The organism is Vibrio sinensis (assembly GCF_003605645.1).
Taxonomy (GTDB): Bacteria; Pseudomonadota; Gammaproteobacteria; order Enterobacterales; family Vibrionaceae; genus Vibrio; species Vibrio sinensis.
On the sequence record NZ_QVMU01000009.1, the window covers coordinates 1 to 57,671 of the forward strand.

The window sequence follows — 57,671 nt, forward strand, 5'->3', positions numbered from 1 at the left end:
GGCAGTGAAGTGAGTTATTATTTGGTCTGCATTCATAGTGTTTACTCATTTTATTGTGGTGATAAAAGTGAGATCACTAAACATCATGAATGTTCTTATCTTTATGAATTATTTTACTATTTTTCTCATATTTGAGGGGATACCTCAGTGCCTGTCCTTTTAAAAAAATTTTTAAATATCCTCTTTTAAATATTCTTTAAAATATTACTTGAAGATTGGTGTGTGTCCTTGTAAAAAATTAAAACAAAAATGCCCCAGTATAAACTTGGGGCATTAATATTTTATTTAATTAAGCAAGACCGCTATGGTTGACGAGATATAAACGCCTCTAGTTCCGCTTTTGTCGGCGCTCCATTTGCGCCCTCGGTAGAAACAACCATCGCAGCAACCAAATTGCCCAATTGTGCCGACTCAGCCAAAGACCATCCAGATGAAAGCCCAGCTAATACCCCACCACAGTGGCTATCGCCGGCAGCAATGGTATCGACAACCTCCACTTTGCAAGCGGGTATACTTACTGCCTCACATTGCGGTTCAATCACCCATGCTCCTTGCTTATCTAAGCGATAAATCAAGCTAACGCCCTGCTCATCAGCAAATTGTTGTGCGTCAGAAACCGATGCATCATCATTATCGACAAGCATCTTAAACTCATCTCTGTTGATGGTGAGAATCGGTTTTCTCGCCAATAACTGGGTAATGAAAGCCTTATCGATATCAGCGAATCTTGGCCCGAAATCCACGAAAATACGTATTGATTCGTCTAAATCAAGCAACCACTTTTTTAATGGCTCACTCTCTTTATCAACCAATTCATAACCTGACACATATACCAATGAGTTATTGCTCACGCCCAGTTGGTTTAGCTGCTGCTCACACCAATACTGTTCACAACCCTCAACCGTGATGAATGTACGTTCCTTGTCAGGTTCAACAATGGCTAAGCACCAACCATTGTCTACATGATCATTATGAAGAAGAGGGACAAGACCCTCTTGCAACATGGCCTTTTTCGTCATGTCTCCCCAAGAACCATTACCCACAGGGATACCATTCACGATCTCAATCCCTAAGCGAGCAAGGCTTCGTGCCACATTAAATGCGCAACCACCGATTTGTTTAGACTGCTCGCGAGCGACTTCGTCTCCACCACTGATTGGCAGTTGCTTCATTGTTAAAATGATATCGCCAAAAGCCGCACCCATAACTACGACCGGTAAGGTCTGATTGAGATTATTTAGATTCACAATGTGCCCTCGGTTTACTTAGACAGAATACGGTGTGCAATCAAGCTAACAAAGAATGATACAAACAGACCTAGGCTTGAACTAGCGAAAATACCAACCGCGAAAGGACCATCAATAAAGCCAGTATTAGTAACCAGTAAGCCAGAGATAGCACCGGCTAACCAACAACCCAACGTCACTTTATTCACGCCAGTTTCACCATAAAGCTCTTCAAAACGATAACCGCAATGCGCACGATGCACATAATAATCGTTAATAAAGATCGCAGCCCATGCAGCAAGGAATACTCCACAGAAAACCAAGAATGAGATAAATGGACCTAAGAAATCACCTGAAACAAATAGTACATAGATAGCAACGCCTAATACTAGAACCGCATCAATCGCAATAGCAGTGCGTTGCTTTAATTTCACGCCAATCGTCAATAGGTTTAAGCTCGCTGAATAAAGACTGATCACAGCGATGGTAACAATGCCCGCAACAGCCGCTAACAAGTAAGGGACAGCCATCCATGACGGCAATAAAGTACCAATTGCAGCAATTGGGTTTTCATGAGAAGCAAGATCAGGGATCTGTGCTGTCAGTAAGATACCCGCAATAATTAGCAGTAACAAAGGTAGTGCCGCACCACCAACTACCGCTGCAAAAATGCCACTATTGCTTGATTGTCGAGACTGATCTCGACTGTAGTCCGCACCTGCAATAGCCCAACTAATACCAGTGCCCGCAGCAATAATAGAAACAGCAGGTAAAAACCCAGTTAACCAATCACCTTGCGGTAGTGCCATAATCGCCACCCAATCTGCTGTGCTCAGTAAGTAACCCACAACAATTAGTGTCATCACACCAAAAGAACGGGTAATCCACTCTTGCATCTTGAGTACGGTATTTTGTCCCAACATACTGACAAACACGGTCAGGCCACCAAACAAAAGTAACGACAATGCAGTAAGATAGACCGACTCTTCAACGCCCATCGCCACAAACAGAGCAGACAATGTCAGCGTGCCGGTGATAATATTAACGGCTTCCCAACCCATTAAGTTCATCCAACAAAATGACGTTGGAGCAATATTACCTTTCTTACCAAAACCCGCTCGAGAGAGAGTCAGTGTGGTTGTGCTACCAATTTTACCCGCAATACTGGTGATACCAACTAAAGAAAATGATGCAACACCGACAATAGCCGCTAATACAGATTGGAAAAATGATAAGCCAAATGACACTATAATTGCGCCATAGACCACCCCCAAAATACCGATATTTGCCGCGCACCAAACAAAAAATAGCTCTGTTGGTGATTTGGTTTTTTGATCTTCAGGAACAATATCAATACCAAGAACATTGACGGAAGACGACTCTTTTTGAGCGCCCACGTTTTTACTTGACGCACTTGCGTTATCAAAACTCATTCTACTCACCTTTTCCATTAGGTCTGTATTCATTCAGTTTTTCAGCGTAATGGCTGAAAGAGGTATTGTTTGCTTGTTCAATCAATTCGATGCTTTCTGCAGGGAACACATCAATGCCATGTATTGCGCCACAAATCGCTGTCGCCATTGCACCAATAGTGTCAGTGTCTCCCCCCAAATTGGCAGCTAACTCCGCACACACCATTGGATCTGTATTGGCGGCATCGACAAGGGCAATCGCGGCGGGAATGGATTCAATAATGTCCATTCCTGCGCCCACCTGTTCGTAAACCACTTTCACGACTTCTTGCTTATAAGCATGTGATGCAATCTCAGCATCAGTGGCAATTGCGTGTTGTTTTTTAATCGCAGCAATCAAATCCATCGCATAAATGATTCGATAGCCTAATAGTGGACTGAAAGTGGACTGGTATTTTTGTTGCGCTACATTGGCAATTTCACACAGCTCGTCTTTGATTTCATGCCAAGCAGCACCATCAATAGCGCGACTGATACACCAAGCAACAGCCGTTGCTCCGGCGATAGCAATATCTGATTTATGCGTAGCAATGCACGATAAACGTACGTCAGCAATAAACTGCTCTAAATCATCACAACGTAATAAACACCCTATCGGGGACACACGCATAGCAGAGCCATTGGTCACCCCATTTGATTCAATCAGCTCAACATCAATACCTTGCGCAATATCATTGAGAGTTTTCTTCGAAGTTGGACCCAAAATGTTCTTGTTGAACGCGTCCACATCGTTAGCCCATTTAATGATGTGCTTTGCTACAATATTCGGGTCGATTTCGCCATCGGCTTCAATAATAGCTTCAATCAATGCAATAGCTTGACTGGTATCATCAGTGTACTGACCTTTTTCAAATTCATTGGCCGCGATATTCTCTTCTGGGCCCGCAAGAAATTCATCAATCCAGCCAAAATAGCTCTCTACTCGGCTTTTTGGCCACAATTCAGATGGCATACCAAGTGCGTCACCATAAGCCTGTCCGAGCAAACAGCCCTGAATTCGCTTAAGTGTTGTATTGTTATTCGTTGTAGAGGTCAGTGTCATTTTGTATCACCATCGGAATCTATTTTCTGAGCCAAGAATAAGTCCAGTTAGAGTCCAATAAAAGTCCTTTGATAGTCCAGTGTGACAGTTCCCACATTATTTGTTATTCTGTGCGTCAGTCCTGATAATTTGATTTTTTGAAAAATGACGAGCCAAAACATAGTCACTGCGATTAAAAATAATCTCAGCGAAAACTCGCTAGCACCAAAATATATTCAATTAAAAGAAAGCCTTGAGTTCATCATCAAAAAGCGAATTATTGCAAATGGTGCTGTCTTACCCTCAGAAAGAAAATTGGCAGAAGAATTGAGTGTATCAAGAGTGACCATCGTCAAAGTTCTTGAAGAACTAAGACTGTCAGGTTTGATCATAAAAAAACAAGGCAAAGGGACAACGGTGAACTTCCCACTGGACTACAACTTGTCTGGTGGCGGATTTTCTTCGCAATTACACAACCAAGGCCAATTGTCTAACCGCTGGATCGCACGAGAACTGATTGATGGTAAGCAAACTATTCGACAAGAACTCAATATCACTGAAGCGAGTAAGGTGGCGAAAGTGAAGCGAGTACGTTTGGCCGACAATATCCCCGTCTCTATCGAGACGATGTATATCCCTCAAGTTTATTTGCCAAGGCCAGAATTATTGGAATGGTCGCTATACCAGTTTTGGAATGAACAAGGCATCAAACCTTGTACTCAAGAGTATGAAATTAACGCCCATCAACTGACTCAAGAAGAAGCAGACATGCTAGAAACTAAAGTCAGTGAACCGGCCTTAAAAATAATCCTCAAAAGCCTAGATCAACAAGGTCATGTTCTAGAATATGGATCGGCTATTTGCCGCAGTAGCAGTTATAACTTTCGCTTCAAAGTTCAATTAGTGGATTAAGATAAGTGGCTGTTAAGTGATTCCAACCACACTGCCTGTAACCAGAAATCATTTTAGTTAATTGGTGGCACACATTCTGAATATATGGCGTGTGTCCCTTTAAACTATGCTTCCCTCTAAAACTATGCTTTGAAACTTAAGAAGTCTTTATGACCTGTTAAAGACAATAATCAGTGAAAGGACAGACACTTTAAATACCGTTTAGCAAATTTTCGACGCCTTGGAACTAAACCTATACTTAAGATATACCTCTCTATTTATACTCACGTTTGGCCATAAACGAGGTCAGTTTTTTCCAGCCTCGTTTTCCAGTGCAAAAACAAAAAATGGGGTTACTTAACCCATCGATTTAATTTCCAATTCAAGATTATCTAAATAGTACATAACCAAATCTGCCGCAGCTTCCATTTTATTTATGCATTCAATGCCTTTTTGAGGTTCATTGTTGGCAAAGTACGCCAAAGCTTTTTTGCCAAAAAGGTGGACTTCTTCATGTGGCTTTTCTAATTGCTTATACGACTTACATTCATGAAAAACGAGTTTTCCTCGACCTTCATAATACCAACAACCTAACCGGCATTGCTTATGATTCGTTAAGTTAACGCTATCAAAACAGCCGTTATCGACAGCCTGGTAGATGCTCATTTTCCATACAACATGATCTAACTGCACTAAACGCAAGAAAATCGAGCTATAACTGATCTTTACCAACGAAAACAAATCTTCTGCTTTAATGATCAACGAACGAACTATATCCATGAGTTCTACGATATTTGCATGTAGTTTCTGACACTCGTTATCCATAACGTTAAAACTGTTTGAGGTCATTTCCGAATTAGTCTTTATCGTATCAACCACTGATTTAATTTGCTTAGCAGAATTAGAAGCATTCCCAGCAAGAGTCCTGATTTCACCAGCAACAATAGTAAACCCTTTACCATGTTCTCCAGCGCGTGCCGCTTCGATAGTTGCGTTTAATGCCAATAAGTTAGTTTGTTCAGAAATTTTTGTAATATTGACAACAAGTTTATCTATTAATTGAGAACTCATATTCAAATTATCAATAGAAATATTATTATCAACTAAATGTTCCATTAAAGACTGGATTGAAATACGAAAATTATCTAAAACTTCTAACCCAGAACGATGCTCATTAACGTGACTCTCTAAACAATCTTTCAAGCCATTTGCAGCATGTGCGATATTATCTCTAATGCCATTCAAAGCGCCCATTGTTCGGAGCAAATTACCCACAATAGAGGTTTGAAGACAATTCAGATCGTTTGATTTGTCTAGCACAACATTACCTTGTTCAATTTCGCCTTTTAAACTTAGGATTAACTCATCTTTCTCGTTCACCAGTTCAATAAGTTCAGAAATTCTAGATTTTGATTCGTTTTTACTTAAATATGAAAACATCACTCTACAACCTTAAATACATCCACTAACAGATCAACCAAGCCTTTTAAATCAATATTTAACTGACAATATCAACTTTTCTTATACTTCTTAATAATTCTGAAAATTCCTTACCAGGTAATGGTGGGCTAAACAAATATCCTTGAGCCATCTTACAATTCATACTCTTTAAAAGACCACATTGTTCTCTAGTTTCGACACCCTCAGCAATAACGTCACACCCCAAAGATATTCCCATTGTTATCATCCCCTTAAGCAGTTCTATATTATTTGAGCAAACGAATGTCCTATCTATTTTCAAGCTCGCAAATTCTATATCGCGTAAATAAGAAAAAGAAGAGTAACCGGTGCCAAAATCATCAACTGAGAATTTGATGCCAAATTCTCTCAAGTTATTTAAATTATCCATCACTTGTTTTGTTTCCATATAAATGGATTCAGTAAACTCAAAATGAATATTTTTAAATTTGTAATCTAGGGCATCAATAATTGATTTCACATCGTTCACAAATTCAACATGCATTAGTTGTTTTATTGATATGTTAATGTGAACACTAAAACTATCTGCATTAACAATGCTATCGCAATTTAATTTAAACCACATTAGTGACTTTTTTAATATAGATAAGCCAATTTCGTCAATGAGTCCCACATCTTCTGCCAGTGGTATAAAATCTAAAGGTCCAATAACTCCATTATCGGGATCGACCCACCTAGCCAAAGCCTCAACCCCAACGATCACCCCACTATCCAAATCGACTATTGGTTGAAAGTATGGAACAAACTGATCATCTATCACGGCATTTTTTAGCCGATTATATTCTTTAATTTCCAATTCGCTATTTTGACGAATAGAACTATCAAAATGGATATGCCTCACCATATTCCGTTTTGCTTCATACAATGCTAACTTAGCATCATCAAGCAAAGTATTCACATCAATACGATCTTCTAATCTCGATGATGACCCAAACCAAAAATCCACATAAATTGTATTTGAAAATGAATCGAATGGTATATTACTTATGGTTCTTATTTTACTAACAAAGTGTTCTATACGTAAGTCAGCACTTATCCCAATAGCATACTTTCCAGATGATATACATATTAATATAGCATCATCCCCAACGACATTTTTTAAAACTGAAGTTAGACTTTTTATAAACAACTCATATTCTTCATATTTTAAACGTTCTGCAACACCATTAATAGATTCTACTTCAAATAATATACACGAAGTTAAATTTATTTGACCAATATTATTATTTACCCATTTTTTGTTTGGCAAAAGTGTTATACTATCAATGTAATCTTTACGATTATCAAATTCTATCTTTTCTTTAACTCTATAAATTAAATTATTTATTGATATTATTAGCCTAGATATAGGGATAAACCTTTTCTCTAACTTAATATTCCCATCCTGGGATAGATCTATAGATACAATTTTTGATTCAAGACGGATAATAGCTGAACATAAACAATGGCATAATAAAAATAGGAAAACATAAAGTGCCATCAAAAATAACACTATCACTGTTAAGAAAGTATTATCACTTTGAGAATGAAAGAAATCAAAACCAAAACAATAAAATAATACAACGCTAATTACAGCTAAAAATAATAAGGTAATATTAAATGCCATTCTAACCATATTGCTCACTATTTATATGCTCCTTACATTTGGAAAATGCTTGTTCATAGATTTTTTCATATTCGATAATCTCTAACTCATCTGTATCCAATGTATGTCTAATAAATCGGTCACTAAACTCAATTAACCTAATGACATCTGGGGCAGATTTCCTTTCAGGCCAACACCTTGAAAGCAACTTAATAATGTTTACATTAACACTTTTAATATAAGGGCATTTTTCTTTGATTTTGAGATATATTTTCAATAACTCTTTTGCATCAGAAATGCTAGTTTTAATATGTCTATGTTCATTTCTCAAAAAAGATAATTTTTTTTCATTCAACTTGACTAATTCTGATTCCATAACAATTTTACTGCTAAGAATGATAGCGCTAGATTGGTTCCGGTCTAATAATAGGTTTAGTCGTTTAATAACATGGCAGAATTCAGATTCATAACATAATTCGTTAAGAAGCCATGCTAAGTGATACACACCATAAAAATGGCTCAAACTATTTTCATTATAGACCTTATTAATAATACTCATTGCTAATTTATAGTTACTTGTTTCAAGAGCTATATGAGCTAAGAGAAGTTCAATTTCATCATGTATATCCTTATCATAATGAGTTCTAACCTGAGCTAGTATTGCTTTAGCTTCATTAATAAGGACACCCTTATTCTCATTATTTTTACAAGCATAAAGGAGAACTCTAATATGATTTAACTTAGAATAAACACCATCTCTGTATGTATCTCTGTTTATTTTTATATATAGATCGTATCTATCTAGTGCAGTGGCAAATTCACTTTTTGACAAACATAGATTAACAATGACAAGTTCCCGCTCTGAATTTCCAGGAACAAGTTTACTAGCGATTTCTAATTCAGCGATAGCTCTTGGAATATCATCATTCAATAAACGTATATTCGCCGCCCCCATCCTGACGCTAACATCTTCTGGTGTTATTTTTAGCATGTCGTCGATAAGAACCGTTGCTTCTTCCAGATTGCCAGATTTTCCCATCTCATTGGCAAGGCCGATTTTAGCCCAATTGAACTGTTTTTTATTTAAAATATTCTCATATACATCTCTAGCATTTTGATGAAGTTCTATTAAACTAAGAAATGATGCTCGAAACTTCTCAATTAAAAAATAATATTCAGGGTAAAGAGGCAAGAGTTCATTACATAGCGTAATTCCATCATCATAATTTTTTTGCTTTTCATATGCATATAAGTTGTGTAATATTTTTTTTCGTCTAATAGCTGAGGATATTCTACTTTTTAATGTTATTATATTAAATGGTTTTAAAAGATATTCATCCGGCTTCAACTCTATTATTGCCCTTATGGCAAATGCTGAATTTTCAGCCGTGATCATTATAAATACCGTGTCATTTTCAATAGCATTAATATGTACAAGCTCTTCAAAAAGCTGCTTTCCATTAATTCCTTTGCCAAAATTGTAATCACTAATATATACGTCAAATTTTATCTTAGCTGAATAATAAACAACCTCTTTCGCTGTTTTAGCGATATATAAATTTCTATCTACTATCCCTAGTTTAATCAACATAGATTTCAACGAGCTGATGACTATCGGTGAATCATCTGCAATAACGACAACTAGATCAGAAAATCTAAATTTATCAGGAACCAAAACCTACGCCTCCACTACTCTCCCCAATGATTGGGCTGCCTTTCCTTTTCACGATCTTTACTAAAAAACAACATAATAGACATGCTTAATGACTAATTAATCAGTATGTAATGCGCTTTTTCCGTAGCACATCTAAACTATCACATTAGTGCATTAGCGAAATCTATTATGTTGAGTAATTTTTTTTATCGTACGATAAAGCAAATCGATCGATCAGTATTATCGATCGTGTCGATCGACAGGAGTGATCAAAACATCATGGAGACAGAATTAAATTCTTTTATAATCAATAAGTTGACTAAAATGTCAGTTAATACGTTAGGCTAACCACGTTAATTACGCATAAATTATCGATCCATCCAGATCAATAAAACATCAATTTGAAAATCAATGTATATCAGCTTCATGATAGAAAAATACGACATGCATAAGTTTGAACTAGTGAAAACCTTGAGATGAAAAATCATGTACTTGTAGATAGAAACTTGAATTTAGAATGAGCTCATTCTGATCAATATCCCAAACCACTAAATTGGAGCTTAAATATTTCTCTCTTGATTAAGCGATAAAGATCATGAAAGACTAATTTGTGATATCAATCACCAATTAAAAAGTATCGATAACGTTCTGGAGAAAGTAGTACCGTCATTATTAAGGAATGAATAACCCACTTTTAAACCAACATAAGGTGTAAAAACCGTCATATTCGATGCATCACAGGCGATACTGAAATTACCACTGTGCGTTCTTTCATCTCGAATTCCGTTATCTTGGCACTACAAGTCATCAATCCTTTCAACTCTTACATTGGTTAATGTTTAAACGCTATGTAAGAACCTCAGGTAAGCACTATTGCACCAAGTAAAGTAAAAAGATGTTTCTGAACTCACATTATTATTCACTCTATTTTTCAACCAAGCTGTTCGGTTGAATGATTTGACCATGGCCTAATGCCGGGTACCAGTTAGAAATTAAACGAAACTTGACCGCGGTAGAGACGCTGTCGCCGGGAATACATTTATCAAACTTTGGGAAACCAAGTTCTATCAGGAACTTGCACGCACGAGGGGCATTACGTTCGAAATTATTGAGCTGAACGGACGTTTCCCAAATGTACATGGTGTGCCACCAGCGACAATCGAGCGTATGGCTAGCCAGTTCGAACCTTTCCATGCAGAAACGACGCTTGAGGGTTGATAGCTATGAAAAACACAATCAAAATTAAGGGGCTAGAAACAGCTCTTGAGCAGGCTCAAATCAGAGCATCAGCACGCAGGCTTACAGAAAATAAAGTCTACGATAATCTAAACAACGTTCAAGCTAGATGAAATCTTATATAATAAAGATCAAGTGGGCATAAAGGTTTGTATTACAGTCGAAACTAAAGTCGCAGCCAGTTATCAGCGTATACCTCAATCAACTTTGTTAGAACTGTTGTCCTACAAGCTTCTACCTAATTAGAAAAATCATCTTGAAGCCTTAAATGTTTATGTAACTATCCCGTCGAATTTCAAGAATACACAATGTACCGTCGGCTTCGGTACACCAAACCTAATTAGTTCCGAACACGTTTTTTGAACAAAACTCACACAACAGCCTTTTGTAGGAATAATCCGACTTGAACTTCGTTTTTTATTCTCCAAAATCAGTCGCTTATTCAACATTTAAATACACCACACAATAGCATGTTTATTAACTGCAACTTATCGGCTGTTTAATGCATGACTAAAAACCTAAACAAAATTAATAACAAAGGATATTCCATGAAAAAAACATTAGGAGCAACATTGCTTCTTGTTGCTGGGTTTAGTTTAAGCCCCGTTGCTGCAGCTGTTGCTGAAAATGTAAATATTGAGACTTCAGCAAATGAAAGTCAGTGGTGGAGCACGTATAGCGTTGAAATTCAAAATACTTCAAATCAAGATATTGATATGAAAGAATCTACGGTAGAGTTTCTACTGCCTAATGCAATCAACGATGTTAATTTTGTATCTTCAACGCTCTCATATCCGAGCTGGACGATTGAACATGAATTCACATCTGAAGGTGTTTATCACACGATCACTTATAAATTTGATGACGGTGTATGGGTTAAAAACACACTTCCTCGTGATGGATCATTCAGTTTATCCTTTGGACTAAATAGCCAACTTCCAGATTTCCAATCGTTTGAAAACTCAATTAAATTCAATGGCTCAGGTGGTGGACAACCGCCAACACCAGAGCCAGAGTTAGACTTATCAATTCTTTCTCCTATTGATGGACAAAAATTGGTATCTAATGAAGCAACCGATATTACGATTTCTATTGCTGGTGAAAGCGCCTCTAAAATCGAATTTTGGGTCGATGGCAGTAAAATTGCCGAGCAAAGTGTCGAGCAAGATAAAACAGATTACTCGCAATCTTGGACACCAAGTGAACTCGGTTTTGCAACCATCAACGTACTTGTGTTTGATGAGAAAAACCAACAACTCAAACAGCAATCTGTCACGGTTGAAGTGGAATCTGATCACGATTTCTCAGCACCAGAAATTCGTTTCATTACACCAGAAAATGGCGCTACTTTTAATAAAACAGAAACCGTATCTATCTCTGTTGATGCGTTCGATATTGACGATGACCTAACCTCTGTTGTTATCGAAGCTAACAACGCTCAAATTTGTGAATTTGATGCTAAGCAATCTGAGCCATTTGCTTGTGATTGGCAACCATCACAAGCCGGTTCAGTGACACTGAGCGCAATCGCTACCGATGAGCAGAACCTAACAAACACGACAAGTGTACAAATTATCGTTACCGAATCGAGCAACAGCTGTGGCGATGTCGCACCATATCAAGATGGAATCAGCTACCAAGTTGGCGATCGCGTTTCGAATGTTGGTGAAGTCTTCTCGTGTACGGTATTTGGCTGGTGTGGTAACCCAGTATGGGCTCCAGGAACTGGACATCCTAGCTACCCTGATGCTTGGAAAGATGCGTGGCAATCAGAAGGGCAATGTGATCCAAACGCGGTACCTGACATTGGTTTAGAAACGCCTGCTAACGGTGAGCGTCTATCTCCGAATAAACCTTTTGACGTAATCATCAATGCGGTTGACGAAGACGGCGAAATCGTAAATGTAGAAGCCTTGCTTAACGGTAAGGTTGTCGCAACAGCTACGCAACCAACATCAAGCAATCAATACAAACTGACGGTTCCAGGTCAGGCAGAAGGTGCTTATGAATTAGTAACAGCAGCTTATGACGACAAAGGTGCATCAGCGGCAACGGCACCAATTACATTAGCGATTACCGACCAAGATCTTGTCGTTGGATTGACCTCTCCTGTTGATGGTTCAAAATTCACGCAGGGACGTAGCATTAAACTTGCTGCTGACGCAGAAAGCTTCGTTGGCTCTATTCAGTCTGTGACGTTCAAAGTAAATGAAACGGAGCTAGTCACACTGAATAAAGCACCATACGAATATGAGTGGGTTGGTGCACAAGAAGGTACCCACACCATTGAGGCTATTGCCATCAATACTGAAGGTGACACGCTAGCAAGCCCAGTGTCGACAATTGAAGTACAGGAAGCGAAACCAGAAACAGGTTTACGTGATAATCCAGACCGTTCAATTACTTATTTGACCTCGTGGGGACTGACAAACATTGAAGAACTTCAAAAATCTCAAGGTGATGCATACTTCTTGTCTTTTGGTAAGTGGGACTCTAACGGTAACATCCAAGTAACGGATGGAATGATTGAACCAAGTTACAACGACTCTTGGATGGCTCCAGGCTACCAGTCATGGACTGAGCTAAAACATAGCCACCCAAATAAAACCATGATGGTTGCATTTGGTGGTCAAACGCATGAAAGTATGTGGGCTTATATGGAATCACCTGCTGCACGCGAGTCGATTGCCAATGGTCTTGTTGAAATGATGAGCAAGCCTTATCCAGTGTATAAGAAAAACCTGAAACCAGAAGAGATGGTTGGAGAATGTCTTGCGACGAACTGGTCTGGTGAGTGTGATTACAGCAAATATCAACTTGCTGGCTACGTAAGTATTGATGGCATCGATTTCGACTACGAAAAAGCCGCACGCCTTACTGAACAAGAGAACCGTAACCTAGAAGCGTTGATTGATTTGATTCGAACCAAAGTCGGTAAGAGTAAGCTTATCTCTTTAACAACTTACCATGTAGGTGCCGACCCTGTTGAGTGCGCAAACCCAAGCGTTATTGAAAACTGTTCATTCATCGAACCAGATCGTTCTAGCCACCATGGTGAAGTTATATCACTACTTCAAAATACGAAAGAAAGCGTAGATTTCTTCAATGTAATGGCATACGACGCGGGTAAAAACTTCAAGTACGATGTCGCTATGGCAAACTATGCCAAACACGTTGGTGACCCATCAAAAATCGTGCTTGGTGCAACAATCAATAGCCAATGGGGACCAGATGGTCGCTTTGTTGAAACTCGTGAAAATAATATTAAACGAGCAAAATGGCAGAAAGCTCAAGGATACGGCGGTTTCTTTATTTGGACGTTAGGCTCAAATACTCAAAGCCTTTCTATGCAAGAGCAAGTTGAATACTTCAACGACATGATTTCTCACAACTAAACCATCGCTAAGGGGCACTGTCTAAACGCAGTGCCTCATCTTTACTACTCTAATCTAAATAGATTGGACACATTGCTAATGTGAAATTAAGCATAAACTTCGTTATAGTGTTCGATTCACAGCGCGTTTTGGTCAGCAAAGAGAAGCGAACTCCCTTTGGATAGTCATGTGAGTTTTGTAAAAAACAGGGGTGGCAATACGTGTGTAGTACACGCCAGAAGCCAGTTTTATCAAATACATATGTATCACCTATCTGTGTTAGGTGACTTTTCTATGCTTCAGATACGAAAAAAGCCTTTGATAATCAAAGGCTTTTTTCTAAGAATAAGTGGCGGAGAGATAGGGATTTGAACCCCACCGCTAAAAAAATATTTAACGTAAACCCTTTATTTGAAAAGATTTATTCAATAAAAACTGCAAATCTAGTTACAAACGTTTAAGTCATTTGACTTGTTAAAAATATTACACAGCATTCGCAAAAAATTCAATTATTTCCCAAGCAATTCTCATGACTCATCATAAAGACTATTAACCTCTTCCTACTAACAAAGAAAGCGTATCTCGTCTCAAAACGTGGCAAATGTCAAAGTCTAGTTAAAGCCTAACGGTTTACCTACCATTACAGATTTTTAGCAAATATAGATTTATGATCCATTGTCAGACAAAATTCCTTTTTATATGCATGTAAACTCATTAGAATAACTAAAAATACTTCTATAGAGTAATCCAATGAAATCTATACGCGTACGAAATCTCAGAAGCTTCAATAACACTTCTGAACAACCGTTTATTAACATAAAGCCTATCACCATTTTTGTAGGGAAGAATAGCTGTGGAAAAAGTAGTTTACTCCGTACTTTTCCACTATTAAGACAATCAGTTGAAGCAAATACTAGTGGACCATTTCTTTGGTATGGTGACTATGTAGATTATGGGGCTTTTTCTGAAGCTATAAATAAAAACACAACTGAAGAATCAATATTTTTTGATTACAAATTCGACTTGGCCATCTATAATAAAAACTCTTTTATAAGGAGAGAAAGTCAAACTAGACCTGTTGAATTGAGTATCGAGGTTATAGAAAAGAACAAACGCACTATAGCTAAATCCATCAAAATTAAATTTAACAATACAGATATATCAATAGATTACTCAACAAGAAATATATATATTGACGACGTTAAATTACTCTCTCAAATATATATTTACTCTCCTAGTAACGCCATAATACCTGAAATTTCAATTGAAGATTTTGACAATGATAACTTACATGATTTTGAGAGAACTACATTTTCCAATTCAATACTCAATGAAGATGATGAAGGTGATGAAGATGATGAATTACTAATATACTTATCCGAAATAGAGGATACTTACCGTTCGAACAGCGCCATATCTAGAGATATCACTTTAAAAATAGCTAATATATTATTTAACACGATCGAAAAACCAACGTTAAAATATGATGATTTTGAAAACAGCATTGTTTCAAGCCTATCATTACTTGATCCTGCGGAGATAAAAAAAATACTAAGCAGCACATTTCAATTAAATAGAGAATTAACTGATTCAGAAATAAACGAGATTCACCGACTATGCTGCATAAACTATTTACCACTTCTTATCGAATCAATTAATAGTTACTTAAATCAATTTACTAAATCAATCAAGTATGTAGCTCCTTTGCGCGCCACTGCAGAGCGATTTTATCGTTTCCAAGATCTTAGAGTAGAAGAAATAGATCATACAGGCTCTAACTTAGCTATGTTGTTGAGAAACTTGCATCTCGCTGAGATGAAACGTTTTCAAGAATGGTCACAAAAAAACTTTGGTTTCTATGTTTCAGTTCCCGAAACCAATAGTTTACACTACGAAATTAAAGTAACTATTGATAATGAGACACAAAACATTAGTGATATGGGCTTCGGGTTTTCCCAAATTCTTCCAATAGTTACTACTCTTTGGTTAGAGACTTCCTCACCCCGCCTAAGAAGACGACGTACATCGCTAACATTTGTTTTAGAACAACCAGAATTACACTTACATCCAGAATACCAAGCAATACTTGCTCGTGTTTTTGCATCAGTTGCATTAAATTATAACAATACAATAAGAAAAGTTAATATTATTTTTGAGACACACAGTAAAACTATGATTGATGCTATTGGTGACTTCATAGAAGAAAATAACTGTCCTTCTTTAGCTGCTATATATATATTCAATAAAGAAGATAAAATAACAAATGTTATTGAATCTAAGTTTGATGAAGATGGTGACTTAGTCAACTGGCCTATTGGTTTTTTTTCAGGCAGATAATATATGTTTGTTATAATTAAAAATTGCACACCTGAAAAATATAGTGATGATGTAAATAAACAAGCTTCAATTCAAAGCTTTCTTGACGCTCATGGTGAAAGAAAGCATATCGTTTACTGCCCTAAAAAGACATGCTTAAGCATAGTCAATAGCGGTTTATTCGGAAAGATTCACAATAAGTACTCCAGCGATCTTTTAGATTTAAAAAATGAAATTGGAAGCTTAAAAAATATCTTCAAAGTAATTCTGACTGTAGATTTCTCATTAGAAGAAAAATATATTAGCAGCATAGTAAATGACAGTCGATTTGAAATCACCTCATCTTATCATTACTTATTATCTGATTCATTTAAAAATAGGTGTACGTTTCTAGCAGAAGATGAATCTGACTGTGAATTTTTCACTCTTATTGCTAAAACCATTGCTAAAATAGAGATAGGAAACTCCGTAAGTTTATCCTTAAATAATCTTGAAGGCGGAGGTTCAAGAACTCATAAAAAATACGAAACAATGCTTTTAGAAAATTCGTTTGGACTTTGCATTGTTGATAATGATAAAAAGCATCCTAAAGGATCAGAAGGTGATACTTCAAGAGCTTTTAAACCGAATAAAAATCAACGAGGTTATGCTATCAACCAAGAGTCTATTATTCTCGATTTCCACGAAGCAGAATGTATTATTCCACATGAAATATTAATCTCTGTGGTAGATCAATGTAAGATTGAAATCTTGGATAAAATTGAAACTTTCGAACAATCTAGCGATTATCAATTTCGACGTTACTTTGACCATAAAAATGGTTTTAGTTTATTAAAAGGTTGGGAATTAGACTCTCGCTATAAGCAACAATTTTGGAAGCCATTTTTTTCACGAGAACATTTGTTCCAAACAAAACCTTGTAAACCCGTGGATAAATGCATCAACGCAAAACACAACGTACAGTGTAACAAATGTATAGAAATAGGTGGATTAGGTGAAAAAATATTAGTCGATAGTATCGAAAAAATGAAAGTGGTACATCTTCGCCCAATATATCTTAGACTTACACCTCATATCAAATCTCAATGGGATTTCATTGGGAGAAAAGTTTTAGATTGGGGCTGTGTACTTTCCTTGCCGCCAATAAAATCATTTTAGTAATTATTTATTCAAGTAATCACTAAATAATCGTAGCGTATCCGATAAAAACCCGTCACTAATGCCTCATTCTTTTATAATCGAGTGAGGCACTTACAATTATATAAAAACAAAGATTATCAATATCTATAAAACTTACCTTTATTAGGTTTATCATCGAAATTACGCTGTAATAATCGAATCACAAGAAAATAGACATTATTTATGTAGAAGGGAATTGCTATTAAACGAGCAAAACCAGTTATATTGCCCCTCTGACTATCTATTCTTAAAGGTTTTAGAAGTACTGGGCTTACCACCCTCTATAAGCCGTCCTACTCGTTGTATTTTTGATTCAACGCTGACCTTTGAGCGTTTTTCATTCTGTAATAAGCGCAATTTATATTTTTCACGCAGTTCGTAATTAGTTCCTAGCTTTGTAATAGCTCCAGTAAGTTTGAGATAGCTGTGTTGCAATCGTTCTGTAAGTTCTCCAGCTTGTTCAATCGGTTCTTCAAGTCTTGTATTTGCTGCATTGTTGACGCTGATTGCTGTTCTGAAACTTCCGATAGTTCGTTCAAGCTCTTCTCTGAGCTTTGGTACTCGCTCTTCATTAGTTGGTGATTGTGGACTATCTCGTCTAAGATCATCTTCCGCTCCTCTTGATACTGCTGCTGAATTTGCTTTATAGCAGCTTGATAAAACTTGTTCTGCTTTTTCGCTGAATTCAACAATTTTTCGTTGGTACATGTCTGATCTTTTATTAATGTCGCTAAATTCGATGCTAATTGCTTCTCTATATGATTCATTCCGATCCTCTATAATTTCTTTGAGCCACTGTAGGACAAATTTTGCGTGTCGCTCTAACTGATGTTTTAGCGCCTTTTGGGCGATTCTTGCCGCTATTGCTTGCTGTCTTTCTAACTGCATGAGCATGTCTATCCCTCTGAGATTAGGGTTAAAATCAGGCATAGTTTGAAACTCTGATTGCAATGGTTGTGAATAGAAAGATGGTCGCTTTAACCATTTCTCGTTTGGTGGTAGGTAACAATGAATTGACCCTTTGGATTCAGCTTTCGGCAGTCCATAACGTCCTGTATTCGCTTTCGCTCGCTTGGAAATCATCTTTTGTAACCCAACCCACAATTCAGCTAAACGCTGTTTTTTGTCGGGAATTTGATCTTCTTTAATTAAGGATTCAGGTGAATCAAAAGCATCACTAAAAACGAAGCCTTTTAGTCGAATATTCGTTTCGCGATTCTTAAACCGAAGGCTAATAAAATTAGCCGATGTCTTTACGTTAACTAGCTCGATTAATTCTGAGTTCTCACGGTTTTCAAGTGCTCTGACAATGTCATCCCTACAATTAAATTTACCTCCAGTAACCATGTCTTCTACCCAGGCATTCAGCTTCTTTTTTAGCTCATACCGTTTTGAGTATTTACAATCGTCTCGAGTCAGTCTTCTGCGAAGTGAATCTGTAGGGCTTTCTAAGTCATGCTTTAAGTTTAAATAATCACGTAGAAGATTAAATGCTTTCTGGTGATTAGGAGGAGCTGGATTAAACGAGCGCCCTGTTCTTAGGTGAATACGTGGAATCAAAAAATGATTTTCGATATTACCTTGATGAGTGTGCCGCACCCAGTCAATCAAACGCTCTTCTTTAGGAATACCAGCAAAACACAGCTCTTCAAACAACTCTCGCCATTCTTCTTCGATATGAGGATTGTCACGTAACTTCTCTGTGTCTTCAAACGCATGAGCAATAACACCACTCACATACTTGTGAACAAATGGTGTTTGCTCAATGGCATACTCGACCGCCTTGCGATTTCCATTAATTGCCTCAGGCAATGGATCTCGTCTTTTACCTTTGATCTGTCTAAGAATATAGTCTTGCTCAAATAGAGTATCTGTATCGTTACTTTCTCGTGCATGGTCCCTTAACTTGTATGCCTCACCATAAGCCTCTTTCTGCTCATTAGTGAGACTGCAATATGCACCGTACAAGTAGTCGGTTGCGGCAGTTGATTTAGCTTGCCCTTTTCCAGTCGTTTTGAAGATTACTATTATCGCCATGACTGCACATCCAAGGGGTCAACTCTTGCGACTCTAAATTTGTGATCGACAAGCGGTTCAGCAAGAATACTCATCACCCTAAGATCGTGTTGTTCAAACGCTTTATTTAATTGATTGAGCTCTAGCAATATTTGAATAGCTTCTACACCCGACTTGTGTGTATTGCACCATTTTACTGCTTGGTTAAGAAGTGAGTTGAAGCGAACTCGCTCATTAATTACTTGTTGCATTTCCTTTCGCGTTTTATCAGTAAAAGGTACGACAATATACGTCTGATGTAATGATTCTGCGACTAGTTGCGAAACCGTTTTTCCCGCTTTTTCTGCTTTATATTTCCAGATTTTTTTATCAAGCAATGTACAGTTCATTTCAATTCGAGCTTTCTTCTCTTTACAATGAAAGCGATAAAATGCATCAAGCTGAGCTGATTTAAATTTTGTTTCGTTCTTTAATCGATTTTTCGTAATTCTGATATCATTTTTAAGCAATTGATCAATAGCATTTTCAAATGAACCAGCTAATTCAGCGTCTTGTAAATAGTACTCATCGATTAGCTTTTTCTTATACTTCCGTGTCATATTTTCACCTGTTTTTATATTTATAATAGGGGTTTGGGCGCAGCCCAAGCGTTCCTAAGCGGCAGCTTAGATACCACCAACCCGAATGAAATGTCATACGGGGTTGGGGTAACCTTGCTATTCAAAGAACTGATGACTGAGTTGTTTAGTGCCTTATCAAATTAGTTGCTTTGATGAAAAGCCACTTGCTACTCGTCTTTATCGCCATTGAACTCATTACTAACACTCGTGAAATCCGTATCGATGCCATCCAAAAACTCACTCGTGCTTGATGTACTATCGATGAGAGGTAAAGGAGGATGATCTACACATTTGTTGAATAGAGTCATGAGATTTTCATTGCTAGTTTGAAGTTGCTTCTTATCCTCAATAAGTGCCGCAACTTTATCGTCAAGAGCAGACACCCGTTCTTGCATTAGCGAGCGCTCTTTATCTTCATATAGTGCATCACTTAATTTCTGCTGAAGCTGTTCAACTTGTAATTGATACTCCATACAAAGTTGCTCTGCACGATCAAGTCTCTTTTCTAGTTGATCAAGTGATTCTGTCTTTGTTTCATTACTGCTTTGCAGTTCATCAATGAACTCAGCTAGCTGCTGATTCTCTCTCTCAAGTTCTAATATCTGCGCTTTAGCATGTTGAGAACGACTCTCGACCGTTTCTTGAACCTCATGGGAGAACTTGTTCCAAACTTCGCTCAGCACATTCGCACAAGTCACTTCGACTTGTTTCTCTAGTTCAATAAACCAGGCGTCTTTATCAGAACCTACATGCAGAGGGTAAAGATCATCAGTTAAAATTTTGAACGCAATACGAACTCTCGAAAAATCTCCTCCTACAGCTTTTTGTAGGGCTTTCGCCGATTGAGGGGCATTCTCGGGGTTCGAAAATGCAGCGGCATATTCTTGTATTGTTTTGCCTTTATCAGTAGATAAATTCGCTTGCCGCAATTGCAAATGAAACTCTGTAATCAAACGAGATAAGTCATGTCTTCCTTCCTGCCTTTCTGAGACAGGAAGAAAAGAAGACAGAGAGGAAGGCAGATTAGATGTAGTCATCTCTTATTCCTCCTTGAGCATATCTTCAATCACCGAAAATAGTTGTTCGCGGTGTTTTTCATCTTTTGCATGCTTAGCTAGTTGCAAGATGCTCATCAAATACAGTCGTTGATCAGATACCACGGGTTCTTTATCTTTCTCTTTTAGTGAGACAACTTCCAGTGGCACTACAATGCTATTTTGATCTTGCGATCTAAATAGACTATCAATTGTTTTATCCGCTTTGACTTGCTCTTTAATTAAGCTTGCACGATTACGCTTTGCATAGTGTTTCTCCACTATTGCAACGCTTCGATGACCAAGCAAAGAAGCGATCCACGCGAGGTTCGCGCCACTAATGAAATGATAACTTGCACAAGTATGCCTTAGCTGGTTCGGACCTCTGTGGTCAACACCTGCTTGCTTTAGAAACGGCGTGAAAAACTGCTTAGCAAATTGCTTGGGGTTTAACCAAGGCTGCCCTGTTTGCTCGTTGTAGAAAATGAACTTTCTTTTTTCTTTTTTGATCGTAATATTATCGCGTTGCACAACTTCGATATCTACTGCGGATAAATGCTTAGTGTATTTTTCCAATTTTCTCAGCATCAATGTGGCTTGTGCTGACAGTTCAATATAGCGATCTGATTCTGGTGTTTTAGTGACTTTATAGCGGTTCAGTGGTTTCGCAAGATCGATATGTAAGATTGCTTTCTCAATTTCATTATCTACAAAATACTCAACATTGCCCCAGTCAATGCAAATCAACTCACTAATTCGTAGAGCGGTCGCAGAGCCAAGAGCGACTGCAAGCTTACTCATGCTTCGAGATGTCGGCGTAGAAAGTAGTTTTTGAATTTCGTTTTTGCTGAATGGATTGGGCTCTAACTCCACAACTTTTACGTTCTTTATTCCTTCCATCAAATTAGATTTGAGTAAACTATCTTTTCTAGCTTTCTCGCAGATCTCTCGCAGATCTCTCGCAGTATCGTGTAGCAGCTATTAATTACTTTTCCTTTAGAGCCTTTGTTAAGCATTTTCAGTTTAAATTCATCAATAGTCGCCGTAGACATATCGCATACTCTGATTTGTCCTACGTGACTAATGATGTGCCGCGCATGAGTTTTCATTGATTGATATGTCGATTCTGCAACTTCGAACTTTTTAAGTTGTAAGTATTTACATACCGCATAACTCAAAGAACTAGTCGGATAATCATGCATCTCTAGAGACGCCTTCGACTTTCTTGTTCCTTTTCTTCTCGTTTGTACTTTGCTTTTTAGTTTTCTGTTTACTCGTTTTTTATGTTTTACGTTATTGATTACCATCTGCGGACCCTTTAATTAAGCCAACAAACCGTATTGCTCTTCTTGCGTAACAATTCCGAATTTTCGTGACGTAGTGATTTGCTTATTATGTGAACACAGTCGTATTTATTGATCAATAGCAAAGTCAGTTAACTTTTTTCTAAGTTATTGTATAATAAGGGAATATATTTGAAATTCAAATATATTCATACTGATGTAACTAACTGTTTTAACTCAAGTATCATTTATGATGAATGGGAAAACTCAATATGAAACAAAATATTTTGCATCCTAAAAATGTGATATTTGTCACATAAAATATTGCCATTAAATTCACGTATTGAGGTTAATTCCCTGTATTCAGGCTCACTAATCCATCGACTTACGTAATTTGAACTGAGTAAACGCATTAATGATAATAAACACAGTAGGATACAATTAATAACAATATGACGTTTTATTTGAGACGATTCACTCGTTTCTATTATTTGCATCTTCAAAGTTTGCCCACTGAAGTTCTAAACTAATATCTTAATCACGTAAGATGGATGTTAATGATGAAAGCAGTATTGATTGCGATCTGGCTAATGTTAGGACTGGCTACTTCAAGTTTTGCCAGTAATTCAGCATTCAGTAGTAATAATAGTTCTTCGGCATTTACTGATACATCTACACCTAAAATTCACTCTACCAGTACACAAAACCAAGTTGTGGTTACATTGCCAAGCAATTATGATGCATCGGATATAGTCAAGGTAGAAGTGAACGATCACAGCTATTTAGCGGTTTATTTCCATAGCCATGTGTCAGGTAGAGTTGATAGTGTTTGGTGCGCAAGATAGACAAACGACGGACTAGAAAAAACTAATAATGCGCACAAACCCGTCACTAAGCCTCTTTGTGAGGCAGGCATTGCTGCATTTAGAAAAGCGCAACGATCCCAGTAAATTTCCCACAAGTAGCGATTTCTTATTTGCCACAACGCTACGATCTAGTAACCCATGTCAGACCGATATGTTCTGGCACGTTTTTGTCCCATTATTCGTTAAACTAAATACTCTACAAATATTAGGGGCGTGCGTTTTCCCTATCAACTCTAATCCGATGGAAGAAAAAAAGTGACCTAACGTCGTTGTTGCGGGGCTTATGCTCGGCTCACCATAAGTCTTTTGTGTACACGGATATCAGACCAATCAACGAGAACGACTGACATGGGGTTGCCCGCACAAATAAAGCTAGCATGCCAGCGGTAAACGTGATTCTCTCCCGATGCAAGTGGCGGTTACATAAAAGACGATCCATCCGCTTACTTTTGTGCTTTGTTCTAGCTTGGAGTCCTGTGAATAAGTATATTTTTGATTTAAAACCGACATCAACATGAAAGTTAGTAGTATGATTTTGCTATGTATACCGTAACTAAAGAGTAATAAGCGTGAATTACTACAACAACAACGCGCAAGAGTTTTATAACGGTACCGTCAACGTAGAGATGCAGAGCTTATATAATGAGTTCTTACCGTTAATCCCTAAAGGTGGCGCTATCCTTGATGCTGGTTGCGGCTCGGGAAGGGACACTCTTGCATTTAAGTCTCAAGGCTTTAGAGTCCATTCTATAGATGCCAGCGCTGAACTTGCTCAGTTGGCGGAGGCTCTGATAAAGCAACCCGTGGAAGTGACAACCTTTCAACAGTTCAGCGCCTCTGTTCAGTTCGATGCAGTATGGGCGTGTGCCTCTCTGTTACATGTTCCCTTTGATGAGCTGCCACTCGCATTTAGTAATCTTGCGATCCCGTTAAATGAAGGTGGCGTGTTTTATTGTTCTTTCAAATATGGCGATGATGAAGTTGAACGCAATGGGCGCTTCTTTACCAACCTAGATGAAGCTCGTCTTAACAGCATATTGGCTACGACATCGCTTACCGCTCAAAAACTTTGGATAACGGGTGACCTGCGTAAAGGACGCGAGAAAGAGCAGTGGTTAAATGCAATATTGGTGAAGGGCTAGATGAACTTTACGAACGAAGATTATTTTAAGGGAATTGTCTTATTTGGGCTAAATGCAGCCACTTACAAGATGGCATTGGCTCAAACGCTTCTTAAAGCTTCACGGGAGGGGAAAACCGAGCTTTCTTGGGAAGAGCTATCAACCACTTACTTTGACGCCTATAAAGCACGGCTGGCGGCTAACTCAATGCCGCAGCAGGGCAATCCTAACCGTTTAACGAAGATGGAACGCATCATTAAAGAGCATGAGCTAGGCGTTTTAACTAGTAATCAAGCTATCGATAAGGTGGCGGATACGGCTTTTGATGACGTGGTTCCGAGATTCCAAACTATCGGCTCTGACAAAAATATTGTCGCAAGCTATTTCTACGATATAGAGAAAGGTAAGAAGCTTGTTTTGAAAGACTCGCTACTGTCATTGACTGAACCGCAAATAAACACACTTCAACAAGAAGTTCATGCGCGTTGGGGGTTGCTAGAGGGCGCGTTTAGCATTAATCAAACAAACTTTGAGCTTGCCAATAACATACGAGAGATATATCTAAAAAATGGTCATGAGCGCAAAGCACTGACTCACAACATACCGTTTCTATCTGGCTATCAAGGAAACGTCTGTTTCTACTGTGGTGAACCAATGGATGATAATATTCATGTGGATCATGTTCTGCCCAGACAAGTAATTAATCATGATGAAATATGGAATCTAGTACTCTCTCACGGTGACTGTAACTTGTTGAAGTCAGATCGCTTAGTGGGGCAGCATTTTGTGGAGAAGCTCATTGCCCGAAACGAAAACATCATGGGAAGTAACCACCCTTGGAAAGCGAAAATTCAAAGCACACTAGGGTCAACTCCGAAAAAGCGTGCAAGTAACCTAAACATGCATTACGACAACATAAAATCGGTGTTAGGTCGATATTATTGGGGCGGTTCCGACTCATATAACCCAGCGAGCGACCCATTTTACCGAAGGTTGATTACTGCCCTCAATAATAAGTGAAGCAGCTTGGGGGTTAACAACAGGTAAGATATCCTTGCCTGTTGACTCAGAATTGCCCCATTATGAGTTAGTGTTGTTTCAATTCACCTTATCTACAGACACAACTTGACCAAGTTTTTCTCATGTATAACTATGTAATCAATTGAGTATTTAGAGCTTAAGTTAGCTACTAAAAGATTGGTGTATTTAGTCAAACTAGCGAGGGAAAAGTGAGCGATTCTATAACCATAAAAGGGGTTACTAGCTACCACCCTACCACACCACAAATTATCGATATATCAAAGCAGAATACGTTGATTTTTGGCTTAAATGGAGCAGGTAAGTCCACAATTTCTAATTTCTTGTATGATAGAGAAAAATTCGATAGTTGCAGTCTTAATGTTGAAGGGAGTTTTACCCCTATAGTGTACAACCAAGCCTTTGTAGAGCAACACTTTGTAAAAAGCTCAATGCAGGAAGGCGTATTCACATTGAGCAAAGACAATGCAGATCTTGAAGCAAGAATTGCTGAAAAATCAAAATTGAGGGAAAAGCTTTTAGAATTATACAACGGGATCAAAGCCAAGATATCAGAAGCCGAAACGGCTCAAGGAAAGGCGACGGATTCTGCTATCGAAGAAGTATTTAAACAAAAAAATATCATTGAGAAAACATCTCTTGCGCCGTTTCTTGAAGGGTTTAAAAGACCTAAAAGTAATTTTTACAAACAAGTAAAGTCTCAAAAAGGGGTATCCCAAGACTCCATAGAAAGCCTTCAAGCTGAGTATGATTCCCTAACCCAATCTGATAAAGCACTACCAACATTAATTGAGCTACCTTCCCCACCAAGCCTAAGCATTGAAGAAACAACCATCCTTTCTGAACCAATTGTAGGTTCATCAAGTAGTCAGCTCACAGAGTTTATCACTGAACTCAACAACCAAAATTGGGTTAAGAATGGTAAAGATAGCTACTTAGCAGAAGAGCAAACAAAATGCCCTTTTTGTCAGAAAGATACGATAGATGACACCTTTCGCTCTGAGCTTGCTGCATTATTTGATAAAACATATGACTCCAACGTGCAAAAAGTAGAAGCTATCTCGAAGTCTTACGGCGATGCGGTAACGAACTATATAACATCCATCCAAGCTGCGTTTATCAATTGCTCGTTATATGACCCAAACTTACATAAGGTTGACCCAGTTATTGCTCTTCTAGAGCGTGTCTATCAAGACAACCTAGACCTGATTAAATCCAAGATAGAAAAACCAAGCTTATCTATTGAAATCATTGATTATCAGGAGAAATCAGCCCCTTTAATGAGTATCTCTGAAGAGATCAATGCAGCCGTTAAAGTGATAATAATAAAGGCAAGAAAATTCAAGGAAAGCAAAAAAGACATCCAAGACAGGATGTGGGATTCAGTTAGATATCATACTGAGTCTATTTTTTCATTGGAAAAGCGTTTGATAGATGAAAAAGATAGTGACATCAAACAACTAAATGCAGACTTGAAAAGAGTGAAACTGGTTGGTCAAAAAGTTGCTAGCAGAATCAGTTACCTTCGCTCAAAAACGTCAAATATTGACGATACCATTGAAAGAATTAATATAAATTTGAAGAGTCTAGGTCTAACGAGCTTTGAAATTGTCTCATCAACTGACCCAGAGCAACAAAATTACTTTGTACTTAGCCGAGGGGAAAAGACCAATGAAGGAAAAGAAGTGTTTAAGTCCCTCAGTGAAGGAGAAAAAACACTGATAACCTTCTTATACTTTATCGAGAAATGCAACGGCAGTATGAGTAAGGATTCAGATATTGCTGATAAAGAAAAACTGATCGTTATCGATGACCCTATTTCTAGTCTCTCTCAAAACTATATCTATGACATAGCCTCTCTGACCCACACCAAAATCATTAAAGGTAATAAGTTCAAAAAGGTCATTGTGCTAACCCATAGCTTGTTTTTCTATCAAGAGCTATTGAAGCTAGCTCCACAAGGTAAAGACAAAAAGGGCAATGATAGGTTCAATGATAAATACTCACTATATCGCTTAAATAAAAAGCAATACACCAATGTACAACCAATGAATAAAGGTGAGCTAAAAAATGATTATCAGTCTTTATGGCAAATAATCAAAGATGTCATTGAGGGCAGTGCCAATCCTGTCGTTTTACCCAATGTGATGCGAAACATAATTGAGTATTATTTCGGTTTTGTACACAAGAGAGACAAGCTATCTGACATCCTAAATGAATTAGCAGAAAAAGAGCCAGAGCAAGGACACAAAGCTTTTTATCGCTACATTAATAGGAGTTCACACTCCGATCCAACGAACATTGGTTTGATGGTCGAAGTTGAACCTCAAGCGTACTTGGAAAGATTCAAGTCTATATTTATAGAGAGTCAAGACGAGGAACATTACCACTGTATGATGGAGTCATAGTGGTTACCACTGAGGTATTCAATCAACTTATCGTCTTGGCAGCGATCGGCGGTGTTTACACACTACCTCGAGCTTGCCTAGACGAAATCGAGTGTACTGACGTACATCAACAATTTTCTGTCTCATCGGCAAAATCTCCACTGAGTGCCTGTGCTTGCCACAGGCAGCCTCATCACACAATGTAATAAGCTACTTCGGTTCAGTAGGCTGGAGAATTACCAAAGTGGTAACGAAACAAGTTTAATATACTTCGCTTTTTGTGTAAATCGCTTACGTGACCTGAGTGAGACCGATTTTAGTTACTCTCACAAATCTGAGTTATTTAGGATAAGGAGCAGGACACACTTTTCTTGCTATTAATTGACCTATTTCTCCTAATGATTCAATATGGCTCTGATTGAATAATGTGGTTCTGCATCTGTCTAGTGAGTAGGTTGCTATTCAATCTATGAGTAAATTTTTATACTTTACAATGATAGACCTACTTACAAGTAACATTGTGTTTTTGAACCTGTTAATTCCTAGGAGAAAGTATGGCATTTCAAAGAATGATGACAGATCGAATCAAAGTTATTAAAACTAATGGTGATGAGTATTCGGATTTAAAGGCTAGTGTGCAAGATAAAGGTATTTACCTTATGCAATCAAATGTTTCGATTGAAACAAATGATCTAATACAGAGGTTTATGTCTAGCGGCGGTGAAGAAACTTACAAAGTAATAGATCCAGGCTTTCACGAAAAATTTCATTCAATACCAGCACATTATCAAATCAAAGCTAAAAAGTTAGGTATTCCAGAAGCTAAGGAAGCAGTTCAAAATATTACTTACAACTTCCATGGTGACAATGCTCGAGTTAACAATAACTCGGTAGACAACTCAACTAATATCGTCAATCAGAACTCTGAAATCGTAGAGCATATACAGCTCCTTCGAAGCGAAATTGATAGGCTTGTTCAAGATACTGCTGAAAAGAAAGAAGCATTGGAAGTTGTTGATGCAATTGAACTACAGATTCAGTCAGACAAACCGAGTAAAGCAGTTGTCAAAACTTTGCTAAGTGCGTTGCCTCATGCGGGCAGTATAGCTAGTGTAGGCTCATTTCTACTTTCGATACTTTAGGATTTCAATTTAATGACTGTACACGAAAAGATTAAGAAATACGCTTGTATACAGGAGATAACATGAAGAATTTGGATTGTGAATCAAGTATACCTTTATCTATAAAAAAACGGCGTGAAAGTAACTTAAAAAATGCACTTAAATTCATTCTTGCTGATCAAACTATAGAGCTATTATACATTTCATTTCCATATGTTTTGAAAAACCTTAATCGTGTTCTCACCCGTTATTGTCAATTGGCGCTAGATGGAGAAAACTTTTACAATTCTGATGCGAAAGGAATCGATGCATGGGTGGAACTACCTAACAAAGGCAAATTTGTAATTAAGTTTCCCATTCCAAATGAACTGTATAGCGAGGAGGTTTTTAATCATTCAAGGTGGAGCGGCAATGGTTCAATTCTTGGGTTAGGTGAAGAAGTAATCATGGACTATTTTTTCCCTTACTTAATAAGATATGTATCGCAAAATTATGATAATTTAACGGAAGAAGATAAAGCAATACTTCTAAATCCATATGATTGGGATTTTGGTCCTTCATAGTAAGGAGTTGCACCACCGAAACTAGACAGTTAATTAAACGACTTTTCATTAGCTGAGTTCATTCATGGATTGCTAATTTAGCAAAATAAATAACTCACAAATGTCCAAAAGTGGGTTACAAGCCATCTTGTAACCCTTGAACAAGCATCTATAACAGATAGGTTAAATCAGACCCAATACCTTAAGGCACTCTTCATTGATCCCTGAAGTATGTTTAATCGAGAAATCTTGCAGCATAAATATTGAAGGTTTAGCTTTCTGAACGTCATGTAGTTCACGGTCATCAATTAAACACACTGTGTAGTCTTCGGTTCGCTTTGCTTGACTTGCATAAATGCATATTTCAATGCGATTACTACCTAAAGTCAAAACCGATTCCGATCGAGAAAAATGCATCTGGCTGTAGTGCCCGAACCTCGAAATTTGTAGGTAAAACGCTATCTCAGCTGTATTTTTAGGGATAGCAAAGGGAGTGCCACATTTTAAGCGAATACATGCTAAGCTCTCGCTGCCTAACTGGACGCGAACGCCTTTAAGTATCAGACCGCTCAAATACTTGGCGCGAACTTCTGGAGCAAAATATTGATAAACTTCGTATGGCATACACACGTCTCCAGAGGCATCATCATTCTGCTCAAGCCAGCGATCTAACGTGTAACGATCTAAACCAATTTCACTTTTAAACTGTTCAAAATCACCTATAGTCCGATTTAGGAGTTGCTGTGAATAACCCTCTTCAATAAAAGCATCCATAGTGAGATATGGGTGCGAATAAAGAGTATGAATTGCGTAGTCAATAAGCCCGATTTGTTTCTCTCTGACACCGAGCTCAAAAAATCGTGATAAGTCTAAACTATCAATATAAGCAGCCCCCTCCATGAGGGTCGTTATCAAGTCTTGGCGGATTCTATTAGATAAGCGCATCATAAGGTTCCCTCCAAATTAATTTCAAACTCACCTACAATTTCAAGTAACTTGTCTATGCGGTGTTTTTTCCCGTAACGTCCATATGTCATATTGGGATTAGTATGCCCCACGACTTCAGCCACGCTATGTTCAGGAATGTCTTTTTCTTTCAGCTCATCGATAAACGTGTGGCGCAAGCTATAAGCTGTAGGGCGTGCTCCCGCACGCATTCCTAATTTCGTCTGTAACTTGCCGAACTGTTGGCGATACGTTTTAGTCCAGTCTTTGTCTTTCCCCAATGGTTTGTAGTTGAATAAGGGCGTGCGTTTACGGGTTTTGCGTGACTCGTAGAACTGCAAAAAGCTCTCACGCAACTGCGGATGCAAGGGGATGGTTCGAACTGCATGTGCATTCTTTAAATGCTGATCTTTAGATAGGTCGGTCACTCTGATGCAGGGAATACGCATCTGCCATACAATGTCTTTGACGTATATCTGACATACCTCTCCTGTTCGAAAACCATGAAACAGTTGTAACTTAGTTACCCACTGGAAATCTTCTGTTTGTCGCATATATTCAGCACTTCGAAACAGCCTAATCAACTCAGACTCAGTCCAGCGTTCTCGTTGCTCTGAAGCATGCAGCTTACTTTTAAACTTTGGATTTATCCCCTGAGCTGGATTATCTGAGTTGAAACCTTTCGCTTTAAGCCAAGCAAAATACTGTTTAACCGACGCGAAATAACCTCGGTTTGATTTTGCCGAGCGTTTCTCGCTAATTAAGTGATCGACATAATCGAGTAAGTCAGCACTGGTTACTGTGTTTTGACCCAAACCTTTACGAGCAAGGAACTTCATACAATGATTAATTCGCTGCTCTAGCTGGTGTACGGTGAGTTTGGTAATTCCTTGCTTATGTTTACTTTCCACAAACAACGCAAGAGAATCATCAAAAGAAGTGGGCTTACAACGATTTGCGGTATTTCGATGTTCAAAAGCATCGTTTATTAATGATTCAGCTATAGAATGCTCGTCAACAAGCTCTACCGCTTTATATTGCGGATGTTCATATGACGCTGAACCACTAACAAATGAAAGGCGGATACAATTGATATTTTGATCGAGAGCTGATTTGAAGAGATCAAATTTAGGGGGACACGAGGTATCTAGCCTAGTAATGGCGGATCGAAGGTAGTTAGCTACTATGAAGTTACGAGCAATCGCTTCTGAGCGTTCTTTGGTACGAAGGCTTACTTTTATGTCGAATGGATAGCCAAAACGCTGTAGTGGCTTAGGGATGCAAATGCGGGTTTGATAGACGCCGTTGGGCGCTTTTTGTAAGTACATTGTCTCACCTCATTGTCATGAAAGTGATTTGCAGTACTACAGATACGAAAAAGCCCTTGAAAATCAAGGGCTTGGACGTATAAATAAGTGGCGGAGAGATAGGGATTTGAACCCTAGGTGGGCTATAAACCCACGCCGGTTTTCAAGACCGGTGCTTTAAACCACTCAGCCATCTCTCCGCAGTGGCGCTATAATAGGTATTCACCATAAGCTTGTAAAGCACTAATTTAATTCAGATGAATCAAGTGCTCACTAAACAATCAGCAGAGCTAATCAGGGTTTTTCCTGTAGACCAAATTATTTACATAATAGCTCTAATTTATCAACTCTAATAAAATAGTGTTTTATTTTTAAGTTATTGTTATTATTAATTAAAACACTGTACAGAATACACCTGTACGCTCGAAAGTATTTGCACATAAGTGTGAACTACTTCAAAATTGAAAGATTGACCGAGACTATGCTAATTTTTCTGAGGGTTTTATGAAGGTCGCAGATCTGTTTAAACATCGTGATGAACCAAACGCAAAGCAATACGAGCTTATGCAGTGGGTGTCGCCAGTCATGCGTGAGTACTGGGGGGAGTTCCTTCACAAAGCACATAACCGTCATCTATTTGGTCGTTTACGTGATTTGCAGCAACCCGCAGTCAATGATGCAGTGACTCCGCAGGCACCTAAGCCTATCGAGCTCAAACCAGAAGCGCAAACTCTTTATAATGAGATGTCGGCTCAAATTGGTGAAGTGATTCATACCGGTGAATGGTTTGGCGTAACGCAAGACCGAATCAACCAATTCGGTTTAGTCACTGAAGATATGCAATGGATTCACACCGATCCTGAGCGTGCGACAGCTGAATCTCCGTTTAAAACCACGATTGCTCACGGGTTTCTCACTTTAGCACTGTTGCCACGTCTAACAGACAGTGTTGATCCTGACCATTCTCAGTACCCAACAGCAAAAATGGTTGTGAACATTGGTTTAAACCAAGTACGTTTTCCGTACCCTGTTAAGCCGGGTAACCGCCTGCGTGCTGTTAGTACTCTGACTAAAGTAACGCCGATTAGAAAAGGCTTAGAGATTGAGCGTGAAATCAAAGTCGAAATTGAAGGCGTTCGCCGCCCTGGTGCTATTGTGGTATCCGTTATTCAACTGCATTTCTGATTTCAACTAACCGATTTCAAATAGCTAATCCAGATAACTTAATCTAAATACTAAAAAGGGAGAACATCATGTTCTCCCTTTTACTTTATCTCAGCTTATGCTTTTTCATCCCACTAACAATGCAACTGCTTAAGCCACTACTTCGCAATAGGTGAATAACCGTATTCACGAATTAAGTTCTTCGCTTCAACGCTATTCAAATATTCCAGAAATGCTTTAGTTTCATCATTTGCTAATTCAGGCTTATACACCACCAAAAATGGGCGAGTCAGTTCATAGGTTCCATTGTGAATGCTTGAGTTTGTCGCTTTAACGCCCTCAAACCGAATCGCTTTCACTGATTCATCGATAGAGCCGGTTGAAATGAAGCCTATCGCTTGCTTGTTGTGGTTAACGATGGTTTTAACCATGCTGTTACTGTTTACAACTAAGCTATCATTGTCGATATCAGAGACTAGCTGACCATTAATTACTTTGGTCAAGCCCAGTAGGCTCTCGAAGCTCGAACGTGAACCTGACGATGCCTCACGTGTGACCACAGCGATAGTTTGATCAATTCCGCCTAGCTCTTTCCAGTTGGTAATCTTCCCTTTGTAAACGTCATACAATTGATCTCTGCTGATGCCTTTCACTGCATTGTTTTGGTTAACCACAACCGCTAAACCATCAAACGCAATAGGCGTTACGGCCAGTGTTTCTCCCAATTCAGCTTCCGTCAAATAACGTGAACTCATCCCCAAATCAACCACGTCTTTTTGTACCAGTATGATACCTGCCGTTGAGCCAACACCCTGCACTGCAATAAAACTGTCCGGGTGCTCAATGTTATACCCCTCAGCAAGCACATCCATAACTCGTGCAACTGAGGTAGAACCTGAAATGTTCACTTCGCTCGCCATCGCTGAAAAAGTGAATAGTGAAGAAGAAAAAAGCGTAGCAAGCACAACTCGTATCATAATTATCTCCATTTAGTATTAACTGACCGTCGATATGTTATGTCGAATTGATGACAATTTTGTGAAAGGCTATACAGACTGATCAAATTCTAATACATACTATGGGGAGGTACTTCATCCTGAATCGGAGTCATCATGGGATTAGTCAGTTTACTGCAAAAGCAAGTTGAAACGCGGGCACAAATGATTTGCCAACAACGCAATCAAAGTCTGCCGACAGAATTAGGCAAAGCGGGATTTGAATCGCTGGACAATGGCGTGGTATTCATCCAGCAACATTTCCTCTTGGACTCATCCCATTGTGATTACACTTACCCCATCGCAAAAGTACTTTGGAATAGTGAACTCGGCCTTTGGCAATTGTTTGTTCCTAATGACGAAGAGAGTGATGAGAGCAATGACTACTGGTCCCCTTACCCTTATCAAACCCCAAGTTCCGATCTCGCTTCCGTCATGAAAGAAGTCGATAAAGATCCTAATGCGGTATTTTGGTACAACAAAAAGGCCTAACCATTACTAAATTGAATTACGATTCAATAACGACTAGGCCCGAATACCATCAATTTCGTTGATCATCCATTCGCTTAAATTTTTTCATGTTTTCGGATAAAACCGAAATCAGCCAAAATCGCGTAAGCTGCAGGGATCATAAATAACACCAACAGTGTGGATGCAAAAATTCCGAACACAATCGATATTACCAAAGGCTGAATGACCTGAGCCTGTAAGCTGGTTTCGAGTAGTAACGGCAATAAACCGGCTGCCGTGGTCATCGATGTGAGAAATACTGCGCGAAAACGTTCACGACTCGCTTTCACAACGGCATCATGCACACTATCCCCCTCATCCACATGATGGCGAATATACTGCACCAGAAGAATAGAATCGTTCACAACGATACCTGCCAGTGACACAAAACCCATCATGCTAGGCATACTTAAAGAGTGCCCTAATAACACGTGCCCCCAAACAACCCCGATAAATGCCAATGGAATCGCAAGCATCACGACAAACGGTTCCAAATAGCTACGGAATTGGTAGCTTAAGATAGTAAATACACCAAACAACCCAAGTAGGAAACCTTTCCCCATGGAGCTACCAGTCTTGGCGGCATCTTTCGCTTCACCCTCAAAATCAAATCGTAGCCTCGGATATTTAGCGAGTAATGCTGACGCCTCCTCTTTTTGGAACTGAGCAATAGCCGCTGATGAACTGATCTTACTGTTATCCGTATCAGCAAAAACACTAACGGTACGTAAACCATTAATTCGTTGAATTCGAACGTAATTGCGCTGAAACTCCAATGTTGCAATCGAAGCCAATGGAATTTGGCTACCATCAGGCAAAATAATCGGGAAATTCGCGAGTTGCTGTAGATCGCCTGCTTGGCGTTTATTCAATCGCACTTCTATCGAGATGTTTTCAACACCGAGCTGAATCTCATCAGCTGTTTGACCAAAATAAGCCGCACGAAGTTGATTCGCTATCAGTTGCCCGTTAATGCCAAAGCTTTCTGCCCCCGGACGCAGTTTAACCAACACTTCTTCTTTACCCATCCGCATATCATCTAATACGCCATGAATGCCATCGAACTCTTGAAGGTATTGCTGAATATCAATAGAAGCGGCTTTAAGCTGCTCTAAGTCATCGTGCATCGCTCGAATTTCAATCGCGCGGCCACCTGGGCCAACGGTTGGCTGCTTAAAGACCAATGAGATAGGATCTGCTAATTCGCCTACATCCTCACGCCAAGCGTCAACGAAGTCATCAATGATGGTGTTGCGATCTTCTGCTCCGAGTAAATCCAACCTGACGGTCGCGATATGAGGCCCAGATTCGTTCGCATCTTGGTTAACGTTAAACTGGCTGGTGATATGTTCCACCAATGCTCGTCCATTTTCGTTCTTATCACTCCAAACTTTATTGAGCTTTTGTGCAGACTCAACAATATGCTCGACCACTTGTTCTGTCTGAGTTAATGACGCGCCCGGCGCAAGGATAATGCGTACTTCAGCGATGTCGCCATCTAGCTCAGGAAATGGCTGAAACTTAAGAAGGCCGCCAGTAATCGCGGCAATAGAAACCAATAATAACGTTAAAACGCCACCTAAAAAGGCGTATCGGTAGTCGACTACTTTGTCGACTGCGTACACCAGTTGATTATTGCGAAATGACTCAAACCGTTCCAAGATGACTTGCTTGAATTTCCACACTTTTCGTTCTGATTTCTGTTTATGTAGTGAATGCGATAAATGGTGTGGCAAGATCAAAAAGGCTTCTATCAAACTTAACGTTAATACTAGAATTAACACCTGAGGTACTGCTTTTAGCACTGCCCCCATCTCCCCTTGTAAGAAGAGTAAGCTGCCAAATATACATACTGTGGTTAAGTATGAAGAGACCACGCCAGGTAAGACTTTTTTAACCCCGTTGACCACGGCATCATCTATATCCTCCCCCCGTTCGAGATGAGCAGCGATGGATTCAGCGATAACAATCGCATCATCCATCATGATACCAATCGCCATTAATAGCCCAACCAAAGACATAATATTGATTGAAAGGCCTAGTTGCGCCATTAAGAACAAACCACCGAAGAACGCGACAGGTAGCCCAGCGGCAACCCAAAATGAGTAGCGGAAGCTAAAGAACAGCCACATCGTCGCAAACACCAGCACAATACCCTGCCAGCCATTGCGCACCATCATGGTTAAGCGATCCCACAATACTGAGGAAAGATCGTTAGTGAGTTCTAACGTCACTCCATCAGGTGCTATAAGTCGTTGGTCAATCACAAACTGACTAACACGTTCTTTGATTCTTAACGCATCATCTTCTTTGTTCTTGCTTACTTTCAATAATGCTGAGGGTTTGCCATCAAACAGGACTTTCTGTTCATCGAGCTCAAATTGATCCGTAATCGTCGCCACATCTCGTAAGCGAATAAGCGAACCGTTAGCTCCTGACCCTACCACCAAAGATGCTAACTCTTGCGGCGTTGTGCGGCGTTCATCAAAACGGATCAGGAAGTTTTTCTCTGGGGTTTCAATGTTACCACTGGGTAATTTGATATTTTGTTTACCAATTTGCTGAGCAATATCGCCAACCGTTAACCCTAGCTGGCGAATCGCCTGATCATCTAATTCGATGAGATATTGGTGGTCAGAAAATCCAGCAACTTCAACCAAAGAGACTTGATAATCAAGCTTTAACTCCCTCTTAAGCTGCTCTGCATACGCTTTTAATTCTGGCCATGTGGTATTGGCAGTAATCGCCACATCAACCACGGGTTCATTCCAATCAAGCTCCTGAACAACTGGGGATTCAATGTCGTCAGGAAAATCATTAATCGAATTAATTTGAGTTTGAACGTCAACTAACATTCGCCCGATATCTGCTTTTTCGTTCAACTTTAGAACCAAACGTGCAGAGCCCTCTATCGCTTCACACTGGGTTTCTTCAATATTAGCTAACCCATCAACCGCATCTTCCATACGGACACACAGGCTCTCTTCCACTTCTTGTGGGGAAGCCCCTGGGTAGGCGATTCCCGCCATAATATAAGGTGGATCAAACTCAGGAAAGGTTTCGCGTTTAATGGTTGAAAGTGAGCTAAAACCGAGGATCAATAGGGAGATCATCAGTAAATTGGCAGCAGTAGGATGGCGAGTAAAGAAACGAATCATAAGGCTGGTTCCTCTGCGTTTCTATCTTTCAGCGCCATTCCCTCAATTGCGGGAAGCAGATCGTTTAAAACCAGTTTATCGCCATGTTCGATATCGCCATCGATGACGACGAGATTGTCACGACGATAAAGCACTTCTACCGGTTTTATCTCAAGTTTATTTTCATTATTCATCACGTAGATGCGTTGATTATGTAAAGCTCGCTCTGGAACCACCCAACTTGGGTTTGATTGACCTTCAATATCAGCGCGAACAAACATCCCATTGACCAAAGGTGGTGCCGATTCTGGATTTAGTTGACTATAATCTTGCTCGATCTCAAGGATCACACCAACGGTTGCTTGGTTTGGATCGACAGTCTCACTAATGCGAGCCACTTTGGCAGGCCAGCGGGCAACAACTGAGCCGCTACTTAACTCGACAAACGCATTAGTAAAGGTCATATCTGGCTGAGGGATCCCTGCTCCATCAACGCGAAATTCCGCCAAGCTTGATGTCAACATGTGCATATCATGAATTGATAACTGCGCTTCCACTTCCATGACGGACATGCCATGGGCAACCACCATTACTTGCTGCAAGTTCACCACTTGATCGACTTCGATATCTACTTCTGCGATACGTAAATTTTGTGGTAATGCGATGGTCGTTTTTGCCAAAGAACGCTCGGCTTCTTGGACTTTCGCTTGGTTCACTTTTACTTTTGCTTCTGCTACGCGTTTTTCATCAGGCAAAAGTGCTCGTTGATTTTGAATGTCTTGCACTAATTTTTGTTGTGATAGAAGACTTTGTTGTTGTTGGTCTACATCCGATGGCGACGTCAGTCCTTTTTTACGCAAGTTCTGCTTTCGTTCCAGCTCTTTTTGCGCAATCACTAATCGTGTCTGCTCAATGTTTAACGTCTGCTTAAGGTTAAGCTCTTCTTGATCCAATTTAGCCAGCGATGTCTCACTTGATTTAAGATCCGCCTCTGCTTGTGCCAATTTAAGTTGGTAATCAAGAGGATCAATTCGCAGCAATTCAGTCCCTGCTGGCAGAACCTGTCCTTTTTCCAAGCTAGGGTTTCGATACACGATCTTGCCAGAAACTTCAGCGATCGCTTTCCACTCAAGTTTTGGCGTGACTTTACCAAAGCCTACAGCTAGTGGGGCAATGGCCGTAAGTTCCATCGGCAATATATCCACAACTCGAGCTCTATCTCCGGCTGGTTTTACTGGTAAATCAGGGCGCAATTTCATCGATAAGATAAAGATAACAACACCCACCGCTAAAGCTGGAAAGAAAAGGAGTTTGCGGTTTATTTTCATTCTGCTGCCCTCTTTTTATATGTCTGGCTGAGGGTTCATGAAACCACCCGTCATAAGTTGAATATTGTGCTCAATCAACTGATTGAGAAATGCTTCATTCAGTTCAATACCATGAATCGCTAACATGGCAGGCGGAGCCATAAACGGAAACACCATCAAGCTGATGTAGGATATACGGCATAGCTTGGGATCCATCCCCTCTTTAAGTACGCCAGTCGAGATCAGTTTGTCGAATATGACATCTTGCATATGCTTACTGATGTCGTTAAATACTTTCTCCATCAACTTGCGCTGCGTATCTGAGGGTGGCATATGCATAACTTGGAAGATCAATCGGGGGAATTGAGGGACTTTGACCATTTCTTTATAGTAAGTCCGCATTAAATCGAGGAAATTTTTGTGGCTACTTTCCGCCATGAGGGCGTTAATTTGTTTTTGCATTGGGGCAAGAGTTTCGCGCAACATGGTTTCGAACAGCCCCTCTTTATTACCAAAATAATAACGAATCAGCGCACTATTGACGCCTGATTTTTGGGCGATCAGTCGAGTCGATACCTTGTCATAGGCCATAACGGTAAAAAGTTCACGAGCATGATAAATTAACTGTTCACGCGCACCGGTCCTTTCGCTAGGACGCCCCACTTTCCTGTTATTGGTCATTGCATTTCCATTTGATTTATTCATCAGTCGATTAATTATAGGTTGTTGATTTTCTAGTCGACAGACTTTTAATTCATCACTTATTCATCAACTGATGAATTTTTGCAAATCGTGACTCTCATGGTGATTTTAACAACGCTTACGATAAAAAGAGTGGGGCTAACCGATGTTGTTAACAAATTGAGGGTAAAAAAAATCCCTCGGCTTTCACCAAGGGATCGTTGTGTTACTTATATCGAGTGCTGTTACTGATATCTGATTAAGACTTCGTCGCTGTTTCTTCAGCGCTTGTTTCAGCAGTAATAGTTTCAGCGTTAACAGCTTCAACTGTCTTTACTGGTGCAAAAACCTGAGTTGGTTTTGCAAGTAAGCTACGGTTTTCTTGGTTTACATCAACCAATACTACTTCCAGTACATCACCAAGACGGAATACAAGTTCTTTATCAACCGCAACTGTGCCGCTTTCGCCATTACACTCAAGACGTTCTTTATTATCAACAATCATTGAGCCAGGAATAAAGGCCGCCGCACCATTGTCTAGTAGACGTACACGCATACCAGCGCGAGAAATATCAAAGATTTCTGCGTTGAATTTAGTCTCGTTAGCAGGCGCTTCAGCAAGAGTACGAGCATATAGCCAATCGCCAACTTTACGTTCAGCCATATTGTGGTGCTTACGATGCAATGCCAACTCTTCGCCAACGGTATCATCAGCGGTTTGCACTGGCTCTTTACCGAGCACGAACGCTTTAAGCATACGGTGGTTGATCATGTCGCCATATTTACGGATTGGAGATGTCCAAGTCGCGTAGATATCTAGACCCATTGCGTAATGTGGTAGTGGTTGGTTACCCATTTCGCTATAAGCTTGCGCTTTACGAATACGGTTATCAAGATAGCTTGTATCTTGTTGGCCTAACCAACGACGTAATGCAGCGAAACCTTCCAGAGTTGCTACTGATTCTACCGTAAACGGTAGATCGCCATCTGGGTTAACAAGTGCAACTACATCAGCGATTTTCTCTGGTTTAAAACCAGCGTGAGTGTTGAATACACCACAACCAAAAGCAGCTTGCAGAGTTTTTCCTGCACAAATGTTTGCGGTAATCATCGACTCTTCGACTAACCGGTTTGCACTGCGGCGCATGTCTGCATGAATCGCAATTACGTCGTTGTCTTCGCTTAGCTCAAAACGGTAGTCTGGACGGTCAGGGAAAACCACTGCGTTCGCTTGACGCCATTGAGCACGCGCTAATGAAAACTCGTAAAGATCACGAACAATTTGTGCAATCTCTTCGTTTGGTTGCCATTCAGGTGACTCACCATTCTCAAGCCAATCTGAAAGATGATCGTAAACCAAACGAGCGTGTGACTTAATGTTAGCAGCAAAGAACTTAATATCATCGCCGATGACACCGTCTTTACTTACTGTAACTGTACAACATAGTGCTGGGCGAACTTCGCCTTCCATCAATGAACAAAGCTCATCGGCTAGATCACGAGGCAGCATTGGAATATTACGACCAGGCAAGTAGATGGTGAAACCACGTTCACGCGCGACTTTGTCCATCTCGCTATCAGGTGTGATGTAAGCAGTAGGATCGGCAATCGCGATTGTTAGTTCAAAATCACCATTCGCGTTTTTCTTCGCGTAAAGTGCATCGTCCATATCTTTGGTCGATTGACCATCAATTGTTACAAACGGTACATGAGTGAAATCGATACGTTCAAGATCAGCGTCATCTTTTACTTCCCACGTATCTAGACCAGCGGGTTCGCTGTTCGGTAGATCGTTTTCCGCTAAAGTTACCCACCAAGGTGCAATCTTGTCGTTGGCATCCGTGATCTTTTCTGAAATCTCGACCATGAAACCATTGTCGCCTTTCAAAGGATGTTGAATAAGATGTGCTACCACCCAATCGCCTTCAGCAAAATGTTCCGGGTTTAATCCTTTCTTCACTTTTGCTTTCAGAGATTGTTTCTTTAATTGCGGGTGATCAGGTGCGACATTCAATTTGCCTTTGAACAATTTAACGCGGCCAATAAAGCGCGTTAGATTTTGTTCTAATAGCGATTCCGGCTCTGCAACTTCTCGCTCTTTCTCAGTACGGATGATCGCAATGACTTTATCGCCATGAAGACACTTCTTCATATAAGGTGGTGGAATAAAGAAGCTAGTCTTGCTATCTACTTCCAAAAAGCCAAAGCCTTTTTCCGTTGCTTTAATGGTCCCTTCCTTTTTAGGAAGATTTTCTTGCATTTGCTGCTTAAGTTGAGCCAGTAGGGGATTATCTTGAAACATCGTAACACATCTAACTTACATAATGGCGGACACTATAACACCGCTATTAGGGCCAATCTAGCCTAAGTTCGGTGCTCCTTCAGGAAAAAACCATTCAGTCATGGCGCAGAAAACAACCGTTTTAATCACTTTATGTCGACAATGTGACCATGTTTTCCATTTTTGAGAAATTTTTGTGATGAAATTCAATTTTTTCTAGCTTTTTTTATGCTTTTGGTAATATAATCCGCCCCCTTGTTTATGTCCCTAGTTGGCTTGATGCGATTTACAACTTTTCCGCATCTGAACGGAATCAGCTCTTTCTGGATTGGTAATGGAATTGGTAGAGCTCGTGGGACCTTTTGTTGAATAAATATTTAGTAGGATCCCAATGCAAGATTCTGTAATTCAGTTTAGCGACTTAGCGCTAAATGACTCTATCCTTTCAGCTTTGACTGAAATGGGCTTTGTTAACCCAACTCCAATTCAAGCTGCTGCTATTCCACATCTGATGGAAGGTTCTGACGCACTTGGTAAAGCACAGACAGGTACTGGTAAAACAGCTGCTTTCTCTCTACCTTTACTAAACAAAGTAGACCTAGCACAACGTAAACCACAAGCTATCGTTCTAGCTCCAACTCGCGAACTTGCTATCCAAGTAGCAGCTGAAGTTAAAAACCTAGGCCGTAACATCCCTGGTCTTAAAGTTCTTGAAATCTACGGTGGTACTTCTATCGTTGATCAAATGCGTGCACTTAAAAATGGTGCTCACATTGTTGTTGGTACTCCAGGCCGTGTTCAAGACCTTATCAACCGTAAAAATCTTTTCCTAGACGAAGTACACACTTTCGTTCTAGATGAAGCAGATGAAATGTTGAACATGGGCTTTGTTGATGACGTAACTGCAATCATGGAACACTCGCCTGCTTCTGCACAGCGCGTTCTATTCTCTGCAACTATGCCTCCAATGCTTAAAAACATCTGTGAGCGTTTCCTACGCGATCCAGTTACTGTTGACGTTGCTGGTAAAAACCACACTGTTGACAAAGTAGAGCAACAATTCTGGGTTGTTAAAGGCGTAGAGAAAGACGAAGCAATGTCTCGTCTACTTGAAACTGAAGAAACTGACGCATCAATCGTATTCGTACGTACTCGTCAAGACACTGAACGCCTAGCTGATTGGCTAAGTGAGCGTGGCTTTAAAGCTTCTGCACTACACGGCGATATCCCTCAGTCTCTACGTGAGCGTACTGTTGACCACATCAAACAAGGTGTTATCGACATTCTAGTTGCTACTGACGTTGTTGCACGTGGTCTTGATGTTCCACGTATTACACACGTATTCAACTACGATATCCCATTCGATGTGGAATCTTACATCCACCGTATCGGCCGTACTGGTCGTGCTGGACGTAAAGGTAAAGCGATCCTATTGGTTCGTACTAACCAAATCCGCATGCTACGCACTATCGAGCGCGTAACTAAATCATCTATGGAAGAAATCCAACTTCCTATGCGTGATCAAGTTGCTGCATCTCGTCTAGTTAAACTAGGTGCTGAGCTAGAAGCAGAAAAAGAACATAAAGCTCTAGATAAGTTCGTTGAACTAGTCGAGAAGCTTCAAGAATCTCTAGAAATCGATGCGAACACTCTAGCGGCAATCTTACTGAAACGTCAGCAAGGCAAACGTCCATTGTTCTACATCGGTGACGACCCAATGGTAGACGCAATCGCACGTGAGAAACAACGTCGTCAAGATCGCCGTGAAGGTGGACGTGACGGTCGTGATGGTGGCCGTGAAGGTGGCCGTCGTGAGCGTAGTTTCAGCACTCAAGATTGGGATACTTACCAACTACAAGTTGGTCGTGAGCAAGGTGTTCAAGTTAAAGACATCGTTGGCGCACTAGCTAACGAACTAGGTCTAGTTAAAGGCTCTATCGGTGCTATCAAACTAGATCAAGGTCAAACTTACGTTCAGCTGCCAAAAACAATGAACTCTGAAACTACGGGCAAACTAAGCAAGCTACGTATCCGTCAAAAAGAAGTTGGCGCGGTAGTTTGTGACTTCAACGATTTCCGTGAGCCTCGCCGTGATGGCGGTCGTCGTGATGGCAACCGTGATGGTGGTTTCCGTGGTAACCGTGAAGGCGGCAACCGCGAAGGTGGTTTCCGTGGTAACCGCGAAGGCGGCAACCGTGAAGGTGGCTTCCGTGGTAACCGTGAAGGCGGCAACCGCGATGGCGGCGGCTACCGTGGTAACCGTGAAGGTGGTGCAAACCGTGATGGCGGCGGCTACCGTGGCAACCGTGAAGGTGGCGCAAACCGCGATGGCGGCGGCTACCGTGGTAACCGCGAAGGTGGTGCAAACCGTGATGGCGCAGCGAACCGTGATGGCGAACGTCGTTTCGACCGTAACCGTGGTGGCGATCACCGTGGTAACCACCGTGGCGAACGTGGTCACAGCCGTCCACAACGCAGCGAAGACTAAGATCTAAAGATTAGTTAAAAAAATCCCCGCCATTTGGTGGGGATTTTTTTATGTCTCGTTTTTATACAATAACTTAAGTTACACCGGGACTCTCACTGGAAGTGAGCTTCATCCGATAATCTTGATACCCTCGATTGCTATAAATAAAGATGGTAATAAAGATAGCTCCACTCAATAGCTTGAACATCACATTGATCTCAGGCCAAATCAATACAACTCCGACACCAAGTAACACCAGACGCAATAACCAGTTAATCGGTCCCTCTAAAAAACCCTCTATTGCTGCGACCAAAGCATAGGTTCCTATTACCGCAAATATCCCAACTATCATCACATGACTGATATCCCAACTGACTAATCCGGTATAGGCAATAAGCAAAGGCACTAGGTACAAGCCTTTGGCAATTTTCCATGCCATCATACCTGTTCGCATGGGGGGTGTTTTAGCTATCGTAGCTGCCGCAAAAGCGGTTAAGCAAACCGGAGGCGTCACATTACTGTCCTGAGATAACCAAAAGATAATCAAATGTGCAGACAAAAGTGCCAGTCCTACGGCTTCCATACCCAAACTTTGTTCCAACAACATTTCCATGAAATCAGGTGGTACAACAGCAACTAACTCTTTTGCCGTTTCTAATGCCATTGGCGCACTCAGTAAAACAAGCTTTTCTGGTGCGGCTAGCATAAAGATCGCTTTCGCTTGCTCCGGTAGTTGTCCTGAAACCAATAGATTCAACAGCTGGCTTTCTGCTAATAACTTATACAATGCAGGAGCCGACAAAGTACCAAGAACGATATAAGCCGCTGTAACCGGAAGCCCCATACCAAGTACCAGTGATGCTAAGGCAATCAACAGCAACATAAGTAAAAGGTTGCCACCAGCCCAACCATCGATCATTAGAGAAAACGTATTGCCAATCCCTGTGGTACTGATGACATTAACCACCAAACCGATCCCCACGAGTAACACAGCGGTCGTTGCCATGTTTCTCGCCCCTTGAGCTAATGCTTCAATAATCGCCGTTACACCCATTCTATGAGAGCGGGAGAACCAGCTTGCGACCACAACTGAAATAATCGCTAACCCTGCAGCGTAAGTTGGGGTAAATCCATCGACCAACAGGTAAACAAGAACGGCTAAAGGTATCAAGTTATGCCAACCTGACAGGACGACTTTCAGCAGTGAGTCCTCACTCGTGGTAATTTTTTGCACGCCACTGCGTTTCGCTTCAATACGTACAAAAAATCCAACAGAAAGGAAGTAGATCAAAGCTGGAACAAATGACACGGCAATAATATCAACGTAAGGAATTTGAGTATAAGAGGCCATAATAAATGCCCCGGCCCCCATGACCGGTGGCATTAACTGCCCACCAGTCGATGCGGCGGCTTCAACACCGGCGGCAAATCGTGATGGGAACCCAGCCTTTTGCATCAACGGAATACTGATCACTCCAGTAGAAACCGTATTGGCCACACTGGAGCCAGAAACTGACCCCATAAGGCCAGATCCGATTACCGCGATAAAACCCGGCCCTCCAATCACTTTGCCTGCTGCAGCACGCGCCACATCAATGATGTAGTCACCAACACCTGAACGAACCAAAAAAGCCCCGAACAGAATAAACATGAAGACAAAGCTCCAGCTAATCCGTGAAATGGGGCCAAACATCCCCTCTGAAGAATAGAAACTGCGATAGAGCAACGTCTCCATACTCAAACCCGGAAAATGAAAGATACCTGTCGCCCATTTTCCCCACAGCACAACGTAACTTAAGCAGATCACAATCAAAACAGGGATAAACCACCCCATGGTTCGACGAATAAGCTCAATGACTATCGCAATGGCTAAGATCGCAAATATCCAATCGGTGGTAACAAACTTCACCCCTCTTTCATACAGAGCATCTTCAGCAAAAGGGATATAGGCAAGACATGCGAGTGCGCCAAGGGCAATCAATATGTCGACAGCTAGCGCCACTTTACTTTTTTTCAATGAACCGTGCGCGGGGTACCACAAGGCGCAAATAACAGCAAAGCCTGCAAAGTGAACCGCAGAAACCCATAATTCAGGCCAAGTCGCAAATGTGTTAAACCAAATGTGGATCAGTGACAGTCCAACGCCAATAAACGTAATGGCACTTACCACCCAAGGAAAATCAGCCCGAGTAGGTAACTCGAACTTTTGTAGTTCTTGCTTTAGAGAATCGCTCATAACCGACTCCATTCAACTGATATAAAGCGATAAAAAAGGCTCCCTAGCCTTTTGCTTTTGAAGTGAACCCTCTGAATTCATATCTTGAGTCCATCTCAGGCGTTCATCTCTAGAGTAAGGTCTGCTGAAGTCCGCTTCATAAATTGGAACGGTTTAAATTCAGGTTTATCTGTACACCAGCAAAAGTTTAGAGAGCTAGGTGGTTATTGAGTGATCAATGTATCAGGGATCTCAACACCCACTTCTTTGTAGTAACGAGCGGCTCCTGGATGAAGTGGTACCGGCAAACCGGCAATCGCTTTTTCAATCGCCATCGCTTTGGTCGCTTTATGGATACCTTGTAGGAACGGCAGGTTTTCATAGATGGTTTTAGTTAGCTGATAAACATCTTCATCGGAAACATCATCACGTACGGCAAGAAAGTTAGGCTGAGCAATCGTGGTAACGACTTCAGTGACACCCGGGTAGGTATTGGCTGGGATTTCAAATTTGGTCCACAAATTGTAGCTGCCATTCGCCTGCTTAATTTGCTCATCGTTGAACGACAAGATCTTTATCTCATCGCCTAATGCTGCAAATGCTTGTGTTACCGCTCCGACAGGAACACCTGCTGGCGTGTTCATGCCATCAATCGTTCCATTTTGCAGTGCACTCGCACTACCGCCATAACCCATATGCGCAAGGTTAAAGCTTTCTGGATCAATCGAGAGTCCTTTCATGATCTGACGACCTGAATTTTCAGTACCTGAGTTTTTCTTACCAATAGAGAATTTTTTTCCCTCTAGGTTATTCAGATCCGAAACCATGCCTGTTTCTGCTAATTCTGAACGGACAATAAAGTGCTCAACGTTTTGCCATAACATAGAAACAGAACGCAGCTGCTCTTGTCTTTCTTTATAAGGGCCCTCACCCTCCCAAGCCCATGCGCCATATAAACCTTGTAGAATCGCAAACTGAGCTTCGTTTTCATTGAGCAGTTTTACGTTCTCGCCCGAGCCCGCTGAACTGATCGCTGACAACGAAAATTTATATTGGGGTGTCAGCTTCACTTTACTCAACGTTGCTAGCGCGACGCCGACGGGATAATAGGTTCCACCTGTTGAAGCCGTTGCCAATATGTAACTGCGATCTTGTGCAACTGCATTGCTCGCGATGCCAAATGATGCAACGGCGATAGCGATGGTTTTCACTAGCTTATTCATTTTCATTCGATACTCTCCCTGTTCTTAATCAAACAATACCATTCAGGCATGCTGCGTATTCATCAAAACAATCGATTACGGATCTTAAGGTAGGGAAATTCAACGATTTATGAAACGATCTACATCGCACTTCTTAATAACAAAATCGCAACAAAAAATAAAAGTATCAATTTTGTTCAGTCACGGGGATTTTTTGAATTAACGTAATAAAAAAAATCAGCCTATTGGCTGATCTTTTTGACACTACTGCGCTCAACAAGCGTCGGCTCTAACTGAACCACATGCGCATCTCGACTTGGGTCTTCTAAACGCTTCAATAGCATTTCGACTGCTGATTGGCCTAAACGATATTTAGGCTGATGAATAGTGGTTAACCCTGGGGACATAAACTTAGCAATGTGAATATCATCATAGCCAATTAATGAAACATCTTCGGGAATACGGATACCTTTTTCATTGGCTGCATTAATTACCCCCATCGCCATCATGTCGTTACACACAAAAATCGCACTGGGCAGTGTCCCTTTACTATAAATGGTATTGAATGCCTGATAGCCACCCTCACAGTTAAAGTCTGACTCTACGATCCAATCACCATTAAAAGAGAGATTAGCTTCATTTAATGCACGCTTATACCCCTCATAACGCATCTGAGCTTGGTATAAATTGAGAGGACCGGTAATACAACCAATGGATTGATGGCCACTTTCAACCAAGTACTTAGCTGCTAAATAGCCACCACGCAGTGAGTTATCTTGAATCTTATCACTGGTAAAGTGCATTGGGCCCCAATCCATCACAACAATCGGGATATCAGGGTATTGTTCAAAAATATCAAACCGCTCTCCAACCAGTGAAGAACACATTAAAATCAACCCATCAACACGCTTTTGAAGCAAGGTATTGATGGATGCTTTCATTCGAACTTGGTCGCCCTCGGTATTACAAACAATAAGGTTATACCCTTGCTGATAACAACTGCGTTCGACACCTTTTACCACCTCACCAAAAAAAGGGTTGGTTGAGGTAGTCATTAACATGCCAAAAGTTTTGGTGCGATTCATTTTAAAACTACGCGCTAAAGCTGATGGTGTGTAATTCAGCTCTTTAGCCGCCTTATTCACTCGCTCAGAGATCTCTTCGCTAACATAGCGTGAGCTATTAATCACATGGCTGACTGTCGAAGTGGAAACACCCGCTAATCGAGCAATGTCTTTCATTGTCGCCATGCATTAATTCTCCTAAAACTGCTCGGCCAAAAACGTTTCAACCTCTTCACGGGTTGGAATCGATGTTTGTGCACCAAAACGCGTGACTGAAATAGCAGCAGCGGCATGGGCAAATTTAATCGCTGATTCTAATGGCATTTCTTCTAACAAACCAGTGACGAATGCACCGTTAAAGGTGTCTCCTGCTGCCGTGGTATCTGTCGCAGTAACTCTAAATCCTGCAATGATTTTACCCACACCCTTTTGGCTCAACCAAACACCTTTCGCGCCCAAGGTAATCATGACGGTTTCGATGCCTTTTTGATGAAGAATATTGGCGGCTTGTTGCGCAGATTCATCATCAATGACGGCAACACCCGTTAACACTTCAGCTTCGGTTTCATTTGGGGTAATGATGTCAACATTACTAAGCAATTCATCAGACAAAGCTCGCGCTGGTGCGGGGTTTAACACAACAACGGTGTCACTTTCTTTGGCTACTTGAGCTGCTTTTTCAATACCATCTAATGGGGTTTCTAACTGCATAAGCAAATACTGAGCTTGGCGAATATCTTCTAACTCACTTTCAATCATCTGTGCAGAAAGAAGATCATTTGCCTCTCCTGAAATACAGATGCTGTTTTCGCCACTATCGCACACTTGAATCATCGCAATGCCTGTTGGGCAGTTGGGCTGCATTTTCACCCCTTTGATATTCATGCCATCCATGATGAAGTTTTCACGAATATTAATACCAAAAGAGTCGTCACCCACGGCGGCAATAAAGCCTATATCTGCTTTTAAACGTGCTGCTGCGACGGCTTGGTTTGCGCCTTTACCACCGGGAATAACTTGATAACGACGGCCATGGAGCGTCTCACCGGGACGAGGAAATGATGGCACTTGGAGCACATGGTCAGCGTTCACGCTACCCAATACGATTAACTTATTCATACGCTTATCCTCGGTTCTAGTGAACCTATACAATTCAGGAACAGATAGATTTCCACTCTCGTAAAAATGCAAAGCTAACTGTTTCTTCAAACCCTCCCCGAGCAGGGAGGGCTTTATACCAATCAGAAAAATTATTGAGCAATAACTTTTAGCGGAACTGGGATGTTCGCTTCAACTTGTTCGCCTTTTAGAACTTTTACCGCTGTTTCAACACCCAGAGCACCGATAAGGTCAGGTTGCTGTGCGATGGTCGCGCCAAGAATGCCACGGTTTACCGCTGCAATACCATCATCAGTACCATCAAAACCAACGATTAACACTTCTTTGCCTGAAGCTTGTACAGCACGAAGCGCACCAAGTGCCATTTCATCATTTTGTGCGAATACTGCTTGAACATCTGGGTTAGCAGCAAGTAGGTTTTCCATAACGTTCAAACCTTTAGTACGGTCAAAATCCGCTGGTTGACTCGCAAGTAGATTCATCTCACTGCCATCGACCGCTTTCATGAACCCCTCACCACGTTCACGCGCAGCTGATGTACCAGCGATACCCTCAAGTTGGATAACTTTCGCAGTCTCACCGACTTTGCTGATAATGTATTCACCGGCCATTTCACCACCAGCAACGTTGTCTGAAGCGATATGGCTCACTACGTCACCACGACTCGCGCCACGGTCCAAAGTAAGTACAGGAATGTTTGAGCGGTTCGCCATACGAATCGCATTAGAAACCGCATCAGAGTCTGTTGGGTTAATCAAAATAGCTTTTACGCCGCGAACTGTTAGGTCTTCAACATTGGAAAGCTCTTTACTAGGATCGTTTTGCGAATCAAGAACGATTAGGTCATAACCGAGCTCCTCCGCTTTCGCTTCCGCACCATCTTTCATCGTAACGAAAAACGGATTGTTAAGAGTCGATAGTACGATTGCCATTGTATCTTGAGCTTGAGCAGACACAGAAACCGTCGTAGAAAGTAGTGCAGCAGAAATTAAAGTGGCCAGTTTTTTCATCGTTATCGTCCTTTGTGTAGGGTGTCACGGGACATATCATCCCGCGTCGGTTTTTATGTAGTTATCTATTTGTTTAGCTATTTAGCTATTTAGCTATTTTAAATTGGATCGTTATTGTTTATGTCTTCCTAACTTGACTCATCAGGTTAATGACCCGTTATGCTTAAACAACCTTACTCACTTTATTGCAGACGCTTAGGTAGCTATTTACTTAGGAAGCAAGCACAACGGGTATCGGGGTTACTTGTTTTTGTTATCCACTAATACTGCCAGTAGGATAACGACGGCTTTTGCAATCATTTGGTAGTAAGACGACACATCCAATAGGTTCAGAGCATTGTTTAAGAAGCCAATGATCAGAGCACCAATCAGCGTACCCATGATTCGACCTTTACCACCCATTAGGCTGGTACCACCCAACACAACAGCAGCAATTGCATCTAGCTCATAGCCCATACCAGCGGTTGGTTGCGCTGACGACAGACGAGAAGTAATGATGATGCCCGCCAACGCTGCCAGTAAACCACAGATTGAGTAGACACCAATTTTAACGCGGTCCACATTGATACCTGATAGGCGTGCTGCTGATTCATTACCGCCAACTGCGTAAACGTAACGACCAAAACGCGTATGGTTAAGCAAATACCAAGCACCCGCAAAAACGAACACCATCAGCCATACTGGAACTGGAATACCTAGGGTGTAGCCTGTACCAAACCATGCAAACGCATCAGCAGTATCAGTAAAGCCAGTTGAGATTGGTCGACCATCGGTATAAACCATGGTCACACCACGCAGAAGCGTCATGGTCACAAGAGTCGCGATAAAGGCTTGGACCTTACCCTTAGCGATAATAATGCCGCTAATTGCGCCCAATGCGGCACCCGCAACTAATGCGGTTGGCAACGCGATCATCACTGGCACTTCAAGACCAATTAATGTCGCGGCAAACGCACCACATAAAGCCAGTACTGAACCGACACTCAAATCAATACCTGCGGTAAGGATAACGAGCGTCATACCCACCGCTATAATGGCGTTAACTGACGTTTGACGAAGTATGTTTAAAATATTATCGACAGTAAAAAAGTTAGGGTTTAAAAACGACACCACAACAATTAAGAACAGCAAAGCAATAAGCGACTTTTGCTCGATTAACCATTCTTTACTAAAAAGCTTATTACCCGTTTGGGTTGGTTTACTCATGGCTTTGGTACTCATGCTGCTTCCTCACTGATCATTTTACCTACCGCACAGGCGAGTAATTTTTCTTGGTCCGCCTCTTTGGCATCGAATTCACCGCTAATACGGCCTTCATGCATCACAATGATGCGGTCACTCATCCCAAGCACTTCTGGCATTTCTGATGACACCAAAATGATGCTCATTCCATCCGCTTTGAATTTATTGATGAGTTGGTAAATTTCTTTTTTTGCGCCGACATCTACACCGCGAGTGGGTTCATCTAAGATCAGCACTTTTGGTTTTGTCATCAATCCTTTGGCGATAGCAACTTTCTGTTGGTTTCCTCCAGAAAGGTTGCCAATGATTTGATCACGAGTTGGCGTTTTAATATTGAATAACTTGATAAAGTCCTCAACGGCCATCACTTCATCAGCGTGCTGAATTCGTCCACCTTTGGTTAATTTATCAAGAGAGCAAAGCGACATATTTTCTTTCACTGACAAGCCAAGAACTAGCCCATCACCTTTACGGTCTTCAGAGATATAAGCGATACCATTGATCAAGCCATCTTGTGGGCTGACTGGATTAATGGTTTTATTTTCAAGGTTAATCACACCACGCTCACTCGGTAATGCGCCGTAAATCACTTTCATTAATTCGGTACGACCTGCCCCCATAAGGCCAGATACCCCAAGGATTTCACCACGCTTTAATTTGAAGCTCACGTCATGAACACCAGAGCCGGTTAAACCGATAACTTCAAGGCAAGTTTCTCCGTGTTTAACCTCAATACGTGGATACTGCTCTTCCAATTTACGACCGACCATCATCTCGATTAGGCCATCTTCATTGGTATCAGACACTCGACATTCACCGATAAATTTGCCATCTCGTAGTACTGTGATGTCATCGCAAATTTCAAAGATTTCTTTAAGTCGGTGAGAGATATAAACGATTCCACAACCTTGATCGCGCAGTTCGTTGATCACTTTAAACAGAGACTCAGTTTCAGTATCTGTCAGTGCATCAGTAGGTTCGTCCATAATGATGACTTTCGACTCAAACGACAGCGCTTTGGCAATTTCAACCATTTGTTGTTCGCCAAGACTTAAATCCCCAAGGAGGGTTTTGGAACTGTGTTTTACGTTTAAGCGAGCTAATAGCTTATCGGCTTCGTCATACATTTTAGCCCATTGAATACGGCCGAGAGAGCCTGTAAATTCACGGCCTAAAAAGATATTCTCAGCAATCGTTAGCTCAGGAATAAGGTTCAGCTCTTGGTGGATGATACTGATCCCGGCTTGTTGTGAATCACGTGGTCCTTTAAAAGCGGCTGGTTGACCTTGATAGTGAATTGTCCCACCATCTAAAGGGTGAATACCGGTTAATACTTTCATTAACGTCGACTTACCGGCTCCGTTTTCTCCCATCAGCGCCATCACTCGCCCAGGGTAGACATTCAGACTTGCTTTATCGAGAGCTTTTACACCCGGAAACGCTTTCTCAATGTCGTTAAGTTGTAAGATGGCTTGAGTCATGTTCTGTCCTCAATTCGACAAACTGGCAGCCTTAGCCGCACCAAAAATTCCGTATTTCAAAAGTCCGCACTTAATTAGAGCGCTGAACTTAAAAATCAAAGCTTAAAAGACCACACCTGTTTGGAAGATCACGTTGGCATATGGCGTACACTCTCCGGTACGAACCACTGCTTTGCTATTGTTCGTGCGAGCTTTAAATTCTTCGTGTGTCACATGCCCCACTTCAATAACCTTGCCTGTTGTCAGTTGTTCTTGAACCAATAAATCAAGCAACTCACCATAAACTTCAGGGCTAGTTCGCTCGAATTCCTCTGCGACCAAAACCGCTTCAATTTGAGACTCAGACAAAATTACGCGTACCGTATCAATAAAACTAGGGACGCCATGAGTGAGGGCAAGATCGATGCGTTGTACATGACTTGGGATAGGTAAACCGGCATCGCAAACAGTAATTTCATCAGTATGTCCTAACGTCGCTACCAGATAAGAGATGTCAGAATTTAGTAGGGTACTTTTTTTCATTATTTAACCTTTTTACTCACTGTTTCGATCTCTATGAGTGCTGTTCTATTAGCGATTAAACTGTTCGTAAAACACTCATCGATACGTTTCGATGAAATAATAAGGCTGATTTTTTTCTTTGCACCATCACAAACACCAAGGTGTGACATTGATCGGCAATTTTGTGCAACACCTCCAATAATTTCGGTTATAGCTCACACAATCACTGCACCTAACTTTCAGAGGTTTACTTAAATGGCATAAAGATGCGTTGCATATCACACTAGATATTCACAATAAATTTATGAATCGTGGATATAATTAACGTAATTAATAACTGGCACAGAAAAACAATATCCAAGAAAGACAAAGGTGAAAAAATGAAAAAGATCGCGTTTATTTTAGTAATGGCTTTACAAATCGCAGCCTGTACCGAGGTTGGAAGTGATGAATGGTGTAGTGATATGGATACCAAAGCAAAAGGTGATTGGACGGCTAATGAAGCGAAAGATTATGCTAAGCACTGCATTTTCTAAGCGTTTTTTACCTATTAGCTAATAGAAACGCACTGCTCAAAATGTTAGCAGCCCATGTTTTCGATTAATCTATTAAGATTCTTCTCGAAACTGCGATATCAACTTGAGTTAATCGAATAACCAACGTTATACTAAGCCGTAGTAAGTAAATGTTAGCAGGCTCATTTTCCACTAGCGGTCTGTTTAAGTTTTGACTAAAATATGCACCATTCTCATCAGAAGTGATGAGCTGCCGTCTATTTTGGGACATTTCTGACCTTTCCTGCCACAAGCCGGTAGGTAGGCCTTAATTAGTAAGTAGTGTGTATTCGTATATGGACAAAGATAAGTTTACTAATATTTATCGTTTACCAACGGCCTTTCAAATTCGAATTGGCAAATGGCAACAAACGTTCAATGGCACTTCTGATATTGTTCTCCACCATGCACTGGAAGTGCGTAATCAACAATTTAAAAAACCAACCATCTTTCCTGCTGGTTGGGCCGTGACGCTTTTTGAAAAAGACGATATTTCCATCACTCATCACGGGAAATATATTCAGACCGCGATGCGTACGATGAAAGATCGTAAAGTGTCATATAAACGAGTCTACCTCTCTAGAGTACCTTTAGAGCAAGCAGAGCCTGCTCTGATCGCCTTTAAACTAGAATGGATTCAAAAACACAATCGCGTTGCTAAAAAGTACAATCAAATTAAGAAAAAAGCGTTTTTACGCTTTGCCATTGAAGAACTAGAAACTATTTACCCTTCCATTCCAAAAGGGGAATTTGATCGTAATTTATGGAATAAGCTGGTGCTGTCTGAATTAGGCCCAGAAAAGAAATTCGATAATCCTTATTTCGTAAAACACGCCTGTTTTTAACCGTTATTAAACCCCACTACGGTGCGTATTCTTAAAGGCGAGCTGAATCCCCAAGCGCCTAGATAAACTAGACGATTGGGGAAATAAGTGCCTAAGCTTCAAGGAAAACAACGCAGCGAAATAATGATTACGCCTCATATTGGTAGGAATTACTATCTCGTCAACTCAACATGGAACAATAACCATGACTAACTATTTTGATAGCCCATTTTCTGGGAAGTCACTAAAAGAGCAAACCACCAATCCTAATATTATTGTGGGCGAACATAGCTATTATTCTGGCTATTACCATGGTCACAGTTTTGACGACTGCGCTCGCTATCTCATCCCTGATCGCTCTGATGTCGATAAGCTAATCATCGGTAGATACTGCTCCATCGGTTCAGGCGCTGTATTTATGATGGCGGGCAACCAAGGCCACCGCACTGATTGGGTCACTACTTTTCCTTTCTTCTACCAAGACCAACCGCAGTTTGAAGGCGCTGTAGATGGGTTTGAAACAAAAGGCGATACCATCATTGGCAATGATGTATGGATCGGTAGTGAAGCGATGATCATGCCGGGTATCACTATTGGTGATGGCGCTGTAATCGCAAGCCGGGCCGTCGTGACAAAAGATGTCGCACCCTACTCGATTGTTGGATCCAATCCTGCTAAGCATCTGCGCTTTCGTTTTTCTGTAAGCGAAATTGAAATGCTGTTAGAAATGAAATGGTGGAATTGGCAAGATGAGCAAGTAAAACAAGCTATGCCACTGCTGTGTTCTGGTGATATTAGTGCTCTCCACACTTTTTGGATCAAACAACAATCCAAATGAAGCCTTGAGGATACGTTCAGATAGGTTATAGTTTTCATTCAGTTAGTTCGCTATCTATGAGGAAACTACAATGTCAAAACGTATTCTCGATTTCTGGTTTCATGAACTAGAAGCTAAAGATTGGTTTGTTAGCAGTGACAAGACCGATGCACTGATCAAGGAACGCTTTGCTGACCTAGTTGAGCAAGCCGCCCAATGTGAACTTGATTCATGGCGTAAAACCCCACAAGGTCGCTTGGCTGAAATCATCTTACTTGATCAGTTTTCTCGCAATATTTACCGTGATACACCACAAGCATTTTCTCAAGATCCACTCGCGTTGGCACTCGCACAGCAAGCAATCGAAGTTGGGGCTGATAAATCCCTCTCTTTAATCGAACGTTCATTTCTTTACATGCCGTTTATGCACAGTGAATCCATCAAGATTCATCAACAAGCCGTGGTCCTTTTTGATCAACCCGGTCTTGAAAATAACTATGATTTTGAATTAAAACACAAAGTGATCATCGAGCAATTTGGACGCTATCCACATCGAAATGCGATACTAGGTCGAATCAGTACACCGGATGAGTTGGCCTTTCTTGATACGCCAAACTCCAGTTTTTGAACGCTATCGTAAAGAACTGACTCTATAAACAGTGTAGGTCATCGGTTCAAACTCAATATGGCTTGCGATTCCCCCTGTAACGAGCGATCGCAAGCAATTAACACACTAAGAAATTATGCTCCTTTCTACCTATATTTCTGGTTTCTCTTTAAGTCTGTCGCTTATTTTGGCGATTGGCGCGCAAAATGCGTTTGTTTTAAAGCAAGGCATCAAACAGCATCATGTTTTTCTGGTCTGTTTCATTTGCGCTTTATCTGATGCCATTTTAATTTCTGCTGGTGTCGCCGGATTTGGTGCCATTGTCGCAAAATTTCCAGAGGTCGAGTCGATTGCTCGTTATGCTGGAGCACTATTTCTAACTTGGTATGGCTTACGCAGTCTTCATTCTGCGTATCAAACGAGCCATGCATTAAATCCAATCGGAGATAGTCATCAAAGTGCCATCGCAACTGCGTTAACCTGTTTAGCATTTACTTGGCTCAACCCACATGTTTATCTTGATACTGTCGTTCTACTCGGTTCCATATCCACACAATATGAACCCCATAAGCTAGACTTTGCCTTAGGAGCAATCACGGCTTCGTTTGTGTTCTTCTTTAGCCTAGGCTACGGCGCAAAGCTATTAATCCCAGTTTTTCGTCATGCTCGCTCATGGAAAGTACTCGAAGCGATCATCGGTTTGGTAATGCTATTTCTCGCGGTGAGTTTACTCATATAGGAGCAAGGATGATTGACGTTATCGGCTTAGACCATTTAGTG

Annotated in this window: 46 protein-coding genes, 1 tRNA gene and 1 pseudogene (1 of these 48 running past the window's edge); 20 read left to right on the forward strand and 28 right to left on the reverse strand. The window is 40.6% G+C overall.

Annotated elements, in window-relative coordinates:
* Positions 1-302: 302 nt before the first annotated feature.
* From DZ860_RS11265 to DZ860_RS11275, 3 genes are read right to left on the reverse strand one after another with little or no spacing between them, the layout of a single operon-like run.
* Positions 303-1,247 (reverse strand): PfkB family carbohydrate kinase, encoded by a 945-nt coding sequence (locus tag DZ860_RS11265; RefSeq protein WP_243641848.1) that lies wholly within the window; start codon positions 1,245-1,247, stop codon positions 303-305.
* A gap of 14 nt (positions 1,248-1,261) precedes the next feature.
* Complete coding sequence (locus tag DZ860_RS11270; protein WP_207890623.1) at positions 1,262-2,659, reverse strand: purine-cytosine permease family protein; 1,398 nt, start codon at positions 2,657-2,659, stop codon at positions 1,262-1,264.
* 1 nt (position 2,660) lies between these two features.
* Positions 2,661-3,740 (reverse strand): ADP-ribosylglycohydrolase family protein, encoded by a 1,080-nt coding sequence (locus DZ860_RS11275; protein WP_120031306.1) that lies wholly within the window; start codon positions 3,738-3,740, stop codon positions 2,661-2,663.
* A 144-nt stretch (positions 3,741-3,884) separates the two neighbouring features.
* On the opposite strand from DZ860_RS11275, the gene DZ860_RS11280 reads away from it, so the two are divergent.
* The gene (locus DZ860_RS11280) at positions 3,885-4,631 is read left to right on the forward strand and encodes a GntR family transcriptional regulator (RefSeq protein ID WP_120031308.1); all 747 of its coding nucleotides are present in this window, start codon (positions 3,885-3,887) and stop codon (positions 4,629-4,631) included.
* A 336-nt stretch (positions 4,632-4,967) separates the two neighbouring features.
* Here the strand turns inward: DZ860_RS11280 and DZ860_RS11285 are convergent, their stop codons facing one another.
* The 4 genes from DZ860_RS11285 to DZ860_RS11300 all read right to left on the reverse strand — a co-directional run bounded on the left by DZ860_RS11285 (position 4,968) and on the right by DZ860_RS11300 (position 10,468).
* On the reverse strand, positions 4,968-6,050 hold the full coding sequence (locus tag DZ860_RS11285) for a methyl-accepting chemotaxis protein (protein ID WP_120031310.1): 1,083 nt from the start codon (positions 6,048-6,050) through the stop codon (positions 4,968-4,970).
* Positions 6,051-6,108: 58 nt separating this feature from the next.
* On the reverse strand, positions 6,109-7,704 hold the full coding sequence (locus DZ860_RS11290; RefSeq protein ID WP_120031312.1) for a bifunctional diguanylate cyclase/phosphodiesterase: 1,596 nt from the start codon (positions 7,702-7,704) through the stop codon (positions 6,109-6,111).
* Positions 7,697-9,349 (reverse strand): response regulator, encoded by a 1,653-nt coding sequence (locus tag DZ860_RS11295; RefSeq protein ID WP_120031314.1) that lies wholly within the window; start codon positions 9,347-9,349, stop codon positions 7,697-7,699. The genes DZ860_RS11290 and DZ860_RS11295 overlap by 8 nt, the downstream gene beginning before the upstream one ends.
* A 903-nt stretch (positions 9,350-10,252) precedes the next feature.
* Positions 10,253-10,468, reverse strand: coding sequence for a hypothetical protein (locus DZ860_RS11300; protein ID WP_120031315.1), 216 nt, complete (start codon positions 10,466-10,468; stop codon positions 10,253-10,255).
* A gap of 644 nt (positions 10,469-11,112) precedes the next feature.
* Between DZ860_RS11300 and DZ860_RS11305 the strand changes: the two genes are divergently transcribed.
* From DZ860_RS11305 to DZ860_RS11315, 3 genes are all read left to right on the forward strand, one after another.
* Entirely contained in the window at positions 11,113-13,959 is a 2,847-nt protein-coding gene (locus tag DZ860_RS11305; protein WP_120031317.1) for an Ig-like domain-containing protein, read from the forward strand.
* Positions 13,960-14,688: 729 nt separating this feature from the next.
* The gene (locus DZ860_RS11310) at positions 14,689-16,275 is read left to right on the forward strand and encodes an AAA family ATPase (RefSeq protein WP_120031319.1); all 1,587 of its coding nucleotides are present in this window, start codon (positions 14,689-14,691) and stop codon (positions 16,273-16,275) included.
* A 3-nt stretch (positions 16,276-16,278) separates the two neighbouring features.
* Complete coding sequence (locus tag DZ860_RS11315) at positions 16,279-17,412, forward strand: hypothetical protein (protein WP_120031321.1); 1,134 nt, start codon at positions 16,279-16,281, stop codon at positions 17,410-17,412.
* A 258-nt stretch (positions 17,413-17,670) separates the two neighbouring features.
* Here DZ860_RS11315 and DZ860_RS11320 read toward each other — a convergent pair whose 3' ends face one another.
* From DZ860_RS11320 to DZ860_RS11335, 4 genes are all read right to left on the reverse strand, one after another.
* Positions 17,671-19,470, reverse strand: coding sequence for a relaxase family protein (locus tag DZ860_RS11320; RefSeq protein ID WP_120031323.1), 1,800 nt, complete (start codon positions 19,468-19,470; stop codon positions 17,671-17,673).
* Complete coding sequence (locus tag DZ860_RS11325; protein ID WP_120031325.1) at positions 19,461-20,048, reverse strand: plasmid mobilization protein; 588 nt, start codon at positions 20,046-20,048, stop codon at positions 19,461-19,463. Before DZ860_RS11325 ends, DZ860_RS11320 begins: the two co-directional genes overlap by 10 nt.
* Positions 20,049-20,236: 188 nt before the next feature.
* Positions 20,237-21,106, reverse strand: a complete 870-nt coding sequence (locus DZ860_RS11330; RefSeq protein ID WP_120031327.1) for a hypothetical protein — start codon at positions 21,104-21,106, stop codon at positions 20,237-20,239.
* Positions 21,107-21,109: 3 nt separating this feature from the next.
* Positions 21,110-22,003, reverse strand: coding sequence for a tyrosine-type recombinase/integrase (locus DZ860_RS11335; protein WP_120031328.1), 894 nt, complete (start codon positions 22,001-22,003; stop codon positions 21,110-21,112).
* A 940-nt stretch (positions 22,004-22,943) separates the two neighbouring features.
* Between DZ860_RS11335 and DZ860_RS11345 the strand changes: the two genes are divergently transcribed.
* Positions 22,944-23,231 carry a hypothetical protein gene (locus DZ860_RS11345; RefSeq protein ID WP_133305442.1) on the forward strand — a complete coding sequence of 96 codons (288 nt, stop codon included), beginning with the start codon at positions 22,944-22,946 and terminating at the stop codon, positions 23,229-23,231.
* Positions 23,232-23,536: 305 nt separating this feature from the next.
* On the opposite strand, the pseudogene DZ860_RS11350 reads toward DZ860_RS11345, so the two are convergent.
* A pseudogene (locus DZ860_RS11350) lies at positions 23,537-23,721 on the reverse strand (IS4 family transposase); the annotation flags it as partial.
* Positions 23,722-23,815: 94 nt separating this feature from the next.
* Between DZ860_RS11350 and DZ860_RS11355 the strand changes: the two are divergent.
* The 6 genes from DZ860_RS11355 to DZ860_RS11375 all read left to right on the forward strand — a co-directional run bounded on the left by DZ860_RS11355 (position 23,816) and on the right by DZ860_RS11375 (position 29,482).
* The gene (locus DZ860_RS11355) at positions 23,816-24,394 is read left to right on the forward strand and encodes a class I SAM-dependent methyltransferase (protein WP_120031334.1); all 579 of its coding nucleotides are present in this window, start codon (positions 23,816-23,818) and stop codon (positions 24,392-24,394) included.
* The gene (locus DZ860_RS11360) at positions 24,395-25,393 is read left to right on the forward strand and encodes an HNH endonuclease (RefSeq protein ID WP_120031336.1); all 999 of its coding nucleotides are present in this window, start codon (positions 24,395-24,397) and stop codon (positions 25,391-25,393) included.
* Between the two features lie 209 nt (positions 25,394-25,602).
* Positions 25,603-27,819 carry an AAA family ATPase gene (locus tag DZ860_RS11365; protein ID WP_120031338.1) on the forward strand — a complete coding sequence of 739 codons (2,217 nt, stop codon included), beginning with the start codon at positions 25,603-25,605 and terminating at the stop codon, positions 27,817-27,819.
* Positions 27,819-28,004, forward strand: coding sequence for a hypothetical protein (locus DZ860_RS24430; RefSeq protein ID WP_165862894.1), 186 nt, complete (start codon positions 27,819-27,821; stop codon positions 28,002-28,004). Before DZ860_RS11365 ends, DZ860_RS24430 begins: the two co-directional genes overlap by 1 nt.
* A gap of 348 nt (positions 28,005-28,352) precedes the next feature.
* Entirely contained in the window at positions 28,353-28,940 is a 588-nt protein-coding gene (locus DZ860_RS11370) for a VOC family protein (protein WP_120031340.1), read from the forward strand.
* Between the two features lie 62 nt (positions 28,941-29,002).
* On the forward strand, positions 29,003-29,482 hold the full coding sequence (locus tag DZ860_RS11375; protein ID WP_120031342.1) for a hypothetical protein: 480 nt from the start codon (positions 29,003-29,005) through the stop codon (positions 29,480-29,482).
* 162 nt (positions 29,483-29,644) lie between these two features.
* On the opposite strand, the gene DZ860_RS11380 is transcribed toward DZ860_RS11375, so the two are convergent.
* The 3 genes from DZ860_RS11380 to DZ860_RS11390 form a co-directional block, all read right to left on the reverse strand.
* Positions 29,645-30,409, reverse strand: a complete 765-nt coding sequence (locus tag DZ860_RS11380) for a hypothetical protein (protein WP_120031344.1) — start codon at positions 30,407-30,409, stop codon at positions 29,645-29,647.
* Entirely contained in the window at positions 30,406-31,734 is a 1,329-nt protein-coding gene (locus DZ860_RS11385; protein WP_120031346.1) for a site-specific integrase, read from the reverse strand. Before DZ860_RS11385 ends, DZ860_RS11380 begins: the two co-directional genes overlap by 4 nt.
* A gap of 88 nt (positions 31,735-31,822) precedes the next feature.
* Positions 31,823-31,913: transfer RNA gene (locus DZ860_RS11390), tRNA-Ser, on the reverse strand.
* A 304-nt stretch (positions 31,914-32,217) separates the two neighbouring features.
* Between DZ860_RS11390 and DZ860_RS11395 the strand changes: the two genes are divergently transcribed.
* The gene (locus DZ860_RS11395; protein WP_120031348.1) at positions 32,218-32,898 is read left to right on the forward strand and encodes a MaoC family dehydratase; all 681 of its coding nucleotides are present in this window, start codon (positions 32,218-32,220) and stop codon (positions 32,896-32,898) included.
* Between the two features lie 137 nt (positions 32,899-33,035).
* On the opposite strand, the gene DZ860_RS11400 is transcribed toward DZ860_RS11395, so the two are convergent.
* Entirely contained in the window at positions 33,036-33,854 is an 819-nt protein-coding gene (locus DZ860_RS11400) for a phosphate ABC transporter substrate-binding protein (RefSeq protein ID WP_120031350.1), read from the reverse strand.
* A gap of 135 nt (positions 33,855-33,989) precedes the next feature.
* On the opposite strand from DZ860_RS11400, the gene DZ860_RS11405 reads away from it, so the two are divergent.
* Complete coding sequence (locus DZ860_RS11405) at positions 33,990-34,364, forward strand: DUF3024 domain-containing protein (protein ID WP_120031351.1); 375 nt, start codon at positions 33,990-33,992, stop codon at positions 34,362-34,364.
* Between the two features lie 74 nt (positions 34,365-34,438).
* On the opposite strand, the gene DZ860_RS11410 is transcribed toward DZ860_RS11405, so the two are convergent.
* The 4 genes from DZ860_RS11410 to rnb all read right to left on the reverse strand — a co-directional run bounded on the left by DZ860_RS11410 (position 34,439) and on the right by rnb (position 41,809).
* Complete coding sequence (locus DZ860_RS11410) at positions 34,439-37,540, reverse strand: efflux RND transporter permease subunit (RefSeq protein ID WP_120031353.1); 3,102 nt, start codon at positions 37,538-37,540, stop codon at positions 34,439-34,441.
* Positions 37,537-38,847 (reverse strand): efflux RND transporter periplasmic adaptor subunit, encoded by a 1,311-nt coding sequence (locus DZ860_RS11415; protein ID WP_120031355.1) that lies wholly within the window; start codon positions 38,845-38,847, stop codon positions 37,537-37,539. Before DZ860_RS11415 ends, DZ860_RS11410 begins: the two co-directional genes overlap by 4 nt.
* A gap of 15 nt (positions 38,848-38,862) precedes the next feature.
* Positions 38,863-39,507: a TetR/AcrR family transcriptional regulator gene (locus DZ860_RS11420; protein WP_120031357.1), complete on the reverse strand. Its 645-nt coding sequence runs from the start codon at positions 39,505-39,507 to the stop codon at positions 38,863-38,865.
* Between the two features lie 259 nt (positions 39,508-39,766).
* The gene (gene rnb, locus DZ860_RS11425) at positions 39,767-41,809 is read right to left on the reverse strand and encodes an exoribonuclease II (RefSeq protein ID WP_120031359.1); all 2,043 of its coding nucleotides are present in this window, start codon (positions 41,807-41,809) and stop codon (positions 39,767-39,769) included.
* 370 nt (positions 41,810-42,179) lie between these two features.
* On the opposite strand from rnb, the gene DZ860_RS11430 reads away from it, so the two are divergent.
* Positions 42,180-44,276 carry a DEAD/DEAH box helicase gene (locus tag DZ860_RS11430; RefSeq protein ID WP_120031361.1) on the forward strand — a complete coding sequence of 699 codons (2,097 nt, stop codon included), beginning with the start codon at positions 42,180-42,182 and terminating at the stop codon, positions 44,274-44,276.
* A gap of 73 nt (positions 44,277-44,349) precedes the next feature.
* Here the strand turns inward: DZ860_RS11430 and DZ860_RS11435 are convergent, their stop codons facing one another.
* From DZ860_RS11435 to rbsD, 8 genes are all read right to left on the reverse strand, one after another.
* Positions 44,350-46,491: a TRAP transporter permease gene (locus tag DZ860_RS11435; protein ID WP_120031363.1), complete on the reverse strand. Its 2,142-nt coding sequence runs from the start codon at positions 46,489-46,491 to the stop codon at positions 44,350-44,352.
* 203 nt (positions 46,492-46,694) lie between these two features.
* Positions 46,695-47,699: a TAXI family TRAP transporter solute-binding subunit gene (locus tag DZ860_RS11440; RefSeq protein WP_120031365.1), complete on the reverse strand. Its 1,005-nt coding sequence runs from the start codon at positions 47,697-47,699 to the stop codon at positions 46,695-46,697.
* Positions 47,700-47,914: 215 nt separating this feature from the next.
* Entirely contained in the window at positions 47,915-48,922 is a 1,008-nt protein-coding gene (locus tag DZ860_RS11445; protein WP_120031367.1) for a substrate-binding domain-containing protein, read from the reverse strand.
* A gap of 12 nt (positions 48,923-48,934) precedes the next feature.
* Positions 48,935-49,855 (reverse strand): ribokinase, encoded by a 921-nt coding sequence (gene rbsK, locus DZ860_RS11450; protein ID WP_120031368.1) that lies wholly within the window; start codon positions 49,853-49,855, stop codon positions 48,935-48,937.
* 131 nt (positions 49,856-49,986) lie between these two features.
* Complete coding sequence (gene rbsB / locus DZ860_RS11455; protein ID WP_120031369.1) at positions 49,987-50,865, reverse strand: ribose ABC transporter substrate-binding protein RbsB; 879 nt, start codon at positions 50,863-50,865, stop codon at positions 49,987-49,989.
* Between the two features lie 240 nt (positions 50,866-51,105).
* The gene (rbsC, locus tag DZ860_RS11460; protein WP_120031371.1) at positions 51,106-52,086 is read right to left on the reverse strand and encodes a ribose ABC transporter permease; all 981 of its coding nucleotides are present in this window, start codon (positions 52,084-52,086) and stop codon (positions 51,106-51,108) included.
* Positions 52,083-53,588, reverse strand: coding sequence for a ribose ABC transporter ATP-binding protein RbsA (rbsA, locus tag DZ860_RS11465; RefSeq protein ID WP_120031373.1), 1,506 nt, complete (start codon positions 53,586-53,588; stop codon positions 52,083-52,085). The genes rbsC and rbsA overlap by 4 nt, the downstream gene beginning before the upstream one ends.
* Before the next feature lie 102 nt (positions 53,589-53,690).
* Positions 53,691-54,110, reverse strand: coding sequence for a D-ribose pyranase (gene rbsD / locus DZ860_RS11470; RefSeq protein WP_120031375.1), 420 nt, complete (start codon positions 54,108-54,110; stop codon positions 53,691-53,693).
* Positions 54,111-54,469: 359 nt separating this feature from the next.
* On the opposite strand from rbsD, the gene DZ860_RS11475 reads away from it, so the two are divergent.
* The 6 genes from DZ860_RS11475 to DZ860_RS11500 all read left to right on the forward strand — a co-directional run.
* Entirely contained in the window at positions 54,470-54,625 is a 156-nt protein-coding gene (locus DZ860_RS11475) for a DUF3012 domain-containing protein (protein WP_120031377.1), read from the forward strand.
* Between the two features lie 314 nt (positions 54,626-54,939).
* Complete coding sequence (locus DZ860_RS11480) at positions 54,940-55,488, forward strand: MSHA operon transcriptional regulator (RefSeq protein WP_120031379.1); 549 nt, start codon at positions 54,940-54,942, stop codon at positions 55,486-55,488.
* Between the two features lie 184 nt (positions 55,489-55,672).
* Positions 55,673-56,305 carry a type B chloramphenicol O-acetyltransferase gene (gene catB / locus DZ860_RS11485; RefSeq protein WP_120031381.1) on the forward strand — a complete coding sequence of 211 codons (633 nt, stop codon included), beginning with the start codon at positions 55,673-55,675 and terminating at the stop codon, positions 56,303-56,305.
* Positions 56,306-56,375: 70 nt separating this feature from the next.
* Positions 56,376-56,912, forward strand: a complete 537-nt coding sequence (locus DZ860_RS11490) for a DUF924 family protein (protein ID WP_120031383.1) — start codon at positions 56,376-56,378, stop codon at positions 56,910-56,912.
* 115 nt (positions 56,913-57,027) lie between these two features.
* Positions 57,028-57,630: a LysE/ArgO family amino acid transporter gene (locus DZ860_RS11495; RefSeq protein WP_120031385.1), complete on the forward strand. Its 603-nt coding sequence runs from the start codon at positions 57,028-57,030 to the stop codon at positions 57,628-57,630.
* Positions 57,631-57,638: 8 nt separating this feature from the next.
* A protein-coding gene (locus DZ860_RS11500; protein ID WP_120031387.1) for a VOC family protein crosses the window boundary here: on the forward strand, positions 57,639-57,671 show its start. 372 nt of this gene lie beyond the right edge of the window; only the first 33 of its 405 coding nucleotides appear in the window; the start codon lies at positions 57,639-57,641; its stop codon lies beyond the right edge, outside the window.

Bases quoted from the DNA above. Each gene is read 5' to 3' on its own strand.
- DZ860_RS11420 (WP_120031357.1), bottom strand. From the start codon at position 39,507: ATGACCAATAACAGGAAAGTGGGGCGTCCTAGCGAAAGGACCGGTGCG.
- DZ860_RS11375 (WP_120031342.1), top strand. From the start codon at position 29,003: ATGAAGAATTTGGATTGTGAATCAAGTATACCTTTATCTATAAAAAAA.
- DZ860_RS11345 (WP_133305442.1), top strand. From the start codon at position 22,944: ATGATGAAAGCAGTATTGATTGCGATCTGGCTAATGTTAGGACTGGCT.
- DZ860_RS11315 (WP_120031321.1), top strand. From the start codon at position 16,279: ATGTTTGTTATAATTAAAAATTGCACACCTGAAAAATATAGTGATGAT.
- DZ860_RS11490 (WP_120031383.1), top strand. From the start codon at position 56,376: ATGTCAAAACGTATTCTCGATTTCTGGTTTCATGAACTAGAAGCTAAA.
- rnb (WP_120031359.1), bottom strand. From the start codon at position 41,809: ATGTTTCAAGATAATCCCCTACTGGCTCAACTTAAGCAGCAAATGCAA.
- DZ860_RS11495 (WP_120031385.1), top strand. From the start codon at position 57,028: ATGCTCCTTTCTACCTATATTTCTGGTTTCTCTTTAAGTCTGTCGCTT.
- DZ860_RS11430 (WP_120031361.1), top strand. From the start codon at position 42,180: ATGCAAGATTCTGTAATTCAGTTTAGCGACTTAGCGCTAAATGACTCT.
- DZ860_RS11400 (WP_120031350.1), bottom strand. From the start codon at position 33,854: ATGATACGAGTTGTGCTTGCTACGCTTTTTTCTTCTTCACTATTCACT.
- DZ860_RS11405 (WP_120031351.1), top strand. From the start codon at position 33,990: ATGGGATTAGTCAGTTTACTGCAAAAGCAAGTTGAAACGCGGGCACAA.
- DZ860_RS11445 (WP_120031367.1), bottom strand. From the start codon at position 48,922: ATGGCGACAATGAAAGACATTGCTCGATTAGCGGGTGTTTCCACTTCG.
- rbsB (WP_120031369.1), bottom strand. From the start codon at position 50,865: ATGAAAAAACTGGCCACTTTAATTTCTGCTGCACTACTTTCTACGACG.
- DZ860_RS11270 (WP_207890623.1), bottom strand. From the start codon at position 2,659: ATGAGTTTTGATAACGCAAGTGCGTCAAGTAAAAACGTGGGCGCTCAA.
- DZ860_RS11325 (WP_120031325.1), bottom strand. From the start codon at position 20,048: ATGACACGGAAGTATAAGAAAAAGCTAATCGATGAGTACTATTTACAA.
- DZ860_RS11480 (WP_120031379.1), top strand. From the start codon at position 54,940: ATGGACAAAGATAAGTTTACTAATATTTATCGTTTACCAACGGCCTTT.
- rbsK (WP_120031368.1), bottom strand. From the start codon at position 49,855: ATGAATAAGTTAATCGTATTGGGTAGCGTGAACGCTGACCATGTGCTC.
- DZ860_RS11415 (WP_120031355.1), bottom strand. From the start codon at position 38,847: ATGAAAATAAACCGCAAACTCCTTTTCTTTCCAGCTTTAGCGGTGGGT.
- DZ860_RS11310 (WP_120031319.1), top strand. From the start codon at position 14,689: ATGAAATCTATACGCGTACGAAATCTCAGAAGCTTCAATAACACTTCT.
- DZ860_RS11475 (WP_120031377.1), top strand. From the start codon at position 54,470: ATGAAAAAGATCGCGTTTATTTTAGTAATGGCTTTACAAATCGCAGCC.
- DZ860_RS11360 (WP_120031336.1), top strand. From the start codon at position 24,395: ATGAACTTTACGAACGAAGATTATTTTAAGGGAATTGTCTTATTTGGG.
- DZ860_RS11410 (WP_120031353.1), bottom strand. From the start codon at position 37,540: ATGATTCGTTTCTTTACTCGCCATCCTACTGCTGCCAATTTACTGATG.
- rbsA (WP_120031373.1), bottom strand. From the start codon at position 53,588: ATGACTCAAGCCATCTTACAACTTAACGACATTGAGAAAGCGTTTCCG.
- DZ860_RS11290 (WP_120031312.1), bottom strand. From the start codon at position 7,704: ATGGTTAGAATGGCATTTAATATTACCTTATTATTTTTAGCTGTAATT.
- DZ860_RS11285 (WP_120031310.1), bottom strand. From the start codon at position 6,050: ATGTTTTCATATTTAAGTAAAAACGAATCAAAATCTAGAATTTCTGAA.
- DZ860_RS11435 (WP_120031363.1), bottom strand. From the start codon at position 46,491: ATGAGCGATTCTCTAAAGCAAGAACTACAAAAGTTCGAGTTACCTACT.
- DZ860_RS11275 (WP_120031306.1), bottom strand. From the start codon at position 3,740: ATGACACTGACCTCTACAACGAATAACAATACAACACTTAAGCGAATT.
- catB (WP_120031381.1), top strand. From the start codon at position 55,673: ATGACTAACTATTTTGATAGCCCATTTTCTGGGAAGTCACTAAAAGAG.
- DZ860_RS11440 (WP_120031365.1), bottom strand. From the start codon at position 47,699: ATGAAAATGAATAAGCTAGTGAAAACCATCGCTATCGCCGTTGCATCA.
- rbsD (WP_120031375.1), bottom strand. From the start codon at position 54,110: ATGAAAAAAAGTACCCTACTAAATTCTGACATCTCTTATCTGGTAGCG.
- DZ860_RS11370 (WP_120031340.1), top strand. From the start codon at position 28,353: ATGGCATTTCAAAGAATGATGACAGATCGAATCAAAGTTATTAAAACT.
- DZ860_RS11330 (WP_120031327.1), bottom strand. From the start codon at position 21,106: ATGACTACATCTAATCTGCCTTCCTCTCTGTCTTCTTTTCTTCCTGTC.
- DZ860_RS11395 (WP_120031348.1), top strand. From the start codon at position 32,218: ATGAAGGTCGCAGATCTGTTTAAACATCGTGATGAACCAAACGCAAAG.
- DZ860_RS11335 (WP_120031328.1), bottom strand. From the start codon at position 22,003: ATGGAAGGAATAAAGAACGTAAAAGTTGTGGAGTTAGAGCCCAATCCA.
- DZ860_RS11320 (WP_120031323.1), bottom strand. From the start codon at position 19,470: ATGGCGATAATAGTAATCTTCAAAACGACTGGAAAAGGGCAAGCTAAA.
- DZ860_RS11385 (WP_120031346.1), bottom strand. From the start codon at position 31,734: ATGTACTTACAAAAAGCGCCCAACGGCGTCTATCAAACCCGCATTTGC.
- DZ860_RS11305 (WP_120031317.1), top strand. From the start codon at position 11,113: ATGAAAAAAACATTAGGAGCAACATTGCTTCTTGTTGCTGGGTTTAGT.
- DZ860_RS11300 (WP_120031315.1), bottom strand. From the start codon at position 10,468: ATGTACATTTGGGAAACGTCCGTTCAGCTCAATAATTTCGAACGTAAT.
- rbsC (WP_120031371.1), bottom strand. From the start codon at position 52,086: ATGAGTACCAAAGCCATGAGTAAACCAACCCAAACGGGTAATAAGCTT.
- DZ860_RS11380 (WP_120031344.1), bottom strand. From the start codon at position 30,409: ATGATGCGCTTATCTAATAGAATCCGCCAAGACTTGATAACGACCCTC.
- DZ860_RS11280 (WP_120031308.1), top strand. From the start codon at position 3,885: ATGACGAGCCAAAACATAGTCACTGCGATTAAAAATAATCTCAGCGAA.